The 51,472-nt window shown below is 41.6% G+C and carries 54 protein-coding genes and 1 tRNA gene; 32 read left to right on the top strand and 23 right to left on the bottom strand.

What is annotated here, in order from left to right:
• Positions 1 to 138 precede the first annotated feature (138 nt).
• Positions 139 to 1,404 (top strand): bifunctional diguanylate cyclase/phosphodiesterase, encoded by a 1,266-nt coding sequence (locus HCZ11_RS18400; protein ID WP_167659164.1) that lies wholly within the window; start codon positions 139 to 141, stop codon positions 1,402 to 1,404.
• A 102-nt stretch (positions 1,405 to 1,506) separates the two neighbouring features.
• On the opposite strand, the gene HCZ11_RS18395 is transcribed toward HCZ11_RS18400, so the two are convergent.
• The 5 genes from HCZ11_RS18395 to coaBC all read right to left on the bottom strand — a co-directional run bounded on the left by HCZ11_RS18395 (position 1,507) and on the right by coaBC (position 10,637).
• A complete protein-coding gene (locus tag HCZ11_RS18395; protein ID WP_167659163.1) occupies positions 1,507 to 3,204 on the bottom strand; it encodes a diguanylate cyclase in 1,698 nt (565 codons plus the stop codon).
• A 134-nt stretch (positions 3,205 to 3,338) separates the two neighbouring features.
• Positions 3,339 to 5,552 carry a catalase/peroxidase HPI gene (gene katG / locus HCZ11_RS18390; RefSeq protein ID WP_167659162.1) on the bottom strand — a complete coding sequence of 738 codons (2,214 nt, stop codon included), beginning with the start codon at positions 5,550 to 5,552 and terminating at the stop codon, positions 3,339 to 3,341.
• Between the two features lie 189 nt (positions 5,553 to 5,741).
• A complete protein-coding gene (locus HCZ11_RS18385) occupies positions 5,742 to 8,504 on the bottom strand; it encodes a prolyl oligopeptidase family serine peptidase (RefSeq protein WP_167659161.1) in 2,763 nt (920 codons plus the stop codon).
• Between the two features lie 239 nt (positions 8,505 to 8,743).
• Positions 8,744 to 9,331, bottom strand: a complete 588-nt coding sequence (slmA, locus tag HCZ11_RS18380; protein WP_054554189.1) for a nucleoid occlusion factor SlmA — start codon at positions 9,329 to 9,331, stop codon at positions 8,744 to 8,746.
• A 112-nt stretch (positions 9,332 to 9,443) separates the two neighbouring features.
• Complete coding sequence (gene coaBC / locus HCZ11_RS18375; RefSeq protein ID WP_167659160.1) at positions 9,444 to 10,637, bottom strand: bifunctional phosphopantothenoylcysteine decarboxylase/phosphopantothenate--cysteine ligase CoaBC; 1,194 nt, start codon at positions 10,635 to 10,637, stop codon at positions 9,444 to 9,446.
• 143 nt (positions 10,638 to 10,780) lie between these two features.
• Here coaBC and radC point away from each other — a divergent pair, with 143 nt between their 5' ends.
• The 17 genes from radC to alr all read left to right on the top strand — a co-directional run bounded on the left by radC (position 10,781) and on the right by alr (position 22,543).
• Positions 10,781 to 11,455: a DNA repair protein RadC gene (gene radC / locus HCZ11_RS18370; RefSeq protein ID WP_130049753.1), complete on the top strand. Its 675-nt coding sequence runs from the start codon at positions 10,781 to 10,783 to the stop codon at positions 11,453 to 11,455.
• 272 nt (positions 11,456 to 11,727) lie between these two features.
• Positions 11,728 to 11,964 (top strand): 50S ribosomal protein L28, encoded by a 237-nt coding sequence (gene rpmB, locus HCZ11_RS18365; protein WP_036973115.1) that lies wholly within the window; start codon positions 11,728 to 11,730, stop codon positions 11,962 to 11,964.
• Positions 11,965 to 11,975: 11 nt separating this feature from the next.
• Positions 11,976 to 12,131, top strand: coding sequence for a 50S ribosomal protein L33 (rpmG, locus tag HCZ11_RS18360; protein ID WP_022946036.1), 156 nt, complete (start codon positions 11,976 to 11,978; stop codon positions 12,129 to 12,131).
• Between the two features lie 239 nt (positions 12,132 to 12,370).
• A complete protein-coding gene (gene rpsF, locus HCZ11_RS18355) occupies positions 12,371 to 12,712 on the top strand; it encodes a 30S ribosomal protein S6 (protein ID WP_036973113.1) in 342 nt (113 codons plus the stop codon).
• Positions 12,713 to 12,779: 67 nt separating this feature from the next.
• A complete protein-coding gene (gene priB, locus HCZ11_RS18350) occupies positions 12,780 to 13,082 on the top strand; it encodes a primosomal replication protein N (protein WP_036973732.1) in 303 nt (100 codons plus the stop codon).
• 12 nt (positions 13,083 to 13,094) lie between these two features.
• Complete coding sequence (gene rpsR / locus HCZ11_RS18345) at positions 13,095 to 13,322, top strand: 30S ribosomal protein S18 (protein WP_002962753.1); 228 nt, start codon at positions 13,095 to 13,097, stop codon at positions 13,320 to 13,322.
• 35 nt (positions 13,323 to 13,357) lie between these two features.
• Positions 13,358 to 13,810 carry a 50S ribosomal protein L9 gene (gene rplI, locus HCZ11_RS18340; RefSeq protein ID WP_054554192.1) on the top strand — a complete coding sequence of 151 codons (453 nt, stop codon included), beginning with the start codon at positions 13,358 to 13,360 and terminating at the stop codon, positions 13,808 to 13,810.
• Between the two features lie 340 nt (positions 13,811 to 14,150).
• A complete protein-coding gene (locus HCZ11_RS18335; protein ID WP_254869188.1) occupies positions 14,151 to 14,582 on the top strand; it encodes a type IV pilin protein in 432 nt (143 codons plus the stop codon).
• A 5-nt stretch (positions 14,583 to 14,587) separates the two neighbouring features.
• Entirely contained in the window at positions 14,588 to 15,040 is a 453-nt protein-coding gene (locus HCZ11_RS18330) for a GspH/FimT family pseudopilin (protein WP_130049751.1), read from the top strand.
• Positions 15,037 to 15,438: a prepilin-type N-terminal cleavage/methylation domain-containing protein gene (locus tag HCZ11_RS18325; RefSeq protein WP_130049750.1), complete on the top strand. Its 402-nt coding sequence runs from the start codon at positions 15,037 to 15,039 to the stop codon at positions 15,436 to 15,438. Before HCZ11_RS18330 ends, HCZ11_RS18325 begins: the two co-directional genes overlap by 4 nt.
• Positions 15,435 to 15,959: a prepilin-type N-terminal cleavage/methylation domain-containing protein gene (locus HCZ11_RS18320; protein WP_250661636.1), complete on the top strand. Its 525-nt coding sequence runs from the start codon at positions 15,435 to 15,437 to the stop codon at positions 15,957 to 15,959. Before HCZ11_RS18325 ends, HCZ11_RS18320 begins: the two co-directional genes overlap by 4 nt.
• Complete coding sequence (locus HCZ11_RS18315) at positions 15,952 to 17,700, top strand: PilX N-terminal domain-containing pilus assembly protein (RefSeq protein ID WP_240701294.1); 1,749 nt, start codon at positions 15,952 to 15,954, stop codon at positions 17,698 to 17,700. The genes HCZ11_RS18320 and HCZ11_RS18315 overlap by 8 nt, the downstream gene beginning before the upstream one ends.
• A gap of 142 nt (positions 17,701 to 17,842) precedes the next feature.
• Complete coding sequence (locus tag HCZ11_RS18310) at positions 17,843 to 18,394, top strand: RNA polymerase sigma factor (protein WP_167659157.1); 552 nt, start codon at positions 17,843 to 17,845, stop codon at positions 18,392 to 18,394.
• Positions 18,381 to 18,866: a hypothetical protein gene (locus tag HCZ11_RS18305; protein ID WP_175580504.1), complete on the top strand. Its 486-nt coding sequence runs from the start codon at positions 18,381 to 18,383 to the stop codon at positions 18,864 to 18,866. The genes HCZ11_RS18310 and HCZ11_RS18305 overlap by 14 nt, the downstream gene beginning before the upstream one ends.
• 11 nt (positions 18,867 to 18,877) lie before the next feature.
• The gene (locus tag HCZ11_RS18300) at positions 18,878 to 19,819 is read left to right on the top strand and encodes a DUF4097 family beta strand repeat-containing protein (RefSeq protein WP_130049747.1); all 942 of its coding nucleotides are present in this window, start codon (positions 18,878 to 18,880) and stop codon (positions 19,817 to 19,819) included.
• Between the two features lie 265 nt (positions 19,820 to 20,084).
• Positions 20,085 to 21,464, top strand: coding sequence for a replicative DNA helicase (gene dnaB / locus HCZ11_RS18295; RefSeq protein WP_130049746.1), 1,380 nt, complete (start codon positions 20,085 to 20,087; stop codon positions 21,462 to 21,464).
• The gene (gene alr / locus HCZ11_RS18290; RefSeq protein WP_130049745.1) at positions 21,464 to 22,543 is read left to right on the top strand and encodes an alanine racemase; all 1,080 of its coding nucleotides are present in this window, start codon (positions 21,464 to 21,466) and stop codon (positions 22,541 to 22,543) included. The genes dnaB and alr overlap by 1 nt, the downstream gene beginning before the upstream one ends.
• Before the next feature lie 5 nt (positions 22,544 to 22,548).
• Here the strand turns inward: alr and HCZ11_RS18285 are convergent, their stop codons facing one another.
• A complete protein-coding gene (locus HCZ11_RS18285) occupies positions 22,549 to 22,788 on the bottom strand; it encodes a DUF2960 domain-containing protein (RefSeq protein WP_062567354.1) in 240 nt (79 codons plus the stop codon).
• Between the two features lie 115 nt (positions 22,789 to 22,903).
• Here HCZ11_RS18285 and HCZ11_RS18280 point away from each other — a divergent pair, with 115 nt between their 5' ends.
• From HCZ11_RS18280 to HCZ11_RS18270, 3 genes are read left to right on the top strand one after another with little or no spacing between them, the layout of a single operon-like run.
• Positions 22,904 to 23,161 (top strand): YkoF family thiamine/hydroxymethylpyrimidine-binding protein, encoded by a 258-nt coding sequence (locus HCZ11_RS18280; protein WP_054563401.1) that lies wholly within the window; start codon positions 22,904 to 22,906, stop codon positions 23,159 to 23,161.
• A 20-nt stretch (positions 23,162 to 23,181) separates the two neighbouring features.
• Positions 23,182 to 23,805 carry a nicotinamide riboside transporter PnuC gene (gene pnuC / locus HCZ11_RS18275; RefSeq protein WP_130049744.1) on the top strand — a complete coding sequence of 208 codons (624 nt, stop codon included), beginning with the start codon at positions 23,182 to 23,184 and terminating at the stop codon, positions 23,803 to 23,805.
• Positions 23,806 to 24,612, top strand: coding sequence for a phosphotransferase family protein (locus HCZ11_RS18270; RefSeq protein WP_130049743.1), 807 nt, complete (start codon positions 23,806 to 23,808; stop codon positions 24,610 to 24,612).
• Here the strand turns inward: HCZ11_RS18270 and HCZ11_RS18265 are convergent.
• Positions 24,609 to 24,791: a helix-turn-helix domain-containing protein gene (locus HCZ11_RS18265; RefSeq protein WP_054563404.1), complete on the bottom strand. Its 183-nt coding sequence runs from the start codon at positions 24,789 to 24,791 to the stop codon at positions 24,609 to 24,611. The genes HCZ11_RS18270 and HCZ11_RS18265 overlap by 4 nt on opposite strands.
• Positions 24,792 to 25,010: 219 nt before the next feature.
• On the opposite strand from HCZ11_RS18265, the gene HCZ11_RS18260 reads away from it, so the two are divergent.
• Positions 25,011 to 25,085, top strand: a tRNA-Arg gene (locus tag HCZ11_RS18260).
• Positions 25,086 to 25,148: 63 nt separating this feature from the next.
• Complete coding sequence (locus HCZ11_RS18255; RefSeq protein ID WP_167659156.1) at positions 25,149 to 25,370, top strand: Rho-binding antiterminator; 222 nt, start codon at positions 25,149 to 25,151, stop codon at positions 25,368 to 25,370.
• Here HCZ11_RS18255 and zntB read toward each other — a convergent pair.
• Positions 25,365 to 26,336 (bottom strand): zinc transporter ZntB, encoded by a 972-nt coding sequence (gene zntB, locus HCZ11_RS18250; RefSeq protein WP_130049741.1) that lies wholly within the window; start codon positions 26,334 to 26,336, stop codon positions 25,365 to 25,367. The two genes, HCZ11_RS18255 and zntB, sit on opposite strands and share 6 nt — an antisense overlap.
• A 148-nt stretch (positions 26,337 to 26,484) precedes the next feature.
• Between zntB and HCZ11_RS18245 the strand changes: the two genes are divergently transcribed.
• From HCZ11_RS18245 to HCZ11_RS18235, 3 genes are read left to right on the top strand one after another with little or no spacing between them, the layout of a single operon-like run.
• Positions 26,485 to 26,907, top strand: a complete 423-nt coding sequence (locus HCZ11_RS18245; protein ID WP_130049740.1) for an ATP-dependent zinc protease — start codon at positions 26,485 to 26,487, stop codon at positions 26,905 to 26,907.
• A 58-nt stretch (positions 26,908 to 26,965) separates the two neighbouring features.
• Complete coding sequence (gene rimK, locus HCZ11_RS18240) at positions 26,966 to 27,871, top strand: 30S ribosomal protein S6--L-glutamate ligase (protein WP_062567363.1); 906 nt, start codon at positions 26,966 to 26,968, stop codon at positions 27,869 to 27,871.
• Positions 27,872 to 27,903: 32 nt separating this feature from the next.
• The gene (locus tag HCZ11_RS18235; RefSeq protein WP_130049739.1) at positions 27,904 to 28,962 is read left to right on the top strand and encodes a succinylglutamate desuccinylase/aspartoacylase family protein; all 1,059 of its coding nucleotides are present in this window, start codon (positions 27,904 to 27,906) and stop codon (positions 28,960 to 28,962) included.
• Positions 28,963 to 29,002: 40 nt separating this feature from the next.
• Here the strand turns inward: HCZ11_RS18235 and HCZ11_RS18230 are convergent, their stop codons facing one another.
• From HCZ11_RS18230 to recQ, 4 genes are all read right to left on the bottom strand, one after another.
• Positions 29,003 to 29,563, bottom strand: coding sequence for a mechanosensitive ion channel domain-containing protein (locus tag HCZ11_RS18230; RefSeq protein WP_105174932.1), 561 nt, complete (start codon positions 29,561 to 29,563; stop codon positions 29,003 to 29,005).
• 65 nt (positions 29,564 to 29,628) lie between these two features.
• Complete coding sequence (locus tag HCZ11_RS18225; protein WP_167659155.1) at positions 29,629 to 31,344, bottom strand: BamA/TamA family outer membrane protein; 1,716 nt, start codon at positions 31,342 to 31,344, stop codon at positions 29,629 to 29,631.
• A gap of 67 nt (positions 31,345 to 31,411) precedes the next feature.
• Positions 31,412 to 31,708, bottom strand: coding sequence for a DUF3630 family protein (locus tag HCZ11_RS18220; protein ID WP_130049737.1), 297 nt, complete (start codon positions 31,706 to 31,708; stop codon positions 31,412 to 31,414).
• A 7-nt stretch (positions 31,709 to 31,715) separates the two neighbouring features.
• Complete coding sequence (recQ, locus tag HCZ11_RS18215) at positions 31,716 to 33,539, bottom strand: DNA helicase RecQ (RefSeq protein WP_167659154.1); 1,824 nt, start codon at positions 33,537 to 33,539, stop codon at positions 31,716 to 31,718.
• 225 nt (positions 33,540 to 33,764) lie between these two features.
• Between recQ and rarD the strand changes: the two genes are divergently transcribed.
• Entirely contained in the window at positions 33,765 to 34,688 is a 924-nt protein-coding gene (gene rarD / locus HCZ11_RS18210; protein ID WP_130052203.1) for an EamA family transporter RarD, read from the top strand.
• 2 nt (positions 34,689 to 34,690) lie between these two features.
• Here rarD and HCZ11_RS18205 read toward each other — a convergent pair whose 3' ends face one another.
• Positions 34,691 to 35,926 carry a diguanylate cyclase gene (locus HCZ11_RS18205; protein WP_167659153.1) on the bottom strand — a complete coding sequence of 412 codons (1,236 nt, stop codon included), beginning with the start codon at positions 35,924 to 35,926 and terminating at the stop codon, positions 34,691 to 34,693.
• A 78-nt stretch (positions 35,927 to 36,004) separates the two neighbouring features.
• Positions 36,005 to 36,379: a DUF413 domain-containing protein gene (locus HCZ11_RS18200; RefSeq protein ID WP_130049734.1), complete on the bottom strand. Its 375-nt coding sequence runs from the start codon at positions 36,377 to 36,379 to the stop codon at positions 36,005 to 36,007.
• Positions 36,380 to 36,469: 90 nt separating this feature from the next.
• On the opposite strand from HCZ11_RS18200, the gene HCZ11_RS18195 reads away from it, so the two are divergent.
• Both HCZ11_RS18195 and HCZ11_RS18190 read left to right on the top strand, forming a co-directional pair.
• Complete coding sequence (locus HCZ11_RS18195) at positions 36,470 to 37,324, top strand: LysR family transcriptional regulator (protein ID WP_054554216.1); 855 nt, start codon at positions 36,470 to 36,472, stop codon at positions 37,322 to 37,324.
• 196 nt (positions 37,325 to 37,520) lie between these two features.
• Positions 37,521 to 38,453 (top strand): porin, encoded by a 933-nt coding sequence (locus HCZ11_RS18190; protein ID WP_167659152.1) that lies wholly within the window; start codon positions 37,521 to 37,523, stop codon positions 38,451 to 38,453.
• 104 nt (positions 38,454 to 38,557) lie between these two features.
• On the opposite strand, the gene recG is transcribed toward HCZ11_RS18190, so the two are convergent.
• The 3 genes from recG to asnC are packed head-to-tail and all read right to left on the bottom strand — an operon-like array spanning position 38,558 to position 41,898.
• Positions 38,558 to 40,639 carry an ATP-dependent DNA helicase RecG gene (gene recG / locus HCZ11_RS18185; RefSeq protein ID WP_167659151.1) on the bottom strand — a complete coding sequence of 694 codons (2,082 nt, stop codon included), beginning with the start codon at positions 40,637 to 40,639 and terminating at the stop codon, positions 38,558 to 38,560.
• Between the two features lie 39 nt (positions 40,640 to 40,678).
• Entirely contained in the window at positions 40,679 to 41,395 is a 717-nt protein-coding gene (gene trmH / locus HCZ11_RS18180; RefSeq protein WP_167659150.1) for a tRNA (guanosine(18)-2'-O)-methyltransferase TrmH, read from the bottom strand.
• Between the two features lie 44 nt (positions 41,396 to 41,439).
• Entirely contained in the window at positions 41,440 to 41,898 is a 459-nt protein-coding gene (asnC, locus tag HCZ11_RS18175) for a transcriptional regulator AsnC (protein WP_054554220.1), read from the bottom strand.
• 197 nt (positions 41,899 to 42,095) lie between these two features.
• Between asnC and asnA the strand changes: the two genes are divergently transcribed.
• On the top strand, positions 42,096 to 43,091 hold the full coding sequence (gene asnA, locus HCZ11_RS18170; RefSeq protein WP_167659149.1) for an aspartate--ammonia ligase: 996 nt from the start codon (positions 42,096 to 42,098) through the stop codon (positions 43,089 to 43,091).
• Positions 43,092 to 43,146: 55 nt separating this feature from the next.
• Here the strand turns inward: asnA and HCZ11_RS18165 are convergent, their stop codons facing one another.
• From HCZ11_RS18165 to HCZ11_RS18140, 6 genes are all read right to left on the bottom strand, one after another.
• Positions 43,147 to 44,751 (bottom strand): DUF342 domain-containing protein, encoded by a 1,605-nt coding sequence (locus HCZ11_RS18165; protein WP_130049729.1) that lies wholly within the window; start codon positions 44,749 to 44,751, stop codon positions 43,147 to 43,149.
• 153 nt (positions 44,752 to 44,904) lie between these two features.
• A complete protein-coding gene (locus HCZ11_RS18160) occupies positions 44,905 to 45,297 on the bottom strand; it encodes a RidA family protein (protein ID WP_054554223.1) in 393 nt (130 codons plus the stop codon).
• 11 nt (positions 45,298 to 45,308) lie between these two features.
• Complete coding sequence (gene spoT, locus HCZ11_RS18155; protein WP_130049728.1) at positions 45,309 to 47,414, bottom strand: bifunctional GTP diphosphokinase/guanosine-3',5'-bis pyrophosphate 3'-pyrophosphohydrolase; 2,106 nt, start codon at positions 47,412 to 47,414, stop codon at positions 45,309 to 45,311.
• Positions 47,415 to 47,544: 130 nt separating this feature from the next.
• Complete coding sequence (rpoZ, locus tag HCZ11_RS18150) at positions 47,545 to 47,820, bottom strand: DNA-directed RNA polymerase subunit omega (RefSeq protein WP_054554225.1); 276 nt, start codon at positions 47,818 to 47,820, stop codon at positions 47,545 to 47,547.
• Between the two features lie 101 nt (positions 47,821 to 47,921).
• Positions 47,922 to 48,542 (bottom strand): guanylate kinase, encoded by a 621-nt coding sequence (gene gmk, locus HCZ11_RS18145; RefSeq protein WP_167659148.1) that lies wholly within the window; start codon positions 48,540 to 48,542, stop codon positions 47,922 to 47,924.
• 167 nt (positions 48,543 to 48,709) lie between these two features.
• The gene (locus tag HCZ11_RS18140) at positions 48,710 to 49,570 is read right to left on the bottom strand and encodes a YicC/YloC family endoribonuclease (RefSeq protein WP_167659147.1); all 861 of its coding nucleotides are present in this window, start codon (positions 49,568 to 49,570) and stop codon (positions 48,710 to 48,712) included.
• A gap of 181 nt (positions 49,571 to 49,751) precedes the next feature.
• Here HCZ11_RS18140 and rph point away from each other — a divergent pair, with 181 nt between their 5' ends.
• The gene (gene rph / locus HCZ11_RS18135) at positions 49,752 to 50,465 is read left to right on the top strand and encodes a ribonuclease PH (protein WP_130049721.1); all 714 of its coding nucleotides are present in this window, start codon (positions 49,752 to 49,754) and stop codon (positions 50,463 to 50,465) included.
• A gap of 22 nt (positions 50,466 to 50,487) precedes the next feature.
• The gene (gene pyrE, locus HCZ11_RS18130; protein WP_054554229.1) at positions 50,488 to 51,132 is read left to right on the top strand and encodes an orotate phosphoribosyltransferase; all 645 of its coding nucleotides are present in this window, start codon (positions 50,488 to 50,490) and stop codon (positions 51,130 to 51,132) included.
• Positions 51,133 to 51,472: the final 340 nt, after the last annotated feature.

Genomic DNA, 51,472 nt, shown 5'->3' with positions numbered 1-51,472 from the left:
GATAGCTGATAGCTGATAGCTGATAGCTGATAGCTGATAGCTGATAGCTGATAGCTGATAGCTGATAGCTGATAGCTAATTTATAGTCTATTCTTTCATTTTGCTGAGTAGTAATAATGTATTGGACTCGAGTTGCCCATGAAGCTTAACGACGCACAGATGTTTATTAACCCTGTTTATCGGTTAATAGAAATTACACCTATCCCCGTTACTGTTTCTTCGCCTAGCGGTAAACTTGAATATGCAAACCCGGCACTAAAACAATTATTAGGTTATGAAGGCGATGAAGTGTACGCAGATGATGTTGTTATAACTCATGCTGATGACAGGGAGTTAAATAAAACTATTCGTGCCAAGCTTAATCAGTTCCCTGAGCAGCCATTACAAATCGAAAAGCGTTACAAGCATAAGCTTGGGCATTCTATTTATTGCCAGCTGAACATTGTCGCAGAGGTAGATAATGACGGTAATGTCGTTCGTTATATTTCACAGATAATTGATTTAACAACGGTCAATAAAGAGGCGGCAGCAGATATTCTACTGACATATTTGGTTGATAAATCAAATGATGCCATGTTTATTGCAGACCCTCAGTTTGGTCAAATTCTTAACTGTAATCAATTAGCTTACAAGTGCTTAGGTTATGAAAAAGAAGAGCTACTAAAACAGACTGTGCCAGATATTAACCCAGACTATGATACGAATAGCAAATGGCTGGATAGGGTAGCGCGAATAAAAGCCCAAGAAACCACTATTTTTGAGTCAAGCTTAAAACATAAAGATGGTCATACTTTTCCAACTGAAGTGAGTGTTTGTTATATCGACCATCAAGGAAAAAGTTATCTTCTCGCGATTGTGCGTGACATTTCAGCTCGAAAAAATAAAGAACAGGCGTTGATTGAGCTTGCTAACCTTGACCCGCTTACCCAATTACCGAACCGTCGTTATCTAGAGCAATTATTGAATGATGTATTTAGTGAAAATGGTGATGTGTCTGAGGGAATGGGCTTTATTTATATCGATTTAGATGAGTTTAAACAAATCAACGATCAATATGGTCATGCAATAGGTGATGAAGTTTTAGTATGGGTTGCAAAGCAACTTCAAGCCGCCGTTAGAAGTACTGACTATGTAGTAAGAATGGGCGGCGATGAGTTTTTAGTGACTATATCAGGCGTAACTAATACGACGATTTTGAATCGCTTAGCTCATAAAATTGCGGCTCAGTTTACAAAACCATTTAGTTCTAAAGGTATATCAATTGAGGTTACAGCGAGTATAGGTGTGACAGCGCATTTTCTAGGAGATGGTGTGTACGCAGCGAACCAGTTAATTGAAGAAGCCGATGCGGCTATGTACCAAGCTAAAAAGCAACCTGGAACAACCATTATTCACTTTAGCTAATCGTTTTAAAGCCTTAAGTTACTTTGAAACTTGAAACTTGAAACTTGAAACTTGAAACTTGAAACTTGAAACTTGAAACTTGAAACTTGAAACTTTTCCCGTCTAAGCAGCCACTTCAACACAATTACGGCCGTTACTTTTCGCTTTATACAATGCTTTGTCGGCAACGGTGAGGGTTTCTTTCACGGTTGTTGAAGAGTGAGCTACGCTGTGTATACCAATACTCACGGTAAACTGCACGGTTTGCACTTCATCAATAGTGATGTAGGTTTCTTGCGCCTTTTGGCGAATTCGCTCGGCAACTAGCTTTGCATCAAGTAGGTTACAATTGAGTAGTAACACAAACTCTTCGCCGCCGTAACGGCAGGCTATATCAGCAAGGCCTTGTTCTGAGGTGAGTATGTTGGCAAATGCGATAATAACTTTATCGCCAACATCGTGGCCGTATGTGTCGTTAATGTTTTTGAAGTGGTCGAGATCAGCAATTAGGAGGGTAAACTCTTGCTGATTGGTTGCCATCGCGGCAATCAGTTCTTCACTTTTTCTGTCAAAGTAACGGCGATTATACAGGCCTGTCATTGGGTCTGTATCGACCAAGCGGTTGAGCTCAGTTTGCTGTGCTTTAATTTTTTCGAGGCTCTTAATTCGATAGGAAAGAATAAACGCCATCATTAACGCTTCGAGCAAAATACCTATGCCAACACCGTGGCTATTAATCACGTTTGCGTCGCTGATCCCTTTGTAATAAAGCACCGCCAGCATATTGAAAATAACGAACATAGAGTGGCCGAGCAAAAAGTATTTTGCCAGCGCGTTACCTTTGCGCCACAGCGAAATAGATACTCCAAATGTCACAGTCATCATTAATGCAGCCAAGCTGCTGGCAGGTTTTAATGCACCTACAATATCGAACAAGCTATAAACAAAGTCCGCAACGAGTAAGAACAAAATAATCGAAAGTGCAATATGCTCTTTAGGGTAGAGCTTTTTGGTTTCGAAAATAAGCATTACAAAGATCACTAAAAAGCTTGGCATACTTAGCAAGTTAGAATTGAGTTGTAATAGTTCGGCACTAAAAATACCGAAAAAGTTAGCGGCAACACCATAAGATAGCGCCACCCAAACTGTGCCAGAAATAAGGTAAAGGGCGTAAACGATGTTCTCGATTTTACGTGCCGATAAATACAAGAAAAAGTTATAAATCATCAGTGCTAACATCATCCCAACAAGTAGAGCAATATAATTACCATTCCCTACAAGAGCACGTTTTGAGTGCTCTTCATCAAAAATAGCGAGTGCAAACCATTGATGAGAAAAGGTCACGCTTTTTATGTAAATTGTTTTTTGCTGATTGGGTGCAATATAAAACGAAAATACGGCACTACCACCAAACATGTTGGTTTTAGGCCCTGCTTTATCAAGCTGAATGACCGATTGGTTTATCAGTTGCCCTGCTTGCGTTTCGTAAAAGCTCACTTCTTCTAAGTGATAGGCATCTGGGTTATGTACAAATAAGCGCAGGGTGTCGCTGTAGGTATTTTTTATAACTATTTTTGACCATGTTGTTTTGGCATTCGTGCCTAAAGTGAGCTTGTTTTGACTGTTTATAAAACTTTGCAGCTGAACTTGTGAAAGAGTCATAGTGCCAGAGCCATCAATAAAATAGCTCATATCAAATTGGGTGAGGTCAATGCTACGTTGGTTAATATTAACAATAGGGGAGTTATCGGCGCGGCTTTGATTAGCCAAAGTTAGGCATATTGAGTAGATAACAAAAAGCAGTATAAAGCGCGTAATCATCCCTGGTGCCTGTATCCAAATAAAAATAGTAATAAAGTTTTATTTTTAACGTAAACTGCTGGCTTGTCGAGTAAATTATTAACGAAAAATAAAAAAGCCGCTAACTTAGCGGCTTTGTTGGTTGCGAAAATATATTAACGTAGGTCGAAACGATCTAGCGTCATTACTTTAGTCCACGCTGCTACGAAATCATCAACGAACTTTTGTTTAGCATCGTCAGATGCATACACTTCAGCAATTGAACGAAGCTCTGAGTTGGAGCCAAAGATCAAGTCTACAGGTGTTGCTGTCCACTTAAGTTTGCCTGACTTACGGTCACGGCCTTCGTAAACACCTTCTTCAGAAGATTTAGACCACTTCGTTGACATATCGAGTAGGTTAACGAAGAAATCGTTACTTAATGTGCCTGGTTTTTTCGTGAATACACCGTGTTTAGTTTGGTCAGTATTCGCGTTAAGAGCACGCATACCACCTAGTAGTGCAGTCATTTCTGGTACTGATAAGCTTAATAAATCAGCACGTTCAACAAGCATTTCAGCCGGTGATTTCCATGCTGAGCTATAGTAGTTACGGAACGCATCTGCCGTTGGCTCAAGCACTTCGAATGATTCAACGTCAGTCATTTCTAATGACGCGTCCATACGACCTGGCTTGAATGGTACTGCGATAGAGAAACCAGCGTCGCTTGCTGCTTTTTCGATTGCAGCCGCACCACCAAGAACAATCATATCTGCTAGTGAAATTTCTTTACCGCCAGATGCGTTTTTGTTGAACTTAGTTTGGATTTTCTCAAGTTTGCTAAGTACTTTAGCCACTTCTTTCGGGTTGTTTACCGGCCAATCTTTTTGCGGAGCAAAACGAATACGTGCACCGTTTGCACCACCACGCATATCTGTGTCGCGGTAGCTTGCTGCTGATGCCCAAGCAACACGGACTAGTTCAGATACAGATAAACCTGAATCTAAGATGCTAGCTTTAAGTGACGCGATATCTTTGCTGTCTACTAGTTTGTGATCAACCGCAGGGATGTAGTCTTGCCAAATTAATACTTCTTCTGGCACTAAGTCACCTAAGTAACGAGCTCGTGGGCCCATGTCACGGTGGTTTAGTTTGAACCATGCTTTAGCAAATGCGAGTTCGAACTCTTTCGGGTCGTTTAAGAAACGTTCTGAGATCTTACGGAACTCAGGATCCGCTTTTAACGCGATATCGGTTGTGAACATGATAGGTGCATGACGCTTACCTTTGATGTGTGCATCTGGCACAAGATTAGATGCTTGACCCTTTTCAGGGATCCACTGAGTTGCACCTGCTGGGCTCTTGGTTTTAACCCATTCAAAGCTGAACAAGTTTTGAAGGTAGTTAATTGACCAACGTGTTGGTGTCACAGTCCATGCACCTTCAAGACCTGAAGTGATGGTATCTTCTGAATGGCCTTTACCACATTTATTGTTCCAACCTAAGCCTTGTTCTTCGATACCTGCTGCTGCAGGTTCTTTGTCTAAACAGGTCGCTTTTTTGGCACCGTGAGCTTTACCAAAGCTGTGACCACCGGCGATTAGGGCAACGATTTCTTCATCGTTCATTGCCATGCGGCCGAAAGATAAACGAATATCTTCTGCTGCAAGCAGTGGATCAGGGTTACCGTGTGGGCCTTCAGGGTTTACATAGATTAAGCCCATCTCAACTGCCGCTAGTGGACCTTTTAGTTTGCCTTTTTTGTCACGACGTTCGTCAGTTAACATTTTGCCTTCAGGGCCCCAGTATACGTAGTCTGGTTCCCAATCGTCTTCACGACCTCCGGCATAACCGAAAGTTTTGAAGCCCATTGATTCAAGTGCAACGTTACCCGTTAGTGCCATTAAGTCAGCCCAAGAAATACTGCGGCCATATTTCTGCTTTATTGGCCAAAGTAAACGACGCGCTTTATCAAGGTTTGCGTTATCTGGCCAGCTGTTTAGTGGGTCGAAACGTTGTTGACCACCGCCAGCACCACCACGGCCATCGAATGTACGGTAAGTGCCTGATGCGTGCCACGCCATGCGGATGAAGAATGGACCGTAGTGACCGTAATCAGCAGGCCACCAGTCTTGAGAGTCAGTCAGTACCTTCTCAATGTCGGCTTTTACCGCATTTAGATCTAATTTTAAGAATTCTTTTTTGTAATTAAAGTATGGACCCATAGGATCAGACTCTGCGCCATGAGCACGAAGTTGGCTAAGGTCTAATTGCTCTGGCCACCAGAATTGGTTTGATTTTATTTCGTTCGTAGCTTGTACGCCTGTTGCCACCAACAGTGACACTGCAACAGCGACTTTAGAGAAAGCTGAAGTTGATTTTTTTAACATTGTGTTGTCTCCAGTTAGAAGTTGGGTGAAATATAGAGTTGTTCTGATTAACTTTCCACTTACAAACTGGGGTTTAAATCGATTGATAAAATCGATAAAATAGATGGTGTGATTGATTTTTTCGAACAAAGCCAGCAATAATGCTGGCTCTAGGGGAGGGGGACATTAAGCTGAAATTCAGCTTATTGTTTATTCTTCAATAAAAGGGACGCCGTTTTTGATCCACTCAGCAGCAGGTTTACCTTTTAAGTAATGATCAAAATATTCCATCATGCGCACCGAAAAATCCACTTGGTTAGGGAATTTCTTCAAGTGGTGTGGTTCACCTTCGTATTGTAAGAAGGTTGCATCTTTACCGGCACGGCGAAGAGCTAAGTAGTATTGAACCCCTTCGTGCCATGGCACTGCATCATCTTTGTCACCAAACATAATCAGAATTGGGGTATTCACTTTATCGGCAAAGAACACCGGTGAGTTTTCGATATATAGCTCTGGCGCTTCGAATAAAGTTTTGCCTATACGGCTTTGCCCTGTTTCGTATTGAAACTGACGGGCAAGACCTGATTTTAAGCGAATACCGCTGTAAGCACTGGTCATATTAGATACTGGCGCACCTGATACAACGGCCTTGAACATGTCTGTTTGAGTGATCATAAAGGCGCTTTGGTAGCCTGCCCAAGAGTGACCTTGTAAACCAATTTTATCTGGATCAGCAATGCCTAAATCAATTAACTTTTGAGTTGCGTTGATCATAGTTTGCGTTGATGATTTACCAGGATGACCAATCTCAAAACGGATATCAGGTAAGAAAATCGCATAGCCATTTGAGGTAAACATCGGGAAGTTAGGGCGATGATTTAACTCCATTTTCGGGAAGTCATACATGCGTTGGCTCATATAGCGGTAGAAGTACACAACTACAGGAACCTTATCGCCTTTTTTATAGCCTGCAGGCTTAATTAATACGCCTTGTAAATCTTCACCATCAAACCCTTTGTAGCTAATAAGCTCAGGTTTTTCACCCCATGCAAAGTTGCTAATTTGCGGGTTTAGGTTAGTAACACGTTGTGGCTTTTTGAAGCTAAAATCAGTTTGGTAGTAATCAGGGAATTGCTGGTATGTTTGTGCAGTAAATAGGTATTTGTCGGAATTTTTAGCCTTTTTCACTACGTCATAGCGCTTTTTACCCGAAAGAACTTTGCTGACTTTATTGCTCGATAAGTCAAGTTTGGCAATCTCTGTTTGCTTATCTTGCACGTTGGTTGCGCTTAGCAATAATGTTTCATCTTTGGCAAAACCAACTTGGTCTTTATCAAGTTTAATAACACGATATTGGGTGTTAGTTTCTTTACCTTGAGTTAAGCGCGTTGCCTTTTGTGATGCGACATCAAAAGCCCAAATATCAAATTTGCTGTAAACCAATACTTGGCTGCTGTCGTTCAACCAGCCCGCAAAACCATAACCCGGCTGAGGTGATGGGTAGTCATGTTTATCATCAGCAAAAACAGCGTTAATTGCTTTAGATAAGGTCGAAACCTTGTTGCTACCTAAATCTTTTAGCTGAACTTGGCTATCTTGGAAAAATGCTGCAAATTGACCATTTGGCGCAAGGCTTGGTCTAAATGGATAGTCGCTGACGATAGCTGTTTGTTTACCGGTTTTAACATCAACACTGAAGTAATCTGCATAAAAACCACCATACATAACGCGCTCTAAGTAAGGTCGGTCTGAATAGCCTAATAGTGCTTCGCGATTAGTGTTAAGCGAAACTTCTGGCATGTTTGGTGTGCTTAGCTGCACAACGTGCTGACCATTTATATGATACACAGCTTGGTAGTGACGAAGCTTATTCGCTTTGTTCCATTGCTGCTCTTCGCGAGGCTTAATTTCAGCGTCTTTATTGTGCCAAACGTTTAGGCCCTTTTGGTCGCGTATGGTATCGAAATCATATAAAGAGGCTTCATCTTTGTATTCTTTCAAGACAGATTTAGCGGCGAGTTTAGGGTGGTTTTCATAGTATAAACGAGCACCATCTTCAGACCATTTTAATGATGCTGTTTTGCCGATAGTCCAGCTGCTATCTGCTGAGTTAATGGTTGAAAGAGCCCCGTTTTGTAAAAGCTGTAAGCTGTGATCGCGACGTCTTGTATCATCATTAACATAATTACCAATTAATAGTGCTGCGGTATTGCTGTTTGGTTGCCATGCAATTTTATTTGCAACAACACCAGGCTCATCAATCAACACGTTAGTTGCAAAGTCATTATTAAGATCAACTAATACAACTTGGTTGTCGGCACCATCACTGTAGCTTTGGCTTGCTAATAATTGCTCGCCTGTACTGCTAATCGCATAGCTAAATACATTATTTACAGTGTGAGTGGTTTTGTCTTGAAGATTAACAAGCACTAAATCAAAGCTTTTATCTTTTTTATCTGGCTTGATTTCGCTGCTGTTTTCGTCTTTTTCTTCGCCGTCTTTTTTATCTGCTTTTTCTGCTTTCTTATCTAGTCGATAGGCAAGCCATATACCATCATCCGATAACGCATAGTCTTTTACATCGTTAAAAGTCTGTTGCTCGCCATTTTTAGTATTTACTAAAACAAGGTTATTTTTCAGCTGGTCTTTTTTCTTGGTGGTTTCTTTTTCAAGTAGGGTAGGTACCTGAGTAAAAGCCACCCAGTTTGCCGCTTTATTAATAGTAGGGCGAGTACCGCGCTCAACGCTGGTAAGTAGGTGGTTATTGTTTAACGTATAAACCTGACCTTCAGCATTACCGCGATAAGGGTCTGCACTAAAGCTAAGAATTTGGCCGTCTTCAGAAAGTTGGGTGCCTTTTGCGTATTTAAAATCAAACACGTCTTTAAATTGCAGAGCCTCTTTCGCACTAACATGTGCACTACCAAGGCTTGTCACCAAGGCTAAGCTCAAAAGTGATAATTGCGCTTTCATTAGTCTTTCTCGTTGTTTTTAAAATTTACGCACCCAGTGTAGCGTTTTTAATAAACAATTCGAGTAGATACGATAAGTGGCGTGTTTGGGGAGTTGAGCTGATAGCTGTAAGCTTTAAGCTATCAGCCATAAGCTAAAAAAGTTGTCGGTAGGTTTTGTTAAAAGGGTAGCAGCGGGTTTACCCCGCGTATTTTAATTACACCGCTGCGCGATATGAGATCGCGCCTACGGCTAATTTCCTACAACCAAATCTTCTGTAGTTCTGGCCACTGTTTTTCAAATTGTGCACTTGGTTTTGCTTTAAAGTCGCTGCGCACGAATTGGTTCATCTTACCTTCAACATAGGCGAGTAAGAAATTGGCTAGGGTGCTTTCGTCTGATTGGAATGCTTTGCCTTCGCGAAGTTTGCGCTCGCGTAGCACTTGCTTGAATTGAGTTTCTAGCTTCTCGAATAAGCCTTGTACTCGTTCACGTAAACGCTCTTGTTCACCTTGTAAGGCATCACCGGTCAAAATACGGGTAATGCCTGGGTTTTTCTCTGCAAAGGCTAACAATAACAGCAAAATATTGTAGACTCGAGTTTGGCTTTCTTTCTCATTTTCTAAAATGAGATTAATGCGTGATAACAGAGTATCTTCAATAAACTCGATTAGGCCCTCAAACATCCGTGCTTTACTCGGGAAATGACGATATAACGCAGCTTCAGACACACCTACCTCCGCCGCTAGTTTTGCGGTTGTGATACGTTGACCTGGGCTGGTTTCTAACATTTGTGCGAGTGCTTGCAGAATCTGCTCTTTGCGATTACTTCTTTTTGTCGCAGGCATGACCATTCCTTTCTTATAATTTATTACTTGCGCTGTTGGGAGTCAGACAAGCCATTTTTTGTGCAAATGAGTGGCTTATGTTAATGTTTTATTCAGTTTCTTTCCAGCATTTTTACAAACGCTTGGCAAGCTCAGTCATTACGCTCATGGCCAAATCTTTTTTACTTCCCATTGCTAAATCTAGTTGCTCATTGTGCCAGAACAGTGTTAAAGCATTATGATCAGAATTAAAGCCAAGGCCTTCTTTTGATACGTCATTTGCGCAGATCATATCGAGGTTTTTATTCTTTAATTTACCTTGTGCGTAACTGGCAACATCTTGGGTTTCGGCAGCAAAACCAACTGTATAAGGACGGTTTTCGTTCAGCGCGGCGACGTTAGCTATGACATCTGGGTTTTTAACTAAGGTGAGGGTTAGTTCATCACCTTGCTTTTTCATTTTTTGCTCATGAATTGCTGCTGCACGGTAATCTGCCACCGCTGCACAGCCGATAAACGCATCCGATTGCGCGGCTAGCTCCATCGAGGCGGTGAGTAATTGCTCAGCACTTTCTATATTAGTAAGCAGGGCATTAGCAGGTGCTTTAATTGTCACTGGGCCTGAAATCAGGTTTACCTTTGCACCTAACGCAAGTGCAGCTTCAGCAAGGGCATAACCCATTTTGCCAGAGCTGTGATTAGAAATATAACGAACTGGGTCGAGGGCTTCTCGGGTTGGTCCTGCTGTGATCGTGATGGTTTTGCCTGCAAGTAAAGGCTCAACCTCAGGTTGTGTACACAGCGCGACTAACTCATGAGGCTCTAACATACGTCCTGCGCCTACATCACCACAGGCTTGCTCACCTTTACCTGGGCCCCAAATAGCAACGCCGCGTTCACTAAGTGTGGCAATATTTGCTTGTGTAGCTGGGTGGGCGTACATCTGTTGGTTCATGGCAGGTGCAACCGCGACTTTTGCAGGGGTGGCTAGTAGTAGGGTTGTCAGTAAGTCATCTGCAATACCCATCGCCATTTTCGCTAAAATATTGCTGGTTGCAGGGGCGACTAAAATAAGGTCTGCCCATTTGGCAAACTCAATATGACCCATTGCGGCTTCTGCTACAGGGTCGAGTAATGAATCAGAAACAATCTCACCGCTTACCGCTTGCATAGTTAAAGGAGTAATAAAGTGTTTTGCTGAGTCGGTCATGACGACTTTTACTTCACAGCCTTTATCTTTTAAACGGCGAACAAGCTCTGCGCATTTATAGGCTGCAATACCACCACTCATACCTAGCAGGATTTTTTTATTTACTGATTTTGTCATTACGTGAAATTTAACCTTTGTCGATATGGGCTAACGATAGCAAATCTTTACCGATAGCATGAAGTTTTCTTTTTTCTTACAGGAAAAAACGCGATTTTATAGTACAGTTTATTAAATGGAATAGTTGTTTTAAGGATGAAGCAATGCCGTTAACCGATCTACCTTTATCAGCAAGGCCGCGGGAGAAGTTACTCGCCCAAGGCGCAAAAGCACTCTCAGACGCTGAGCTATTAGCGATATTTTTACGTACCGGCGTGCCGGGTATGAATGCCATTGAGTTGGCCGAGCACCTACTAGATATAAATAGCACCCTGCACAATTTATTTAATGCCACTGAACAAGAGTTTTGTTCACAAAGGGGGTTAGGAGCCGCTAAATATGTGCAGCTCCAAGCTGTGCTTGAGTTGAGCCGGCGCTATATGCTTGAGCAATGTAAACGCGAGGCACTATTTAATTCGCCACAGGCTGTGTATAACTATTTAACTATTCAGTTGCGTGGCTTACAGCAAGAAGTATTTATGGTGCTGTACTTGGACAGTCAAAACCAATTGATAAAAGACGAAGTGCTTTTTTATGGCACTATTAATGCGGCTTCCGTCTATCCTCGTGAAGTTGTTAAAGCTGCACTACGTAATAATGCGGCGGCACTGATTCTTGCCCATAACCATCCAAGTGGGGTAGCAGAGCCAAGTCAGGCCGATAAATTGATCACTACAAAATTACAACAAGCTTTAGCCTTAATAGATATAAATGTACTGGATCACATCATAGTGGGTGGTGAAAATTGTGTATCGTTTGCCGAAAGGGGATTAATTTAAGCGGAGCTAAGGCAGGAGTGTGTTAAAAATGAGCAGTTTAGGGCGATTTTAGAAATTAGTTTAATTTAAATGCAGTTTTTACTTTCCCTAAGGGCATTCGATCATTATAATTAGCCGCTATCAAATTTACACATGAGCTGATTGGATAAGATCTGTTACTTGATCTTTGCCTGTATAAGCTGTATAAAGAGCGCCCTTCGATTTATCCCGGGGCACAAATACTGGCCTAAGGGAAAATTAAGCTCGAGCGAAGTTATTGGAGATATATAGACATGTCTAAAGTATGTCAAGTTACAGGTAAGCGTCCAGCGGTTGGTAACCACCGTTCACACGCGAGAAACGCGACTAAACGTCGTTTCCTACCTAACCTACAAACTCACCGTTTTTGGGTTGAAAGTGAAAAACGTTTTGTAACACTACGCACTACTACTAAAGGTATGCGTATTATCGATAAAAAAGGCATCGACGCGGTTCTTACAGAAATCCGTGCTCGTGGCGAAAAAGTTTAAGGAACTGAATCATGCGCGATAAGATCCGTTTAGTTTCAACTGCTGGTACTGGTTTTTTCTACACTACCGACAAGAACAAGCGTAACATGCCTGAAAAAATGGAAATCAAAAAATACGATCCTAAAGCTCGTAAACACGTGATTTTCAAAGAAGCTAAAATCAAGTAATTTTAGTTTTCAGAATCTCAAAAACCCAGCCTCGGCTGGGTTTTTTGTTTTTCACCTTAGATTTGCAGTTTAGAAAATAGCAATCAGCACAAGAATCTTATTTGCTCTGCTGTTTTATCTTGCTTAATTATCAATCTAAGCGTAAAATGCGCGCTCATTTCGGCTTATTAAATTTAATTCCTTGCCTTAAACCGACTGGCCGAAACGGTAGAAGGCTCTATTAACCGTAAGGAATATCCATGCGTCATTACGAAATCGTATTCATGGTTCACCCTGATCAGAGTGAGCAAGTACCTGGTATGATCGAACGTTATACTGGTTCTATCACTGAAGCTGGTGGTACTATCCACCGTCTTGAAGACTGGGGCCGTCGTCAATTGGCTTACCCAATCGACAAGCTTCACAAAGCTCATTATGTTCTTATGAACGTTGAAGCACCTACTGAAGTAATCAGCGAGCTAGAAACTACTTTCCGCTACAACGATGCAGTGCTTCGTAACTTAGTTATGCGTACTAAAGACGCTGTAACTGAAGCATCTCCTCTTGCGAAAGAAGAGAAGAAAGAAGCACCAGCTGCTTAATCGTTTTGAGTTCAAGCATGGCGCTTGCAGTTGAGACAAAAAGATGAGCCAACCGGTTAATCCTTATATGAATCAGCTGACATTATCTGGGGTTGTTTGTAAAACACCTAAATATAGTCAAAGCCCTGCTGGTATACCGCATTGTATTTTTGTTCTTGAACATAAATCGATGCAAGTTGAAGCAGACCTTAACCGTAATAGTTATGTCAGACTTCAAGTTGTTGCCAGCGGCACGCCAATGCAACAACAAACTCAACAATTGCACGTTGGGCAACAAGTGCAAGTGACGGGGTTTTTAAACCGTCACGAAGGACGAAACGGCTTAAGCCAGTTAGTCTTGCATGCTCAACATATAGAAAGAATTTTTTGAGGAATTTTACTCATGGCACGTTATTTCAGACGTCGTAAGTTCTGCCGCTTTAAAGCGGAAGGCGTACAACAAATCGATTATAAAGATCTAGCTACTCTTAGAAACTATGTTACAGAAAGTGGCAAAATCGTACCTAGCCGTATCACAGGTACTAGCGCTAAATACCAGCGTCAGCTAGCAACTGCTATCAAGCGTGCTCGCTACTTAGCCCTTCTTCCATACACTGACTTACATAAGTAAGCAGCGGATTAACAGTTTTTAAAAGGTGTAGAGACATGCAAGTTATTCTACTAGACAAGATCGCAAACCTAGGTGGCCTAGGTGACCAGGTTGTAGTTAAATCTGGCTTCGCACGTAACTTCCTTTTCCCACAAGGTAAGGCAGTTCCTGCAACTAAAGCTAACATCGAAACTTTCGAAGCACGTCGTGCTGATTTAGAAGCTAAGATCGCTGAAGATCTAGCTGCTGCTCAAGCTCGCGCTGACAAGTTAGAAGCATTAGCTGAAGTTACACTAGTTTCTAAAGCTGGTGACGAAGGCAAGTTATTCGGTTCTATCGGTACTCGCGACATCGCTGAAGCTATTTCAGCTGTTGGCGTTGAAGTTGCTAAATCAGAAGTTCGTTTACCTCTAGGTACTATCCGTGAGACTGGCGAATTTGACGTAGCAATCGCAGTACACTCAGACGTATCGGCTACTATCAAAGTAATCGTTATCGCTGAAGCTTAATAGCAATATTAAGTAGAAAAAGCCGCGCTTTATGTGCGGCTTTTTTGTGCCTGAAATTTTTGTATAAACAACGTTATTCACTCGCCTAAACACTATTAATTTCAGCGTGTTGTACCTCCATTAATCATCAGTATAGATACTAATAGTATTAGTTTTTTATGTTTTAAACACACAAGTACTAACCCTATAATCTTACCTATTTTGCAAACTAACGTTCTTTTTTCTTAATTTTCTTAATCTTATTAGTATAATCGGATGAGTAAAAGTAAATTGGTTAAAATTGACACTGACAACGCTGTCATTTATATTGTGCTGGTTAAAAAGTAGTAAGGAGTTGAAGTTGAGAAGTTCATTATTACCATATGGAAAGGGTAAACAAACTGGCTTTACATTAGTAGAAATTCTTATTGTTATCGCTATTTTGGGCATTCTGTATAGCGTAGCACTGCCTGCTTACACTGAGCATATGCAACGTAGTCGCCGCGCAGATATTCAACAAGAGTTATTGCAATACAGTGCCAGTCTTGAGCGTATTTATTCACGAAATGGCGGCTACCCCAATGCATTTTCAACCCAAAATACTGATTACTACACCTTTACCTATACAGCAACTGACAAAGTATCAGGTGCTGTAAGCGACTTTAAAAATCGTGGCTACACTTTAAAAGCCTCTCCTAAATCGGGTTCGGCGCAAGCAAGTGATCGCTGTGGTGACTTAACCATTAAACATGATGGTAGTTACAACGCTTCATTTAGTGATTGCTGGGAGTAACTAAGTTGCGTCGAATTGCAGGGTTTACCTTAATCGAGTTAATGGTTGTGCTAAGTGTTATTGGCATTATGGCAGCCCTTGCTTTTCCGTCATTTAGTCAACAGATCTTGCAAGATCGCGTTGTAACTACTGCAAATCAATTAAATAGTGTCTATAAGTTTGCACGCAGTGAAGCGGTAAAGCGTGACAAACCTATTAACCTAGTTGTTAGCAATAAGAACTGGCAAGTGACCCTCAATGAGGGCGGGGCAGACACGATTTTGAAAGAATTTTCGATCACTAAAAGCGGTGTTACTGTCAACTTGGTGGCACTGGCAATTAGCGCCAGTGGCGAAGTCGATAAACAAGCTGAAATTTTAGTTAAAGATGAGCACACAAATACCACAGATTACATAATGTGTGTGCTTAAAAGTGGTCAAAACTGGTTAGTTGAAAGTTCACAGCGAGGATGTGCATGAATAAGCAGGCAGGCTTTTCATTATTAGAGGTGATGATTTCAGTGGTGATTGCTGGAATCGCATTATTAGGGTTGGCTGCTGCGCAGCTAAAATCGCTGCAATATGCAACCAATAGCTTTAATTACACCGTGTCACTCATTCAAGGCCAAAATACTATTGAGCGTTTGTGGCCGCGCATTTGTGAAATTCAAAAAACTAATACCGCACTTTTTCAAGACGCGACTTTTAGAGCTTCGCTAGCACCACAAGTCAGTGATTATCAACTGACTATCCCAGCTAATTACAGTGATGATATGCAAATTAATGTCGCTTGGGTTGATAAGCGCATGACAGACAGTGCAGAAAATCAAATTAGTCTAAATGCCAGTTTCCCAGACTTAACGGCTGTATGCTCATGAATAAACGCGCTCAGGGCTTTACTTTAGTTGAACTTATGGTGGCATTGGCTGCAGGCGCTTTTTTACTAGCTGGAGTGAGTTTGTCTTACTCGGCGATTAAAAGCACTGTTGAAGTGAGTAAAGAACTCGAAAACGCCCAAGAGGTGATTCGCTATACCAGTAAAGTATTCAATCGTAGCATTAAGCAAACTCAGTTAGCTCCGATCATAAGTGCTGATAAAAGCACGATTACCATTACTCAGCCTAGTGGTGTTATTGCCTGTGATGGCTCTGCGACAACAGCGCAAGTGATTGAGGTCTATAGCTTAAATGGTAGTAATTTAATGTGTTCACTCGATGGCGCTACTGCTGAGCGATTACTCACAGGTATCGAAACTTTATCATTTGATATCGCTGGTGAGCTTGTCACTGTAACTGTGAAGCCAAATGATTTACCTGCGCAATTTGGTAATGGCATCAATATTGATATTGCTCTAACAAATGTAATATTAGTTAAAGCATACGGAGCAGGTAGTGTATAAAAAGCAAGGTGGTTTTACTCTAATTACAGTTTTGATCTTGACCAGTATGGCCAGTATCGTAGTGCTTAGTTCGCTGCGCGAGAACGTCGTTCAAGAGCGCTTAAGTGGTAACTTTCAAAAGAAATTAAATAGTCGCTTATTGGCTGAAAAAGGTGTTTTTGAACAAGCTAAGTTATTACAACAAACCTTGGATGAGGAAGGTGTATTAGCGGTTGAAGATTTGATCAGTAAAACCAGTCATGCATCTGGTTCAGGTGTTATCGCTGATGATGCAATTTTTAATGCAAGTTTAAGTCAAAATGCTGCAGGTGAGCTAGAAATTGCAAGCCTAGGACAACGATTTGATGGCGATGCACAAAGTAACTTAGTTGCTCGTTTTGCAGTGCAAGGCGCGAAGGGAAGTTCGATTTTCACGAATGCTATGGTGGGTTGTAAAGGGGTTAACTTGTCTGGCAGTGGCAGTATCGACAGCTATGACTCTAGCAAAGGCACTTACGAAGAAACTAAGTCAAATGATGGCGATGTTTCAACGATTGCTGGCGATTCAGATGTGGTGCTATCGGGTCATTCACCGATAAAAGGCGATGTTAAAGCGACCGGGGTGATCTACTTAAATGGTTCATCACCAATTATTGGTAACATCCATTCAAATACCGGTGTTTATATTTCTCCAGGCAGCGGTTTACGTGTTGACGGTAATGTATATACCCGAGGTTATTATACGCATCGTGGCGGGACAGTTTCGGGGGTAGTGCGAGCGAATGGTGATGCAAAAATGCAGTGGTCAACATTCATCACGAATAGCCAAGCTGAAGCGTTAGATATTATGTATGGTGGCTCAGGCGATTTTAAAGATACCTACAATAATCAACAGGATGGTGTGCACTACAGTGATAGCAAGTTTAATGTAAACCCGAATGTTGAACCGATAACCGTTGCTGACCCAACTGCGCCAGATTATGACCCTACAAACCCAGATACGAGTTGTGATCCTTTGATATTGCCAGAGAAAATGGCAGACATCACGGATCAAGTGAGCAGTTATAGTTCTGTTGCTATAGGCCCTACGCAACAATTTAAGCTAAATACCGAAAAGGGTTATTACAGTAGTGGTGGTAGCCAAGTTATTTTACCAAGCCTTGCTGATATTTTCTTGTTTAACTCTAAAGCTCAGAACCAAGCCAATGGTAGTAATAGCAAAGAGTATATTTTTTCACTTGATAGACTCAAGATGACCAGTGACGGCAAAATGGAAGTGTCTGGTGGTGATGTTATTTTACTGATTGATGGTGACTTTTCGATGGAAGGGGACACCAGTCTAACAATAAAAAAAGATAGCAGCTTAACGGTGTTATTAACCGGAAAAGTAAATATTGGTGCAGGCGCAAAAGTAATTACTGAGCAAGAAGGGCTAACCACCAGTGGTCATCCTTCGTTATCATTCTACTCATCATTTAATGGTGTAAATGGTGTACAATTTAGCGGCGCTGCTAATTTATATGCGGCTATTTATGCGCCTTTGACTACGGTGAAATTGTCAGGTAGTGGTGAGTTGTTTGGTAGTGTACGTGGCTCAACAATTACCGCATCGGGGGGCAGTGGCGCTCACTATGATGCTGGTCTATTACAAGTACAAAATGGTGGTACACCAGCCTCTCCAGCACGCATCGTATTTTTAGGTTGGAGCTATAAAACCACAGAAACAACCGAAGAAGAAAACGAATCATCCCCTGCCGAATAACGCAAATCCCCAAATAAAATTGTGTAAGCTCAATTATTTGTAGCTTACACAAAAAAATTTAATTTCATTTAAACCTTTTGAATCCCTCCTTACGTCTAATACACTAAATTCACAACAATAATCATAAAGGACAACATCCAGGATGTTGATAGATGCAGAACAAGCGTTCGCCCAGCAAAGTGAGCATGCCTTGATAGAGCGCGTAAAAAGCGGTGATCAAGCTGCTTATGCAACACTTTATGAGTTGCATGTGAAGCGGGTTTATAGTCTTTGTTTGCGATTGCTTGCAGATAAAGAGCACGCAGAAGATGCAACACAAGAAGTGTTTGTACAGTTGTGGCACAAAATCGCGAACTTTGATGGACGCTCACAGTTTTCGACTTGGTTACATAGTGTTACCAGCAATATTGCGATTAGCTACATTCGCAAACATAAAAGCTGGTTTCAAAAAGTAGTGAGTTTTGAACAAAGCGGTATGGATGAGCAAAGTGCCGAAGATTGCGGCGGCTTTAACGGCCTCGACAAATTAGTACTGAGACTACCTGAGCGAGCACGTATGGTTTTTGTGCTTCATGCAATTGAAGGCTATCGCCATGAAGAGATAGCAAGCATGCTTGATATGGCTGTAGGTTCAAGTAAGTCGCAATTTCACCGTGCAAGGCAGTTATTAAAAGAGTGGTATGAAAATGAGTAAGCCAGAATTTGAACAATTTTTAAATGACTCGCTTAATCAAAAGCAAGATATTAGTCCAGAAAAAGACCTTTGGCCTGGAATTGAGCGAGCAATTGCAAGGCCGCAAACACAGCATATTGATAAGCCAACTAATGGCTGGAATAAACTCGCTGCTGTTGCCGCTTGCTGTATTGCAGCCCTTTTGACTGTGCAGCTTTTTGTTGGCCAAGGTGAGTCAAATAGCATGATGGCAATGAGCGATTATTTTACTAAGCAAAAGCAAGGTTTGTTGGTGCAGTATCAAAATCAACCAGCTTTAACCGACAACTGGCAGCAACAACTAAAAGAGTTAGAAGAAGCCGAAAGTGCCATTAAGCAAGCACTTGAGAATGAACCTGAAAACCCAGCTTTATTACAAATGCTGTCGCAGGTTTATCAGCAACAACTGGACTTAATTAACAAGGTGCATGCACCGAAGTGGCAAACGATTTAGGAGTGACAATTATGAAATTACTAGCCTTAACTTTAGGATTACTGCCACTGATGGCAATGGCAGGACAAACCATTAATGAACAAATTGATGTACCTGCAAATAAACGCATTTTTATTGAAAACCAACGTGGTGATGTACGCATTGAAGGGTGGGATAAACCACAACTTAAAATCGAAGGTGAGCTTGACGATAAAGCACAAGGCTATCGTTTAGATGTAGAAGGCAGCCGTGTTGAATTTATCGTAAAAATGCCGCGTAACTTAGGTGGCTGGAATAGCGGTGACGGCTCTCGATTGACCATTTACATGCCAAAAAGTAGTGAGCTTGAATTTGCTGGAGTGAATGTCACAGTTAGTGCTAAAGAGCTTGAAGCAGGCGCAGAGATTGATACTGTCAACGGCGATATTACAGTACAAGATATTAGCGGCAACATGAGCTTTGAAACGGTAAATGGGGACGTAAATGCCCATGACCTGAATGGTGATATTCGCTTTGAAACTGTGAATGGCGAAATTAATGATAAAAACTCGCAAGGTGCTTTACGCTTTACCGCGGTGAATGGTGACATTAAGTCAAAGACCAAAGCGCAAGATGTTCGTCTTGAGAACGTAAATGGTGATATTGACTTTGCTTTTGATGCGATTAAAAAACTGCGTATTAATACGGTAAACGGTGAAGCCGAAGTTCACATTAATAAGCTACTTGATGATGCTAATATTCGTTTTGAGTCGGTTAGTGGTGATGCTGAATTTTACTTCCCTGCTAATGTGTCAGCAAAGTTTGAAATTGAAGCTCACGCTAATGGTAAAATAGTCAATGAACTGAGTGACGACAAAGCAACAAAAGCGAAGTATGGCCCATCAAGCGACTTAGAATTTAGTATTAACGGTGGGGATGCTGATATCGAAATGGATACGATTAGCGGCCGCATTGAACTTCGTAAACAGAAATAACGATTAGAGTTACAATAAAGCGGGAAGACTTCCCGCTTATACCAATCGTGTTAAGTTATTAGTCTTAAATAGCGACAGATAAATGAAGTGATAACAAGGCAGAAATTTTGACATGTAGTTACTCTACTTTAGACATTTCTAACGCAGTTAACGCTTTATTTAGCACGCTAGATTGACCAAATATTTAAGTCGATTGGTATTTACTATTTGCACAGCCTTAGCAAGTCGATAGAATAGAGCCATTCAATTTTAGTTTTGTGAAGTTATGGCCAAACCAGATAAGCAAGTCGATACGTTAAAAGTCCCTCCTCATTCAATAGAAGCTGAGCAATCTGTTTTAGGTGGTTTAATGCTTGATAATCAAGCGTTTGACCGTGTTGCTGAGTTAGTGGTTGCCCAGGATTTTTATACCCGCACTCATAAGCTGATTTTTGAAGCTATGGTAAGCCTTGCTGAAGGCGGTGATCCAATCGATTTGATCACTATTTCTGAAAGCCTTGAGAAAAATAACCAGTTAAGTAGTGTTGGTGGTTTTGCCTACCTTGCTGAAATAGCCAAGAATACGCCAAGTGCAGCAAATATTGATGCCTACGCGAATATCGTGCGTGAGCGTGCTGTTATTCGAGAAATGATTGGTGTTGCCAATGAAATTGCCGAAGCGGGTTTTAGCCCTGAAGGGCGAAATAGCCATGACCTGCTTGATTTTGCTGAAAGTAAAGTATTTAAAATTGCGGAGCAGCGTACTAAAAGTACCGAAGGCCCACAAAACTTACATAGTATTTTAGAAAAAACCGTTGATAAAATTGAAGAGCTTTACCAGTCGCCGCAAGATGGTGTAACTGGTGTGAGTACAGGCTACACCGACCTAGATAAAATGACAGCGGGTATGCAGCCTTCAGATCTTATTATTGTGGCGGCACGTCCATCGATGGGTAAAACTACCTTTGCGATGAACTTGGCTGAACATGCTGCTATGACGCAAGATAAGCCTGTACTTATTTACTCACTAGAGATGCCATCAGAGCAAATTATGATGAGGATGCTGGCATCGCTAGGTCGCATTAACCAAACTAAAGTTCGTACAGGTCAGCTTGATGATGACGATTGGGCGCGTCTATCCTCAACCATGGGCTTGTTGATGGAAAAAGGTAAGATGTATGTCGATGATGCATCGGGCCTAACACCAACGGATGTGCGCTCTCGTGCTCGTCGTATTGCTCGCGATCATGGCGGTATTAGCATGATCATGGTCGACTACCTACAGTTAATGCGTGTTCCAAGTTTGTCAGATAATCGTACGTTAGAAATTGCTGAAATCTCACGTTCATTAAAAGCACTAGCAAAAGAGCTGCAGTGTCCGGTTATTGCACTGTCTCAGCTTAACCGTACCCTAGAGCAACGTGCCGATAAACGTCCAATCAACTCCGACTTACGTGAATCAGGCTCAATCGAGCAGGATGCCGACTTAATCATGTTTATTTACCGTGATGAAGTTTATAACGAAGATAGTGCTGAAAAAGGTGTGGCAGAAATCATCATAGGTAAGCAGCGTAACGGTCCAATCGGTAAAGTACGCTTAACTTTCCAAGGCCAATTCTCGCGTTTTGATAACTACGCGGGCCCAGCTATGGACGACGAATATTAATGCGCTTAGCCATTGCTGAAATCAACCTACAAGCGCTTGCTCATAACTTAGCGCAGGTGAAGCGCTTTGCGCCCGGTTGCAAAGTAATGGCGGTGCTAAAAGCTAATGCATATGGCCATGGTTTAGTTAAAATTGCCCAATACCTAAATGATGCAGACGCATTTGCAGTCGCACGTATTGACGAAGCGTTAGCGCTGCGTGCCGGTGGGCTGACAAAACCTATTGTATTGCTTGAAGGTTTTTTTCATAAAGATGATTTACCTATCTTGCTTGCTAATAACTTTCAAACCATCATTCACGATGAAAATCAGCTCGCAACGCTTGAAAACACAGCTCTTGATGCACCTATTGCTTGCTGGTTAAAAGTTAATACTGGCATGCATCGCCTTGGTATTGCACCATCACAATTTGAGTCTTTCTACAGCCGTTTAAAAGCAAGCTCGAATGCCCGTGATGACATTAAATTAATGACGCATTTTTCGTGCGCCGATGACATCAATGATGAAAAAACCGCTCAGCAAATTGCTTTATTTGACTCATTAGCTGATGGCAAAAGCGAGCAGCATTGTCTTGCAAATTCAGCGGGAATTATTGCTTGGCCAAAAGGGCATGGCGAGTGGGTACGCCCTGGGTTGATGTTGTATGGTGTATCACCAATGCTAAATAGCATTGGTCAACAGCATGGTTTAGAGCCGGTTATGCGCTTAACTACGCGTGTTATAGCAATACGCGATGTCGATGCTAATCAATGTGTTGGTTATGGTGGTCGTTGGCATAGCGATAAACCCACTAAGCTTGCTGTGGTCGCGATGGGTTATGGTGATGGTTATCCACGTCATGCTGAGCAAGGCACACCAGTGGTTATTAAATCACAACGCTATGGCATTGTTGGTAGTGTGGCGATGGATATGATCACGGTGGATATTGGTGATAACAGCGACAACATCAAAGTCGGTGATGAAGTGATCATGTGGGGGCCAGAGCTTCCCGTAGAAGAGATTGCCCAGTGTGCGACAACCATTCCTTACGAGTTACTGTGTAATATCACCCCACGAGTAAGCTACGAGTATCAAGAGTAACTTTGTTACTCTTTAATAAAATACACGTCACTGAACCCCATTCGTGCGAATTCTTGGTCACGAAAGTTACGTACTGCTGAAGAGCCTTTTGAAGTCATTTCTACTTGCTGCTCCATCTTTAAATAGTTGGTTAAATCAATGCCTTCAGCTGCAGCGATCGCATGGTACATATCGCGGTATTTATCTTTTGCAAAATTGATTTCCCGAGGCTGGTTTTTAAATTTGTAAGTGATGCGGCGTGCCATAATGAATCCTCAATGTTTATCGCGGCTGATTTTACACTAAAAAATAGCCATAGCCATGACTTGTTAGTATAAGCGGGTTACAATGCAATACTTTTCAAAGACTCGGTAAATCATAATGAAACTTTCAGTAGAGATCAGTAAGTACCCACTACATCAAGACTACATTCCGTTTATCAAAGGTTTTATTGACCGCGTAAACAGTTACGAAGGTCTTAAAGTGATCACCAATACCTTATCAACTCAGATTTTCGGTGATTATGATTTAGTGATGTCTGTACTTAATACTGAAATCAAACGTTCTTATGAAGAGTTTGGTAAAGCTATTTTTGTCTGTAAATTCTTGCATGGTGACTTGTCGCCTAGCGAAGACTAAAATCTAAAGTAGCGCGTGTTATGGAATTTTTGAGCGAAACCTTCTCTGGCTTTACTGCCATGTCGCATTGGGAATATATTGCCGTTGCATTGTCGATGGCGTACTTACTTTTAGCGATTAAAGAAAGCTTATGGTGCTGGCCAGCCGCGTTTGTTAGCACCTTTATTTATACCGTAATGTACTGGAATGGCGCACTGTTAATGGAGTCGCTACTGAATTTTTATTATATGTATATGGCAGTGTATGGTTGGGTGGTTTGGCGTCGGGGTATAAACAATAAAGATCAACTGCCCATTATTTCATGGTCGTTAAAGCGTCATGCAGTGATTTTGTTTGCAACCTCTGTGGCCTCAGTTGCTATTGGTTTCGTGATGACCAATTACACTCACGCTGATTTTGCCTATTTAGATAGCTTTACTACGTGCTTTGCGGTGGTGACGACTTATCTTGTTGCTAAGAAGGTACTGGAAAACTGGTTGTACTGGATTGTAATTGATGCAGCGTCCATGTATTTATACTTTGAAAAAGGGTATTACCCAACCTTAGTACTTTTCGTGTTTTACACCATTATGGCCGCGTGGGGCTTTAAAACATGGTATGAAGAGTACGAACAGCATCAGGCTAAACCGCTTGCACAGTTATAGATGAAAACTGAGCAACAAATTCACGCGCTTTTTACGCGCTTCAACTCAAATTTAGTTATTACCTCAATCAGTCCGCTGGTTGAGGGGCTAAGCAATGACAACTACTTGGTAAAAACATCAAATCAAGCTTTCTTGGTTAAGCATTATCGAGACCACTGGCCGGCGATTGGTCTTGCTGCGCAAGCCCATTTTGCAAAGCAAAGTTGCTGCCCAGCACCACTTTGGTTAGAACAAGCAACCGATACTGTTATTTTCGAATACGTGGCAGGGAACATTGCCAGCGGTGAATTTTGTAATAGCTTACTACCCGATTTAGTTAATTTACATCGTTACCCTGTGCTTACCGAGCCGATGGATATTGCGTACGAAATTAACTACTACCAGCAAACACCCCGGTACCAGCAACATGCTGAGTTAATTAGGCAGTCACTGGCTTATATTGATGGTGCACCTAAAGACATGGGCTTTTGTCATAATGATTTAGTGAAAGAAAATATCATTGTGAATGAATCGGGTATGTTTTTAATCGACTTTGAATATGCCAAAAGTAACGATGTTTATTTTGATTTGGCTGCGCTGGTGGTGAGCTTTACGTTAAATGATGAGCAGCAACTAGCGTTGCTTAAACGCTATCAAGCGTTAGTGTGCGACCATCACGCGTTTAACTTATCAGTTGAAAAGCTGGCAGCGTTTCATGCGCTGTTTTTACTTTTATGTATTTGTTGGTATGAACAACGTGGAGCGGTGGATAAAGTGGCGCCACTGCTTACACAGCTTAACCACTTCATAGAAAAAGTTAAAAATTAAAGACCGCCAATTCGCTCGGCAAGTTCTTTATATTTTTTTACGTCTTCTGGATCAAACAAAGGTTCACCTTTGTCATCTTGTGATTTCGAGATCAGTAAATGTTCGCGAGCAAGACGTTTTACGCGTTCGACTTTTACACCTAAAAACTCCGCGACTTGCTCTGTAGACATTAAACTCATGATCAAATTCCCCTTACATGGCTATACAGCCACCTTGTTATTAATTTTATTAAGTATACGTTAATACCTTGGTTCTGCACGAAAGTGAAGTGTTTTAATGCAAATTGCTGAATTTATGTGCATATAAAGGTCTCGATGCTAGCATTTAGGGCAAGATGCCATTATCATTGCCGGGTTGTCATGCTGATATCGCGAGTTAGCATTGGCGACGACAAATGTGCTCTCGTGGTGAAATGGATATCACGTGGCCCTCCGGAGGCTAAGTTGCAGGTTCGATCCCTGCCGAGAGCGCCATTTGCTCTTCACTTTAATATCTTCTAAGCTCGATTTATTCCTTAAGTAATCTCAAAAAAGCCAATGACTTATCAACCTATCGACTGTGGCGACTACGATAAATACGAATTATGGTGCATGCATAAGTCCCTATTACGAATTACCTTAGTATCTGGTGAACCGTTAGAGGGAAAGGCTGAGAATCTTAAAATAATTAACCCAGAGGGCGAGCACTTAATTTTGAGCACAAAAAAAGGCGAACATGCCGTTCGCCTTGATTTAATTAAAAAGGTTGTCGAGCTATAGCCATTTCTTATTTTTAAAGTAAATGCCAATCCCTACGGTAAGCACCACCAAGAAAATAATAAACAAACTAAATGCATAAGGGCTTTCAGTGCCCGGAATACCACCTACGTTTACACCCAGTAAACCTGTTAAGAAGCCGAGTGGTAAAAATAGTGCTGCAACCACCGACATTACATACATACGTTGATTTAGTTGCTCAGACACTTGGCTTGTAATTGCTTGTTGAATAATTTGCGCACGTTCAATTGAGCTATCTAGCTCTTCTAAGTAACGGATCAACATATTGGTTGTTTCGTTTAAGCGTGCCTTATCGTCTTCATCTAACCACTTATACTTATTGTTTAATAAAGTGATAAGAGCTTCTTTTTGTGGTCTTAAATAACGTTTTAACGCGATTGTCTGGCGGCGTATTTGTGCTAATGATTGATGATCAAAGCCTTTATTAGGTTCGTCAATTTCATCTTCAAAGCCATCGAGTGTGTCATCTAAACTGTCAATAACAGCTTGCATACGCGACGTTAGGTTTTGCGCCAATTGGCAAACTAATTCAGAGATTGAACATGGGCCATTGCTGCCATCGAACGACTCAACAACATCTTGCACCGATAATAAACGGCGCTTACGCGTTGTGATCACGATGTTTTCGTTAATGAATAAGCGTAACGAGACCATGTCTTCTGGGCTTTGCGCAGGGTTTAAGTTAACCCCACGCAAAAATAGCATATTACCATGAGTGACTTTGCTTAAACGTGGACGTGTCTCATCAGCAATCAGGGACTCAAGCTCGAAATCTGTTAATAAGTTACTCTGCTCAAGCCATTCAACGGCCTCAGCTTGGCTATAGTCCATGTGCACCCAAAGTTTTCCGTGTTCAGGTTGCCAATTTTGCAGCTCAGTACTATTTTCAATAGCACGTGCACCGCCTTGTTCGTCTAAAATTAAGACATGAAGTAACCCATTGATCATATTGAACTCTCGTTTTACAAATAGTGCGATATAGTTGATGATAGTTTAGCCTACGTCAATTAAATCGACTTATCGAGTGGATAAATATATTTCGTTGGTGTTTCTAGCTCCGTAGCGTATAAGACACTTTTTTAAAGAGGGCACATTAATGAGCGCAAAAATTATTGTTGGCTGGCGAGAATGGCTTGGTCTGCCTGAACTGGGAATCGAAAAAATCAAAGCAAAAGTTGATACCGGAGCAAGAACCTCATGTATTCATGCTTTTGACATTGAGGAATTTTCAGAAAATGGCGAAGCATGGGTGAAATTTTCTACCCATCCTCTACAAGACGATGTAGAAACAACGGTAGAGTGTCGCGCCAAAGTAGTTGAGCGTAAGTATGTGACCAGTTCAAGCGGTCAGCGTGAGCTACGCTACTTTATTGAAACAAAATTAGTCGCAGGAACCCAAAGCTGGCCTGTAAGGGTGACTTTAAGTAACCGTTCAACAATGAAGTTTAGAATGTTGTTAGGGCGTACAGCAATGGAAAATCGCATAGTCGTTGATCCGGCTTTATCTCATTTATTATAGGAAAAGGACTTATCACACGTTGCTACGTGTATGAGTTTATCAGTTAAGGTTTTAACTTATGAAACTTGGTATTTTATCTCGCAACCAAAATTTGTATTCAACACGTCGCTTAATTGAAGCTGCAGAGCAGCGCGGCCATGAAGTGAAAGTAATTGATGCACTTCGTTGTTATATGAACATCAATTCAGAGCAGCCAGAAATTCATTACCGTGGTGAAAATTTAAAAGATTTTGATGCTATCGTGCCGCGTATTGGTTCGTCAGTGACCTTTTATGGCTGTGCGGTATTACGTCAGTTTGAAATGATGGGTGTATTCCCTGTCAATGAATCAGTGGCGATCACTCGCTCACGCGATAAGTTACGTTCACTACAGCTACTTTCGCGTAAAGGTGTAGGTATGCCAGTGACAGGCTTTGCAAGTAAACCAGATGATGTAAAAGACTTACTAAGTATGGTGGGTGGCACGCCAGTGGTAATTAAGCTACTTGAAGGTACCCAAGGTATCGGTGTGGTATTAGCTGAAACACGCAAAGCTGCAGAAAGTGTAATTGAAGCGTTTATGGGCTTAAAAGCCAATATTATGGTGCAAGAGTACATCAAAGAAGCGGGCGGTGCTGACATTCGCTGCTTCGTATTAGGCGATAAAGTAATTGCGGCGATGAAGCGTCAAGCGCAAGAAGGTGAGTTCCGTTCTAACTTACACCGTGGTGGTAGTGCGACGTTAGTGCGTATTACTCCAGAAGAAAGAAAAACAGCGGTTGCAGCAGCAAAAGCGATGGGTTTAAACGTAGCGGGTGTTGATTTACTTCGCTCTGCACGTGGTCCGTTGGTCATGGAAGTAAACTCATCACCAGGTCTTGAAGGTATTGAAGTTGCAACCGGTAAAGACATTGCAGGCATGATTGTCGAGTTTATTGAAAAAACAGCGGCATCAAAAAGAACTGCAACTCGTGGTAAAGGTTAAGTAATATAGCGCTCTATTAAAAGGAAAAGTGCGTGGCTAAGGTTAAGAAAAATACACCGTTTTCAATTTTAGGCGATACGGTGGGGGTTGGCGAACGTAAAACATTTGCGATTGAAGCTGCCAAGCTTTATACCCACTCGCCGTTAAATATTCCGATAGAAGTTGTCAATGGTGTGCAGCAAGGTCCTGTATTAATGGTGTGTGCTGCAATTCACGGTGACGAGCTCAATGGTGTTGAGGTTGTTAGGCAGTTACTGGCAAAAATCGACCCAGAGCAATTGCGCGGTACTATAATTGCGGTACCGATTGTGAATGTGTTTGGCTTTATTCATAAGTCACGATACTTACCTGACCGCCGTGATATGAATCGCAGTTTTCCGGGCTCAACCCGAGGCTCGTTAGCTGGGCGAATGGCGAATGCATTTTTTACTCAAGTTGCAATGCATTGTACGCATATTATTGATTTACATACGGGCGCAATTCACCGAACTAACTTGCCGCAAATTCGCGCTAATTTGAGTGACCCTGCAACGGCTGCGATGGCAAAAGCTTTTGGCACGCCAGCGGTGATTGATGCGTCACTTCGTAATGGTTCATTACGCAGTGAAGCGGCCAATTTAGGAATACCCGTTATTACCTATGAAGCCGGCGAAGCGCTACGCTTTGACCCAATTGCAATTGCTGCAGGTGTGCAAGGTGTTGACTATGTGATGCGCCATTTAAAAATGGTGCGCGGCAAGCGAGCTAAAAAGCTGCCAGAACCGGTAATTGCAAGCTCAACAAGTTGGATACGTGCCGAAGTTGACGGTATTGTTCGTGCACAGGTATCACTGGGTGAGCGAGTAATGAAAGGGCAGGTACTTGCCTATATAAGCAGCCCACTTGGTGATGCTGAGCTTGAGTTACTGGCGCCACGCAGTGGTATCGTAATAGGTCAGCAAACCATGCCGCTTGTCAACGAGGGAGATGCCGTGTTCCACCTTGCTTACTTTGCTCATGCAAACAGCTTAGTTGAGCAACAACTCGAAAACTTTATTGATGAAATAAGCGATATTGAAGACGAGTTAAAGACGGCAGAGTTAAATAACTAGCCGTTTAATCAAAATATTAAAAAGCCGCAAATTGCGGCTTTTATTTTTTTGGGCCTAAAATACGTTTTATGGTTGGCGCTTTAGTTGCCGTAGGTGGGTTTTTTAACACCATCACAGGGCGGGTAACAAAGATGTTGTTTGGGTAAATCACTTTGTGGCCATCAACATGCTCAAGCACTACGTTCATCAAGCCCATTTCGATAATGCGGCCTTCTAAGAAGTTTGCACCGTCAATCACTCTCACCCAAAAGCCAACCCGACAGTCGTTTTGAATAAACATGAGTAAGAAAGCTGTTAGGTTACTCAGCAACGACCAGGCAGCAAAAAGCGCGACACCCAGCATGGCAAAAATTGATGAACCTAGTACTAACAAGCCGCGCAGTTCTATACCCCAAAAAACCAAGACTAAACACAGCATGACAATAGCAAGAATGATATTGAGCAACAGCTCGGCACGGTATTCTCGATGCGGATCAGCTTTGCCTTTAATTGCTTTTAAAAGCAGTTTTTTAGTGGTTTTACGCAGTAGCGGGTAGAGCAAGATCGCAATGATAGTTACGATTAAGTGGTATTGCTCATTAAAGAATTCGACGAAGTCCAAAAGGGATCCTAAGTTAAATATTTTTCATATCGATTCTAGCTTTTTAGCTTAACAATAACACTACCTTAAAAGGTATTTTTAACTGTTACTAGCCATTGCACTGAGTCAATATCGTCATCTTGTTTATTAATTGGTGCGGCAATATCTAGGTGAATAACAGTACCGGCATTTGCTCTACTTGGTGCTAAGCGCAGACCTAAACCCACATTTTGTAGCACGCCTCCATTCGTGCCATTATCTTTGTCGTTATACCAAGCTCTACCAATATCATAGAACGCGGCACCACCAACTTTGAACAATTGTAATAAGTCATACTCCCAGTAGTAGCGCTTCTCTAAAGTCACTAAAAAGCTACGGTCGCCTACTTGGTAGTCTAGCGGGTAACCACGTAAGCCGTTCTCACCACCAATAGTAAGCTGTTTATCAGCAGTGAGGTTTTCTGCATATTGTAAGCGTACTTTGGCGTACCAGCTTTGTCTAAGAGTGGTATTTAGGTAGTACTGTAGTTGCGTGCTGGCAAACAGGTTTTCGACATCATCGATTTCTTCATTCCAGTAGCCATCAAGGTCTGCCTTAAAACGCCATAACTGGTTGTCTCCAGAGTAATGCGCTTTTGATAACGATAACGAATAAATAGTGCGGCTGGCATCGTCGCTAAAATCTTTACTTGAATAACCTAATAAAGCATGAATATTCCAACCGAGGTTTAAATCTTCTGTACGGTAGATGCTATCGAAGTTTCTCACCTTAACGTAATGATCTTCAAACCATTGGCCACTAATGTAGGGGTAACTCAGGGTACGGTCTTCAGCAATTGGGAAGCGCGTGAATGGCGTTTCTTTAAAGGTTTCTTCGCGGTTTTCGATGCCAAGCTTAATACGTTGAGTCCAGCTATTACCAAGTTGTGATGAGTGACCAAAGTAAGCGCGGTTTAGTACCGTTTTTTGTTCAAACTCATTGACCACATCACCTCGGTAATAAAGTGACTCTCGACGTTGATCTGAGTAACTTGTAACACCGTAACTGTATGGCGTATCTATTGAGAAAAACGGGTAGCTTACATCGAGGTAATGACGCTTACCGTCGTCGTTATCTGAGTATTCAAAACGGCCTTGATACCGGCTCGAGAAAATATGCGGATCGTCATAAACAAATAGGTAACCTGTTCGGTCTGCATCACGGGTGCGACTAAATGAGACCCGCTTACCCCAGCCCAAAAAGTTAGATTCACGAAACCCGATACTCGACTCATTTTCTCCGCCACTGCGGCTAAAGCTTATTTCTGGTAATAAGGTCCACAGATCGCGCGTAATGACTTTTACATGTACGTTGCCATCACAATCAAGCTTTGCGTTGATACGTGCATCATATAGATAACCTTGTTTACGCAGCAATCGCTCAGACTCTAGCAATTTACGTGGGTTATACACATCACCTTCTTCGAACAATAAAACGCTGTGTATTACATTAGGTTCCGTAGTCATGTGAGCCCGATTGGCAAAGCGGAATAAAAAGTTATTTTCTTCTTCAAGCTCAGTGTTAAAGACGTTTAGTTGTTCAAGTTCAATGGAGACTATTTTACGGTTATTAGCAGCATCGGGGAGTGGGTTGTCGGCATCGAGCTGGCGGCGTAAGTTATTATCTTGTGATTTAAGTGTGCGTTGGTTTTGACAATAATTACTATCGTCAGTAAATAACTGCTCTGCATGAACATTTGCTGCTATGCAGATTGGTAATAGTGTTATTAACCTAGCAACAAAGTGCGACTTCTTAAATCCCATTTACACCCTTAGTTGAGTATGTCCTATACAACTACTACATACTAAGCGAGGTAAAAAGTCTAGCTTATTATTGTAATTGCGCGACTAAATACTGATGAAGTTGTGGTAAAGCTGCACTGGCTTCTATGCCCTCAGCATTAATCCAAATACTTTCACTGTAATGTTCAAAGTTTAGATTAAAACTATGATCTGTAAAGTGAAAGCGTAATTGATGACGATCAGCGCCAGCATCAAAATCAGCGGTTGTTATTGCTGGAGCGTGTAAGAAAAGCGTAGCCCAAAGTTCAAAGTCTTCGTCGTGTGGCAGCTCATTCGACGTTACGAGAATAATTTCATGCTCGGCATCATACGTTAGTTCAGTCATAGCAGTCCTAATTAGCGGCAAGATAGTCGCGAATAGTATTTAAAAATGGTGCGCCGTACTTATTTAGTTTAGTAAAACCAACTCCCGATACCTTTAAAAACTCACTGTCGTTGGTTGGCATTAACTGCGCCATTTCTGCAAGGGTTTTATCATTGAATACCACATAAGGTGGCACATCATCGGCATCTGCCAACTCTTTACGTAAGGCGCGTAATTTAGCAAACAGCTTTTTGTCGTAATTAAACTGGGCGAGTTTATCTTGGTATACATGTTTCGCCTGTAATCGAGGCTCAGCAAGTTGCAGTGCATATTCACTTTTAAGAACCGCACGGGCGGCTTCTGTTAAGCGTAATGAAGAACCTTGGGTAATGTCTTGGCTTAATAACCCTTGATGGATGAGTTGCCTTAAAATACTGAGCCAAAATTCCACACTGTGCTCTTTTCCTATGCCATAAGTACTAAGCTGGTGGTGATTGTTATCACGAATGCGGCTAGTGTTTGCGCCGCGCAGCAGCTCAACGATATAACCAATCCCAAACCGTTGCTCAGCACGATACACACACGACAAAGCTTGTTGTGCGACAAGTGTGCCATCAAAGCTAGTGGGTGGGTTTAAGCAAATGTCACAGTTGCCACAGGTTTCGCGCTTATATTCACTAAAATAATTGAGCAAAATTTGTCTACGGCATGTTTGCGCTTCCGCAAAGCTGGCCATAGCATTAAAGCGCTGCTCTTCAACACGACGACGTTGTTCGTCTTCGATATCTTCAAAAAAGCGGCGTACGCGGCCTATGTCTGCCGGGTCAAAATACATAATGGCTTCTGCAGCCAAACCATCACGACCAGCACGACCGGTTTCTTGGTAATAAGCTTCGATACTTTTTGGAATATCGTAATGCACCACAAAACGTACGTTAGGTTTATTAATTCCCATGCCAAAGGCAACAGTTGCAACCACAATTTGAATATCGTCACGGGCAAAGCCTGATTGCACAAATTGGCGTTGCTCGTTACTCATACCTGCATGGTAGGCTGCGGCATTAAATCCTGCATCAGCAAGTTTTTCGGCTACATCATCAACCCGTTTACGGCTGGTGCAATAAATAATACCACTTTGATTATGCTGTTCTTTTAAATAACGAAGTAGTTGCACCATAGGTTTGAATTTTTCTTCTATGGTGTAACGAATATTAGGTCTATCGAAGCTACCAGTATGCACGTAAGGGTGGTTAAGCTGAAGTTGTTCAATAATATCGTAACGAGTTGCTTTATCTGCCGTTGCTGTAAGTGCCATCATAGGCACATGTGTAAAGCGTTGCTTTAATTCGTTGAGTCTACAGTAATGCGGTCTAAAGTCATGACCCCAATGCGACACACAGTGAGCTTCATCAATCGCAAAGAGTGCGAGTTTTAAATGACTTAAACGCTCTAAAAATTCGTGCTGCAGTACTTTTTCAGGTGCTACATACAACAGCTTAATTTGCCCGTAGTGCAATTGTTGATAGGCAGCTTGTTGCTCTTCAAAAGGCAGGCTGTTATTGATGTATGCCGCTTGTACGCCAAGTGCTCTTAGTTGGGCTACTTGGTCTTGCATCAAGGAAATAAGCGGCGAGATAACCACAGTCACACCATCGAGGATCAAAGCAGGCACTTGATAGCATAATGATTTGCCCCCACCCGTTGGTAGGAGTACAAGCGAGTCTTGTCCGTCTAGCGCAGCGGCTATAATCGCTTCTTGGCCATCACGAAAATCCTTGTAACCAAACACTTGTTTGAGTACGGCTTGTGGTGATCGAACGGGTGTGTTGGACGTTGCGGTATTGGTATTCATCGCCGAGCATTTTAGTGGTTTTTTATTGCGATGTCTTTAGCAATATACCCAAACGACCTTAAAATGCAGAATTCAGCGTTTCACAGGTGCTTAATATCAAGGCGTTACTTTGCAACAATGGCAGTCCCTTTTAAGAAGTAAATACATGGGTTTATTTAGCGCGTTTTGGTTGCGTCACTGCTGAGGGGGCGTAAAATAAGGTTTTTAAACTATAAAGCCAAACTTATGCCTACCAACATTGAGCAGCGAAAAGGCGTCATTTTCGCTTGTTTAGCCTTTTTTATGTGGGGTCTTGCGCCCATTTACTTTAAGTTTCTACAGCAGATTTCTGCTTTTGAAATCTTAATGCACCGTGTTATTTGGTCGGTGTTGTTTTTACTTCTTATCATTGCTGCTCGTCATCAATGGCAGCGTATTCGTGTGGTTCTTGGACAGCCTAAATTACTGTTGATGTTGGTGATAACAGCAAGCTTACTAGGCTTTAACTGGGGCTTATTTATTTGGGCAGTGAACAATAATCATATGCTTGATGCCAGTTTAGGTTATTACATAAATCCATTACTCAATGTGTTATTGGGTATGTTGTTTTTAGGTGAGCGGCTGCGTAAATGGCAAGGTGTTGCGGTTGGTCTAGCGCTTTGTGGTGTGTTGCTACAGCTTGTGAGCTTTGGTTCATTCCCCGTAGTTGCTTTCTCGCTGGCTAGCTCGTTTGCTATTTATGGTCTATTACGTAAAAAGTTACCAATCGAGTCATTACCAGGATTATTGCTCGAAGCGCTTATTTTATTACCTGTTGCACTTATTTATTGGTGGTTGATGGCGCCATCAGCAAGCTCTGATTTAACTGCAAATGATTGGCACATTAACTTATTACTCATTAGTGCCGGTGTGGTGACAACTTTACCACTGTTATGTTTTACCGGTGCCGCAAAGCGCCTGCAATACAGTACGCTTGGCTTCTTTCAGTACATAGGCCCAAGTTTAATGTTTATGCTTGCCGTGGCGTTTTACGGTGAAGTATTTGATGCTGAGCGTGTGGTGACTTTTGCGTGTATTTGGAGTGCTTTAGCATTATTCAGCTGGGATTCGTATCGTCAAAGTCGAAAGCAACGCAAAGCGCAGTTAGAGGCAGTGACTAAGCCTGTATAGGCTTAGCTTACTAATTTGTTGCGGCCAGAGTCTTTTGCTTGATAAAGCTTTAAATCGGCCTGTTTTATTAGTTCATCCAAACTATAAATGGGCCCATTATGAAAACCAATCGACAGCGTAAACTTGATGTGGTCTTTGCTAAATTCAGAGCTGTGTTTTTCGACAAACAAACGGAATTTTTCTAAACGCTGTAACGATTCTTGTGGATCTTGATCCGCAAAGTACACCGCAAATTCTTCACCACCGAAGCGGCCTACTAAATTATCTCCAAAATACTTCGCCATACATTGTGATAAACCTTTAAGTACTTCATCACCTGCATCATGACCATAGTTATCGTTAATTGATTTAAAGTGGTCAATATCAATCATGGCTAAAGAGACTGAGGTATCTGACATTTTTGCAGCTTTTAGGTGATTGTTTGCTTCACCGAAGAAATAGCGGCGATTAGGGAGTTTAGTGAGGTAATCAGTGTTTGCCTGCAAACGAATTGTTTTAATGTTTTCAAGCATGTCGACGTTTTGGCTTAGCCGACAATAGAACTCTTCATTATTAAATGGCTTGCGAAGGTAATCGTCAGCGCCAGATTTTAAAAAGCGCGTTGATAAATGCAGAGTATCGAGTGCAGAAATGCCGATTATGGCTTTTTCATCGTTAGAATATAAACGGCGAATTTCAACACAGAGCTCATCCCCATTCATATTCGGCATTTCGTTATCGGTAATGATCACCGATATTTTTGGGTTTTCAGCCAGTACTTTTAAAGCATCAACACCATCAACAGCTTCAATGGTTTGGTATTTGTGACGAGTTAATAAGTTACAAATATGGTGGCGTGTTGCCGCTGAATCATCGACCACTAATACCAATATTTGCTCATTACGAGGTAATCGAGCAAGTTGTTTTTCTAAGTATTGATAGGCTTGTTTATTTTCTTTGGTGATGTAATCAATGATGGGGTGTTTTTCAACGATATTACGAGTTGTTTCGTCAAGATTGCCGGTCATTACAATGGTGGGAATGTCGGCAGCGATAGTACAGGGGACTGCTTCTCCGGTTGGTGCGTCAGGCAGAATAAAGTCTACTACTGCACAAAAGTAACTGTGCTTGCTAATAAGCTCTTTTGCCTCAGCTAAGTTACCAGCAATGTCGGCTTCATAGCCAACTTTTTGCGCGATGTGCTTTTGCACTCGCGCAATGGTTGGCGTATCTTCAATTATTAATATTCTTCGAGTCACAACTTGCCTTGAAATAACTTACTGGCGAAACAAAAGTTATTACAAGTTTTAACCCTAAAAGGGTAAAAAAGCAAATTGTTATAGGCTATCTGACTCAGAATAATATTCAACACTTTGTGTTGTTGGGCTCGCAATACGAGAGCGCCCAAATAAGGTATGAAACTTAGTTTTGCAGGTTGTTTGTTTAAGGTATTTGATCCAAGCGCGCTCAATTGGATTGGTTGCTTCAAGGTTACCGGTAACAACTTGTACAAATTGAGTTTGAAATTCATTTTGTGGTTCTAGGGTTTTGTTGTATAAACCCTTTAGAACAACACCATGCTGCTCGAGAATGTCGGCTTCTAGCAAAGTGAAGTGACCACTACGACCAAAACCGCGTGGGAAATTTTGATCATCATAGAATTGACGTTGGCTTGCAAATGCTTGACGAAGTGATGAAATGTCATTGCTCATGGCTTTATCCTCATGCCCTAATTTCTTGCTGGAGTATGGATCAAGTTGTCGATTTTATTAAACAAATTATTTTTATCGTAAGGGTAAAAAATGGATATCGATTTATTGAAGACTTTTGTTGAAGTGGTACGTACGCGCCATTTCGGTAAAGCAGCTGAAAATTTATATATTACACAGTCTGCGGTAAGTTTTCGGATCCGACAATTAGAGCAAGGTTTAGGCGTTAACTTATTTATTCGTCAACGAAACAACATTCAGTTAACGGCACCGGGTGAGCGATTACTGCCACACGCACAAATGATCATAACGGGGATGCAACGAGCAAAAGTTGATGTGGCGCTTGCTGATAATATGCATAAGCAAATTAGTTTAGCGGGCACACCTAATATATGGGATGCTTTTTTGCAGTTTGGTATTACAAACATTGTTTCTGCTATGCCGGGTGTATCGCTAGTCGCTGAAGTAAAAGCACAGCAAGAGAGTACTCGCTTATTATTGGAGCGTACATTAGATTTGGCGGTATTATTTGATCCCCCTAAAGTTGATGAGTTGGTTGTTCAACGAATTTGTGAACTCCCTATTATTCCTGTGAGCGCTTTTGAAACCGCAAACAGCGAAAACTTTTTCGATAATCAATATGTTTATGTTGATTGGGGAACAACCTTTTCGTTATGGCATGCCCGAGAGTTTAATGGCCATGCTCCCCCTTATTTCAGAACCAGCACCGGGCGTATTGCACTCGATTTAATATTAAAATGCGGCGGCAGTGCCTTCATTCCACAATTATTAGTCGAAGAGCAGCTTAAATCTGGTGAGCTTTATCATGTTGAAGATGTTGCACATACCTCGCGAGATGTATTTGTTGCTTACCACAGAGATAATGAACAAACCCCTCTATTAGAGAAATTAGTGACATTATTAACTGAGCTGCAAATAAAGGCTTAAAATTAATTTAACTTAGCTTTTATAAAAATTTAATGCCGCAACAGTAGGTTACGTTTTTATTTCAGAAATAATTATATTTTATGAAGGTAAATTGACGTTTTTGTTTCAATTGTCATCTTTTTGTCATTTTTTGCTGTCACACTGCGCGCATTGAAACACAATATGTGTTTTTTGTTGCGATTATTGAGGAAACGACATGAAATTTGCAAAGTCTAGCTTATTCCTAGCTTTATTTGGTGGTTTATCTTTTTCTGCATTAGCTGATGTAGATGTATATGGTAAAGCAAACGTGACTGTTCAATCATCAGATGATGGCGAAGGGTCTTTCACTGAAATTAAAAGCAATAACTCACGTTTTGGCTTAAAAGGTTCAGAAAAAATTTCTGAAGGCCTAGAAGCTGTTTATAAATTTGAGTTTGGTGTAGACGTATCTGACGCTGATTCAAAAGGCGACAATGACGATAACATTACTGCTCGTAACCAATATGTGGGTGTGAAAGGTAGCTTTGGTCAAGTTGTTATCGGCCGTAACGATACAGCAATGAAGCAATCTCAAGGTAAAGTTGATTTATTCAATGACCTTGAAGGAGATATCAAGAATGCGTTTAAAGGTGAAAACCGTTTAGGCGACACAATTTCTTATGCTTCTAAAGACTTTAATGGTTTCAAAGTGTTAGCGACATATGTAGCTGAAGATGATGTAGATGCTGATAACGGTTACTCAGTAGCGCTAACTTACGGCGATGCAAAACTTAAAGAAAGCAAACTTTATGCATCAGTTGCAGCTGACAGCGAAGTAAAAGGCTACGACATTGTTCGTGCAACAGTACAAGGTAAACTAGGTGACTTCAAACTAGGTGCTATGTACCAAACACAAGAAAAAGTGGATGGTAGTGCAGAAGCTGATGGTTACTTAGTAAATGCTGCTTACCAAATGAATAGCAACACTTTCAAAGTACAGTACCAAGTAATTGACTTTGATGAAGGCGATAAGAAAACAGCTATTTCTGCAGGTGTTGATCACAAGCTAAGCAAAAATACTAAAGTATTTGGTTTCTACTCGACGTTTGATACAGACAATCAAGTTGACCAAGATTACTTAGGTGTTGGTATTGAATATAAGTTCTAACCCAACACTGGGATAACTCTCTAACTTGTCAGCCCAGCTAATTAGCTGGGCTTTTTTATTGCTCTAGAAATAAAATTTTTACCGTAGTTAGCTTGCTTGAATGGTTAAGCTTGTGCGTAGTTTGATTTGCCAGCAAGCCAGCGCTGAATCAATTTATCGGTTAGTTCTGGGTAGTCGTTTAAAATTTTGAAGGCTATTGGTCTAACATGATTGAGTGTTTGCTTATCGCGGTTTAGGTCGGCGATTTTAAATTCAGCTAGGCCTGTTTGTTTGGTACCAAGTACTTCACCTGGGCCACGAATTTCAAGATCTCGTTCTGCGATAATAAAACCATCGTTACTTTCACGCAGCACACCTAAGCGTTTTTGAGCCGTCGCTGATAATGGCGAATGATAGAGTAAAACACAATGTGAAGCCGTAGCTCCTCGACCAACACGGCCACGTAGCTGGTGGAGTTGTGCGAGCCCTAGCCGCTCAGGATTCTCTATAATAATAAGGCTGGCATTGGGCACATCAACACCCACTTCAATCACTGTTGTGGCAACGAGTACATGAATATTCCCAGCTTTAAACTCACTCATAATGGCTTGTTTTTCCACGGCTTTCATCCGCCCGTGCACTAAGCCAACGTTTAATTCTGGCAATGCAGCTTTTAATTGCTCAGCGCTATCTTCTGCGGCTTGGCATTGCAGAACTTCAGATTCATCAATCAAGGTGCAAACCCAATACACTTGCCGACCTTGCTCTGTGCAGGCTGTTCTAACGCGCTGGATAATTTCGTCGCGACGGGTATCAGGAATAGCCACTGTGGTAATAGGCGTTCTACCAGGTGGTAACTCATCAATCACTGAGGTTTCTAAGTCTGCATAGGCCGTCATTGCTAAGGTTCGCGGGATAGGTGTTGCAGTCATTACTAATTGGTGTGGATAACAGTCACCAAAGCGGCCTTTTTCACGCAGTGATAAGCGCTGATGAACACCAAAGCGATGTTGCTCATCAATAATAATTAATACCAGGTTGTTAAACTCAACCTGCTCTTGGAATAATGCATGGGTGCCAACAATCATTTGCGCTTCCCCAGAGGCAATTTTTTCAAGAGTCGTTGCGCGCTCTTTACCTTTACTTTTGCCACCTAACCAAGCGACTTCAATTCCTAATTGATTAAACCATTGGCTAAAGTTGATGCCATGTTGCTCTGATAAAATCTCAGTAGGTGCCATTAAAGCTACTTGGTACCCTTCGCTTATCGCGGTCAGTGCACTGAGCGCTGCGACTAAGGTTTTACCAGAGCCTACATCGCCTTGCACTAAGCGCATCATTGGAAATGGGTGCTGCAAGTCACCTTTTATTTCTGCCACGACACGACTTTGTGCATTGGTTGGGCTAAAGGCTAAATTAGCTAAAAATTGCTGCTCAAGCTGATTATGAGGCTTTAATGCAACTGCTTTTACGGTTTGCCCTTTTTGCCGCAGCTTTAATAGGCTTAAGTTTTGGGCTAGTAACTCTTCAAAGACTAAACGTTGTTGGGCAGGGTGCATACCTTGCTCTAGAGCTGTTAAATCAATATCGTTTTGTGGGCGATGTAAGGTCATAAGTGCATCGGCTAAGCGCATTCCAGTTGGCTGAAACTGCTCTGGCAGTAGTTCTTCTACTGGGTATTTACGTAATAGAGCAAGCGCCTGATCGCTAAGTGCACGAATAGATAACTGCTTAAGACCTTCAGTAACTGGGTATACTGGTGTCAGCGTTGTGTTCGTTGGTTGCTCAGATGGGGTATCCGATAAGCTGTATTCTGGGTGTGTCATTTCAAAACCAACACGACCACGGCGGATCTCACCAAAGCAGCGAATGATTTTACCTGTACTTAAAGCGTTTTTTTGAGCCGCACTAAAGTTAAAAAACCTGAGTGTTAAACGGCCTGTACCATCATTGACTTGGCAAACCAGCATGCGTCTTTTACCAAAGGTGATTTGGCTGGTTTCAATCGTGGCTTCAACACTAACATGACTATGAGGTTGGAGTTCGCAGATTGGGTGAATGCGGGTGCGGTCTTCATAGCGGTGAGGCAAATGAAACAGCATGTCTTGCACCGTCTCAATATTTAGCTTAGCAAGACGCTCGGCCATTTTCGGGCCGACGCCTTTTAATTCTGTAATTGGGTATAACGCTAAGCTAGGATGACTCAAAGGTGACTCAAATTATTAATTAGTAGACTGTTTTTCAGTTTACTTGCACTCGTTAGTGGCTTCAAGCGGTTGCGTGTGTTTTAAAATGTTCCAGAACGTTTCATCAGCAACAATTTCACCACTTTCATCAAGCTCAGGGTAAGGCAGCTCTTTTTCACGGCATTGTTCAGCAATGATAGGGTGGCAGCCTTCAAACAAGATACGATGCTTAATTTTCGCATCAAGCATATCGCGGTTGTAAAGTCCGGCTTCTTCACGTTGGCGCTGTGCTTCAAATAAAATAAGTGCTGCTGCAACAGATACATTAAGAGATTGCACCATCCCTTGCATTGGGATGATGATGTTTTTATCAGCGTGAGCGAGGGCGCGCGGTGAAATACCGTCTCGTTCTTGGCCAACAATGACAGCTGTTGGTTTGGTGTAGTCGATTTCGCGAAAGTCGACTGCATCATCTGTTAAGTGAGTTGCTAAAATTTGTACTTCAGGGTTGTGAGCACGCATCATGGCAACGGCCTCATCGATATTACGATGTAAGTGGGTTTCTAGCCAGTTCTTACTACCGCCTGAGGTATTGTTGGTTAACCATTTTTGATTCTCTGGCCATACAGCATGTACGTGATGGCAGCCCGTTGCATCTGCTGTGCGGGCAATAGCAGATAAATTATGATGCTTGTGTACTTCTTCTAAACAAACCGTTAGGTCCGTTTGGCGGCGATCTAATACGCGCTTAACACGCTCAAAGCGAGTTGTATCCATAGTTGTGTGCTCGTTGACGGATTCTAATTGGCGCTGATTATACCCTAGGGAACAACAGCTCGGCTAATTGGGTTTTGTAGTGAAATCAGTGTTTCGGTTGATTGAATGGCTTCGATGGCTTGTATTTTGTTAATTAACACATCTTGTAGATGATCAATTGAGCGCGCCATCACTTTGATAAATATACTGTAATTACCTGTGGTGTAATAGGCTTCGACAACCTCTTCTAGCTCTTTTAAATGCAGTAAAGTTTGCGGGTAATCACGGGCATTATTGAGATTAATGCCAATAAAGCAGCAAACATCGTAACCAAGCTGCTTGGCATCAATACTGACTTGGGTACCTGTAATAATACCCGCTTGTTTCATCTTTTCGACCCTAACATGAATGGTGCCGGCACTTACAGCAAAGCGTTTAGCAAGTTCTGCATACGCTGTTCGGGCATTTTCCATTAAAGCGTTAAGGATGTTTTTATCGAGATTATCGATTTGATAATTTTCCATGGTATTTCTTAGTGTTAATTGTTGAATCAATAATTTTTATAGCATTATTTTTATGAATATTTCAATGTTAAGTTCTTTTTATTGCGGGTTATTGAAAATAATCTTTGTTTGGTTGAGGATTGCTTTAACAGGAGGAGCCAAGCAGCGGGTTTCTCTAATTAAGCAAGTAACAATAACTGGGAATGAGGCCAATTATTATGAGTTCACACTACCTGCAGCAACAGCAGCAAATTAGTAAAGTAAAACAGTTTTTTTCAAGCCAATTAGAACAACAATTAGGGTTAGTTGAAGTACAAGCGCCGATCTTGGCAAAAGTAGGCGATGGTATTCAAGATAACTTAAGCGGTACTGAAAATGCTGTATCGGTAGCAGTGAAAACAATTCCGGGTAGCCAATTTGAAGTGGTCCACTCTTTAGCAAAGTGGAAACGTAAGACCTTGGCTGATTACGATTTTTCGGTAGGTGAAGGACTTTATACGCATATGAAAGCGCTTCGCCCTGATGAAGAATCTTTAAGCCCAATCCACTCGGTGTATGTTGACCAATGGGATTGGGAAAAAGTGATTTGCGAGAGTACAGAGCGTACCTTAGACAAACTAAAAGAAACCGTAACATCGCTTTATCAGGCGATTAAAGCAACCGAACGCTTTGTGGCTAGTGAGTTTGATTTAACCTCGTTTTTGCCCGAGCAAATCACCTTTGTACACAGTGAACAGCTACGTCAGATGTATCCTGACTTTACAGCGAAACAACGTGAAAAAGCGGTCGCACAAGAATACGGTGCGGTATTTTTAATTGGTATAGGCGGCACACTTGCCGATGGTAAAATTCATGACGTACGAGCGCCAGATTATGACGATTGGTCAACACAAACCTGTAGTAAATTTGCAGGCTTAAACGGTGATATTTTAGTTTGGAACCCAGTGCTTGAAGATGCATTTGAAGTCTCTTCAATGGGGATTCGAGTAAGTCCTGATGCCTTAGCTACTCAATTAGCGATTACAGGCGACCAAGCTCGTTTAGAGTTTGATTGGCATAAACAGCTACTCGCGAAGAAGTTTCCGCAAACGATAGGTGGTGGTATTGGTCAATCACGACTCGCTATGTTGCTGTTACAAAAACAGCATATCGGGCAAGTACAAGTAGGTGTTTGGCCTGAGCAGCTAAAACAGCAAGTGGAAGGAATTCTTTAAATTAAGATTTAAAGACCCTGGTAAAAAGAGGCTTTAACTTAAAGCCTCTTTTTTATTAACTAGTTTTAAACTCAACCTCGACCTTGTTTTCTTCGAGCTTCACTTTGCAAGGTGGATATTGGCGGTTAGTTAAAAGTACTTTTTCGAAAATATGAATTTCGACGCCGGAGTGTAGTTTTTTATTAACTACTAACTGCGCATCTTCCAGTAAATCATGCAAATGATGCTCTAAGCTTGATAGCTTTTTCTCAAGAGTTTCAGCTTGCTCGCAATAGTGCATTTGTGTGGCACCAATTTTTGCGAGTAATTGCTTTTTCTTTTCGGCATCTTTTACTTGATCTGCCTTTTCAATAGCAGTTTGTAAGGTATCAAGTTGCGCATCTGTTTGTGCTAAGTCTTTTAAGCACTGATCTGTTTGCGCGGTTACATCAGCACCTGAAGCGGCTAAGTTAATCACCATTTTAGCACCCGATTCATTGCCAATTTCGCCAGCAATAATCATTTGTGCATCTAAGATTTCTCCGCCGAATAGCTTGCCTTGCGGATTATCTTCTTGGCCTATTTGCAACAGCTTAGTGGCTTTCATCGTACAATGGCTGGCTTGGCGCTCAATGAGAATATTATTGGCTTCAAGATAGCAGTATTGACCATGTGATAAGTGAATGTCACCTTGGCTGATGATATTACATGATAACTTTTTATCTTCGAGCTGGTGGCCAATCACGCCTTGTTTTATGGTGATATCGCCAGCCGCTGATAAATGACCAGACTCTACAGTACCCATAACAGTTATATCGCCTTTGGCATTAATACGCATGCCTGGTTCAACGTTATGAGTAACAATGACGCTGCCTTCAAAGTCTACGTGACCACTTTTTACGTTTACATCGGCAATAGTAAAAATATCATCAACACGCATGCCATTGGCAATATCAACAGGGACACCGGCAATGACAGAAATGAGTTCAAGTGGATTATTTTTAGATATTTCGGTACCTTCACCAGCAACTAATGTACTGCTCTCACCTGGTTTGGCTGGCAGTACATCACCGGTGACAGTAAAGCCTTCTTTACCAGGAGTTGCCGGAATTTGTTTAACTAGTAATACGCCAGGCTCTACGCTCGCTAATTTACCAAAGTCACGCATATCGGCAGTGCCATCCTCTCGTAGCTTTGGTTTTTTTAGGCGATCTTTTAAGGTCTCAACTTGTGGTACAAATTTGGATGGTTGACCATCAATAGGCAAGCGACCTTTCGCTAGCACCCCTTTAGCTACTTCTCCTGCGGGTAATTCAAATTGCTTCTGTAGTAATTGCTCTAAAAAGGTTTGTTTGTAACCTCGGGCTACCCCAGCTTTGATAAGCTCTTTCTTCGCTTCTTCAAGGCTCATTACTTTACCGCCTTCAGCGACGGTTAGCTCGCCTGTAGCCAGCATTTTATCATCGCTCAAAGTTACAACTAAGCTTGCATCATGTTTAGAAGCGACCACAAGCATGCGCTCATTAGAGTCACTTTTGAAGAAATTATTGATAGCTTCATGATCCACTCTGCATTCACAAAATGGTGACTTTTCTAATGCTTCGATAATAAACGCAGCACTAGGAGGCGAGTTTTCATGAACATCTAATAAAACGTTGCCGTTGTGAGCGAGCTTAAACACTTGTAATCCTTTTTTACTACTCTAGCTAAAGGTTTTATTAATTATAACAACAGAGTGCTAGAGAATTGCTTATGAGTCAAGAATTTCGGATGAGGAAAGTGGTAAGTTTTTCTAAAATAGCGCCAGCAACATTGCGTTGCTGGCAAGGAGCTATTAGTTTGTTGACGGTAGCTCCATGATACCGTCAATCTCAACTTGAACGCCTTTTGGTAACGCACGTACGCCAATTGCTGCGCGAGCAGGGTATGGCTGCTTAAAGTACTGACTCATTACTTCGTTAACGATAGCGAAGTTAGATAAGTCAGTTAAAAAGATATTTACTTTCACCATGTCTTGAATTTGACCGCCAGCAGCTTGGCAAACAGCTGTTAGGTTTTTGAATACTTGGTGGGTTTGTTCAGTAAAATCTTCAGAGATAACTTCCATTGTTTCTGGTACAAGTGGAATTTGACCTGATAAATAAACAGCCGTGCCTACTTTAACAGCTTGACTATAAGTACCGATAGCAGCAGGTGCATTATCAGTAGAAATAAAAGATTTGTTCATGATTATCCTTGTTACTTTTTACGATAGACTCTTTGCACATCAGGCATAACGCGAATGCGGCGCATAATATTAGCAACATGAACGCGGTTTTTTACCGTGATGCCTAAATCTATCATGTATAAATTACTTTCTTTTTCGTCAGTCGCTATCTCAACAATGTTGGCTTGGGTTGAGGCAACAACATTGGTTAATTTAGCTAGCGCCCCTTGGTGGTTGATAATCTCAATACGAAGGGCTGCAATATATTCTTTCTCTGGGTTATCGTCCCATTTTACAACCAGGTATTTTGAGCGCTCTTTTTCCCAACCACGAATATTTTTACATTCTTGGCGGTGGACAGTAAGGCCTTTACCTTGGCTAATATAAGCTGTTATAGCGTCGCCAGGCACTGGGCGGCAGCATTTAGAGTAGTTAACCAACATGCCTTCAGTGCCGATGATGGTTGCTTTTGCTTTTTGCGCTAGGTCATCAAGATCGCCGGCATCAACTTGCATCAAGCGTTTCGCTATCAGCACACTCATTAAGTTACCAGAACCAATTTCAACTAATAGCTCAAGCACTGTATTTAGTTCATGCTCTTGAAGTACTCGGCGAATGTTTTCATCTGGAATATCATCCAGTTTGGTTTCACCTAGAGCTGAGTCGAGTAAACGTCTACCGAGCAACATTGCTTCTTCATGCTGCTGACTCTTCAGGTAATTGCGAATACCTAAACGCGCTTTACCTGTAACAACAAAGTTTAACCAAGTTGCATTCGGGTGTGCGCCTGAGCTGGTGATGATTTCGACCGTTTGTCCTGTATCAAGAGGCTTGCTCAGAGGGTGAGGTTTACGATTAACACGTGCACCCACACAAGTATTACCAACATCAGTATGCACTGCGTACGCAAAGTCGACAGCTGTTGCGCCCATAGGGAGCTCAACTATACGGCCATCTGGCGTGAATACATAAATCTCTTCAGGGAACAGCTCTGTTTTAACGTTTTCAACAAACTCAAAAGATGAGCCTGCACTTTGTTGAAGTTCCAATAAGCTTTGCATCCATTGGCGAGCACGCTGCTGTGCTGTATTACCTGCATTATCACCGGCTTTTTTATACATCCAGTGAGCAGCAACCCCTTTGTCTGCCATGTGATCCATATCGTGGGTACGGATTTGAATCTCTACAGGAATACCATGAGGGCCAACTAGTGAGGTATGAAGTGACTGATAGCCATTAGTTTTTGGTACTGCAATATAATCTTTAAAACGGGTTTCGATTGGCTTGTAAAGGTTATGAGCAACACCTAATACGCGGTAACAGGTATCCATATTATCAACATTGATACGGAATGCGTAGATATCCATTACTTCGTTAAACGACAGCTCTTTATTGAGCATTTTCTTATAAATACTATATAGGTGTTTTTCACGGCCAGATATAGTCGCTTCGATGCCAGATTCTTCTAAGCGCGCTTCAATTTCAGTTTTAATATTACTGATAACTTCTTTTCGGTTACCACGTGCTTTGACGACTTCTGATCTTAATGCGCGATGACGCATAGGGTAAAGGGCTTGAAAACCTAAATCTTCTAATTCATTTTTAATATCATGAATACCTAGGCGGTTCGCAATTGGTGCATAAATCTCTAGCGTTTCACGGGCAATTCGGCGGCGTTTATCTGGACGCAGCGCGCCTAAGGTGCGCATGTTATGGGTTCTATCAGCCAGTTTTATTAAGATCACGCGAATATCTTGGGTCATCGCCATGATCATTTTTCGATAGTTTTCGGCTTGGAATTCTTTTTTATCTTTAAAGCTAAGTTTATCTAGCTTACTCACCCCTTCAACAAGCTCAGCAACTGTGTCGCCAAAAATTTCAGCTAAGTCTTGTTGGCTAAAGTCGGTGTCTTCAATCACGTCATGCATCAGGGCAGCCATCAGCGTTTCGTGATCTAGGTGCATGCCAGCGAGTACTTGTGTCACTTCGACAGGGTGGGTGATATAAGGCTCGCCACTTGAGCGAGTTTGGCCTTCGTGGGCTTCGCGAGCTACCACGTATGCTTTTTGTACCAGCTCAATCTCTGCTGGTGGTAAGTATTCGGATATTTTCTTTTTGAGGCCTTCGAATAGATACAAAGTCACACTCCAATGCGCAAATGAAGTAAATCGGTAACGGTATGAATAGAATATACGATGAAAAGAAGGGCTTGCCAACGGCTAGTGTAGAAATACTAGCCGTATAGCTAAATCAAAGCGGGGAGCTTGATTACTGGTTGCCACCTACGATAGCAGCCACAGCAGCCATTTCTGCTGCTTCTTGATGTTGTTGTTCTTCACGATCAATTAAGTCCATAGAAGAGCTATCAACTAGCCCTTTCTCAATTTCACGTAAAGCAATAACCGTTGGTTTGTCATTTTCAGCATCAACGAGTGGATCTTTACCACCAACCGCGATTTGGCGGGCACGACGAGCCGCAACTAAAATTAAGTCAAAACGATTACCAATTGCATCTACTGCATCTTCAACAGTTACGCGAGCCATCTCAGCACTCCAAATAAATTCTTAAGCAAAGGCGTAGTTTACTGTACCAAGTTAAATTCGCCAATAGCTTGTGGTTAATTTTTATCTTATTCTTAAAAGTATTATTTAAGTAAGTTCTCTAATAACGCCTGATGGCGCACAGTTTGGCTTTTTAACGATAAACGTTTAGCCATGACAATGGTTTCGATTTCAGCAAGCGCAGTATCAAAGTCATCGTTCACAACAACATAGTCATACTCATTATAGTGTGATGTTTCTGATTGTGCTTTCGCCATTCTTCCTGCGATTACCTCAGCAGAGTCTTGACCACGGTTATTTAAACGTGATTCTAGTTCTTCTTTTGATGGTGGAAGAATGAAGATAGTCTCAACATCATCTACTAATTTACGAATTTGCTGAGCACCTTGCCAATCAATATCTAAAAATACATCAATACCTGCAGCAAGTTGGCTTTCGATTGCTTGCTTAGACGTACCATAGTAGTTATCAAAAACTTGCGCCCATTCAAAAAAGTCATTTTTCTCAATTAGCGCTTTGAAGTCATCCACAGAAACAAAATGATAGTGCACACCGTTTTCTTCACCCGGACGAGGTGAGCGAGTGGTGTGCGAAACCGATACTTTCATATCGCCGTGTTTCTTTAATAAAGCACCAATTAAGCTTGATTTACCAGCCCCTGATGGAGCTGACAAGATAAATAAATTTCCGCGAGTTTGCGCCATGATTTGTCTCTAATAAAAAATAAACAGGCTCGGACTATCACTAATCCAAGCCTTTAATTCATCTATTGTACTTTATTTCGCTAAAAGTGCTCAAGTTTGCCTGCTTTTAGCCTCATGAAAAAAAGACCCAGCAGGTGCTGGGTCTTATAAAAAGCTATATCACGCGTTTATTCTATATTCTGAATTTGTTCGCGCATCTGCTCAATTAACACTTTTAGTTCTACCGCAGCGTTTGTGATGTCACTGTTGATAGATTTTGATGCTAACGTGTTTGCTTCACGATTAAACTCTTGCATCATAAAATCTAGGCGTCGACCACATGCGCCGCCTTTAGTTAAGATTTTTTTGGTTTCTTTAACATGCGACTTTAATCGGTCAAGTTCTTCAGCAACATCTTGTTTTTGTGCAAGGTAAATAAGTTCTTGCTCAAGGCGAGATTCGTCGATGTCTGTTTTTAGTTCTTCAAGCTTTAGGTTTAGTTTTTCACGTTGCCATTTAGCGATTTCTGGTAAGTGGCTTTCAACAATAGCAACCTGCTCTAAAATTGCATCAAGGCGAGTCGCAATCATTTCTTGTAAGTTCGCACCTTCATCGCCGCGAGCTTGTTTGAAATCTTCAATGACTTCATCGAACCCAGCAATCAGTGCTGTATTTACGCTATCCATATCTAGCTCTTCGGCTTCCATAACGCCAGGCCAACGTAAAATATCAACAGGGTTGATGTCACCATTGCTTTGGTTTTGCACCCATTGTGCGCTTTTAATTAATTGCTCTGCGAGTGATTCGTTAATCGTTAACTCACCAACATGCGCTGGATTTGCAGCAAACTTTAAGAAAACTTCAACTTTACCGCGCTGTAAATGTTTACGTAAACGCTCTCGAATAACTGGCTCCATGCCACGAAATTGCTCAGGTGCGCGGATAAAAGTCTCAAGGTAACGTTGGTTAACTGAACGAATTTCCCAAGTGCCAGTGCCCCATTCGCCTTTAATTTCGCGGCGCGCATAAGCTGTCATGCTGTGGATCATGGATGATTTCCTAGTGTTATTGAATTTACAAAGTTGACTGATTATACCGAATCAGCTTTTAACCTCTAGCGTAAATTTTCTGAAATGTGTTTTTCTGATGTAGTTAATTATGTAAATGAACATGGCATCTAGCACCACATCGACTTATAATGTGGCAAATTCAGAATTAAGGGGATCGTTAATGCGTCCAAGCGAAAGAACACCTAACCAAATTAGACCGGTTACATTTACACGTAATTACACTATGCATGCTGAAGGTTCAGTATTAGTAGAGTTTGGTAACACTAAAGTTTTGTGTACAGCAACTGTTGAAGCAGGTGTACCACGCTTTATGAAAGGCCAAGGTAAAGGTTGGGTTACGGCTGAATATGGTATGTTACCTCGTTCAACACATACTCGTAATGGTCGTGAGGCAGCGCGCGGTAAGCAGGGCGGTCGTACTATGGAAATTCAACGCTTAATCGCACGTGCACTGCGTGCAGCGGTTGACTTAAAAGCGTTAGGCGAAAATACCATTACTATCGATTGTGATGTGATTCAAGCTGATGGTGGTACGCGCACAGCATCAATCAGTGGCGCGTGCGTTGCATTAGTTGATGCGCTAACTTATATGCGTAGTAAAGGTATGATCAATTCAAACCCACTTAAGCATATGATTGCTGCAATCTCTGTAGGTGTATATAAAGGCCAGCCAATTAGTGACCTTGAGTATCTAGAAGATTCTGAAGCCGAAACAGATATGAACGTGATTTTGACTGAAACTGGCAAAATCATCGAAATCCAAGGTACAGCTGAAGGCGAACCTTTCTCATTCGAGGAACTAGATGAGCTACTTACATTAGCTAAGCACTCAATTCGTGAAATTATCGACGTTCAAAAGCAAGCATTAGCATAATAAAGAAGTAGGTTTATTAGTTATGAAAGATTATCAAAAAGAGTTTATTGAATTCGCACTTGAAAAGCAGGTGCTTAAGTTTGGTGAGTTTACTTTAAAGTCTGGTCGCACTAGTCCTTATTTCTTCAACGCTGGTTTATTTAATACAGGTCGTGACCTTGCACGTTTAGGTCGCTTCTATGCAGCTGCACTTGAAGATGCAGGTATTGATTACGATGTGTTATTTGGCCCTGCTTATAAAGGTATTCCAATTGCGACGACTACAGCCGTGGCTTTAGCTGATCACCACGACAAAGATGTACCTTACTGTTTCAACCGTAAAGAGAAAAAAGCACACGGTGAAGGTGGCACATTAGTTGGTTCTGAACTTAAAGGTAAGATCATGTTAGTCGATGATGTGATCACTGCGGGTACAGCTATTCGTGAGTCTATGGAAATTATTGCAGATAATGGTGCAGACTTAAGTGGTGTTTTAATTGCACTTGACCGTCAAGAGAAAGGTAAAGCTGAGTTATCTGCTATTCAAGAAGTAGAGCGTGACTTCGGCACTAAAGTTATCTCGATAGTAAAACTAGCTGACTTAATTAGTTACCTAGAAGCGAAAGGCACAATGGATGAGCATTTAGCCGCAGTAAAAGCATACCGTGATCAATACGGCATTGCATAACAGCTAAAAACGCAAATTATATAAAAAGCCCTGCTATGTTGCTGGGCTTTTTTGTTTATGGACATTTGTGCTTTTATAGCCTTAAATACGGCTAAAAAGTTACTGAAGCGTTAATAAAGTTTCTCTTTTGTGCTGTTTAGATTAAAAAGAACTCAAAAGGTGGTTTTTTTAAAGTTTTCTTAAAAAAGTGCTTGCGTTAATTCGCCGTATCCCTATAATGCGCATCCACCGACACGGCGGACTGCTTACAAAAAAGCAAAACGACGAGTTGGTTGAGTCAAGTAAGACTGAGTTTTGAAAAAATAAACTTTTCTCAAAATTAAGTGTTGACAAAAATAAC

This window comes from Pseudoalteromonas sp. HF66, from assembly GCF_011806445.1.
Classification (GTDB): Bacteria; Pseudomonadota; Gammaproteobacteria; order Enterobacterales; family Alteromonadaceae; genus Pseudoalteromonas; species Pseudoalteromonas apostichopi.
The sequence above is the reverse complement of the archived record's forward strand: the minus strand, read 5'-3'. Positions and strand labels throughout refer to the sequence as shown.

Bases quoted from the DNA above. Each gene is read 5' to 3' on its own strand.
- HCZ11_RS18400 (WP_167659164.1), top strand. From the start codon at position 139: ATGAAGCTTAACGACGCACAGATGTTTATTAACCCTGTTTATCGGTTA.
- HCZ11_RS18395 (WP_167659163.1), bottom strand. From the start codon at position 3,204: ATGATTACGCGCTTTATACTGCTTTTTGTTATCTACTCAATATGCCTA.
- katG (WP_167659162.1), bottom strand. From the start codon at position 5,552: ATGTTAAAAAAATCAACTTCAGCTTTCTCTAAAGTCGCTGTTGCAGTG.
- HCZ11_RS18385 (WP_167659161.1), bottom strand. From the start codon at position 8,504: ATGAAAGCGCAATTATCACTTTTGAGCTTAGCCTTGGTGACAAGCCTT.
- slmA (WP_054554189.1), bottom strand. From the start codon at position 9,331: ATGCCTGCGACAAAAAGAAGTAATCGCAAAGAGCAGATTCTGCAAGCA.
- coaBC (WP_167659160.1), bottom strand. From the start codon at position 10,637: ATGACAAAATCAGTAAATAAAAAAATCCTGCTAGGTATGAGTGGTGGT.
- radC (WP_130049753.1), top strand. From the start codon at position 10,781: ATGCCGTTAACCGATCTACCTTTATCAGCAAGGCCGCGGGAGAAGTTA.
- rpmB (WP_036973115.1), top strand. From the start codon at position 11,728: ATGTCTAAAGTATGTCAAGTTACAGGTAAGCGTCCAGCGGTTGGTAAC.
- rpmG (WP_022946036.1), top strand. From the start codon at position 11,976: ATGCGCGATAAGATCCGTTTAGTTTCAACTGCTGGTACTGGTTTTTTC.
- rpsF (WP_036973113.1), top strand. From the start codon at position 12,371: ATGCGTCATTACGAAATCGTATTCATGGTTCACCCTGATCAGAGTGAG.
- priB (WP_036973732.1), top strand. From the start codon at position 12,780: ATGAATCAGCTGACATTATCTGGGGTTGTTTGTAAAACACCTAAATAT.
- rpsR (WP_002962753.1), top strand. From the start codon at position 13,095: ATGGCACGTTATTTCAGACGTCGTAAGTTCTGCCGCTTTAAAGCGGAA.
- rplI (WP_054554192.1), top strand. From the start codon at position 13,358: ATGCAAGTTATTCTACTAGACAAGATCGCAAACCTAGGTGGCCTAGGT.
- HCZ11_RS18325 (WP_130049750.1), top strand. From the start codon at position 15,037: ATGAATAAGCAGGCAGGCTTTTCATTATTAGAGGTGATGATTTCAGTG.
- HCZ11_RS18320 (WP_250661636.1), top strand. From the start codon at position 15,435: ATGAATAAACGCGCTCAGGGCTTTACTTTAGTTGAACTTATGGTGGCA.
- HCZ11_RS18310 (WP_167659157.1), top strand. From the start codon at position 17,843: ATGTTGATAGATGCAGAACAAGCGTTCGCCCAGCAAAGTGAGCATGCC.
- HCZ11_RS18305 (WP_175580504.1), top strand. From the start codon at position 18,381: ATGAAAATGAGTAAGCCAGAATTTGAACAATTTTTAAATGACTCGCTT.
- HCZ11_RS18300 (WP_130049747.1), top strand. From the start codon at position 18,878: ATGAAATTACTAGCCTTAACTTTAGGATTACTGCCACTGATGGCAATG.
- dnaB (WP_130049746.1), top strand. From the start codon at position 20,085: ATGGCCAAACCAGATAAGCAAGTCGATACGTTAAAAGTCCCTCCTCAT.
- alr (WP_130049745.1), top strand. From the start codon at position 21,464: ATGCGCTTAGCCATTGCTGAAATCAACCTACAAGCGCTTGCTCATAAC.
- HCZ11_RS18285 (WP_062567354.1), bottom strand. From the start codon at position 22,788: ATGGCACGCCGCATCACTTACAAATTTAAAAACCAGCCTCGGGAAATC.
- HCZ11_RS18280 (WP_054563401.1), top strand. From the start codon at position 22,904: ATGAAACTTTCAGTAGAGATCAGTAAGTACCCACTACATCAAGACTAC.
- pnuC (WP_130049744.1), top strand. From the start codon at position 23,182: ATGGAATTTTTGAGCGAAACCTTCTCTGGCTTTACTGCCATGTCGCAT.
- HCZ11_RS18270 (WP_130049743.1), top strand. From the start codon at position 23,806: ATGAAAACTGAGCAACAAATTCACGCGCTTTTTACGCGCTTCAACTCA.
- HCZ11_RS18265 (WP_054563404.1), bottom strand. From the start codon at position 24,791: ATGAGTTTAATGTCTACAGAGCAAGTCGCGGAGTTTTTAGGTGTAAAA.
- HCZ11_RS18255 (WP_167659156.1), top strand. From the start codon at position 25,149: ATGACTTATCAACCTATCGACTGTGGCGACTACGATAAATACGAATTA.
- zntB (WP_130049741.1), bottom strand. From the start codon at position 26,336: ATGATCAATGGGTTACTTCATGTCTTAATTTTAGACGAACAAGGCGGT.
- HCZ11_RS18245 (WP_130049740.1), top strand. From the start codon at position 26,485: ATGAGCGCAAAAATTATTGTTGGCTGGCGAGAATGGCTTGGTCTGCCT.
- rimK (WP_062567363.1), top strand. From the start codon at position 26,966: ATGAAACTTGGTATTTTATCTCGCAACCAAAATTTGTATTCAACACGT.
- HCZ11_RS18225 (WP_167659155.1), bottom strand. From the start codon at position 31,344: ATGGGATTTAAGAAGTCGCACTTTGTTGCTAGGTTAATAACACTATTA.
- HCZ11_RS18220 (WP_130049737.1), bottom strand. From the start codon at position 31,708: ATGACTGAACTAACGTATGATGCCGAGCATGAAATTATTCTCGTAACG.
- recQ (WP_167659154.1), bottom strand. From the start codon at position 33,539: ATGAATACCAATACCGCAACGTCCAACACACCCGTTCGATCACCACAA.
- rarD (WP_130052203.1), top strand. From the start codon at position 33,765: ATGCCTACCAACATTGAGCAGCGAAAAGGCGTCATTTTCGCTTGTTTA.
- HCZ11_RS18200 (WP_130049734.1), bottom strand. From the start codon at position 36,379: ATGAGCAATGACATTTCATCACTTCGTCAAGCATTTGCAAGCCAACGT.
- HCZ11_RS18195 (WP_054554216.1), top strand. From the start codon at position 36,470: ATGGATATCGATTTATTGAAGACTTTTGTTGAAGTGGTACGTACGCGC.
- HCZ11_RS18190 (WP_167659152.1), top strand. From the start codon at position 37,521: ATGAAATTTGCAAAGTCTAGCTTATTCCTAGCTTTATTTGGTGGTTTA.
- trmH (WP_167659150.1), bottom strand. From the start codon at position 41,395: ATGGATACAACTCGCTTTGAGCGTGTTAAGCGCGTATTAGATCGCCGC.
- asnC (WP_054554220.1), bottom strand. From the start codon at position 41,898: ATGGAAAATTATCAAATCGATAATCTCGATAAAAACATCCTTAACGCT.
- asnA (WP_167659149.1), top strand. From the start codon at position 42,096: ATGAGTTCACACTACCTGCAGCAACAGCAGCAAATTAGTAAAGTAAAA.
- HCZ11_RS18160 (WP_054554223.1), bottom strand. From the start codon at position 45,297: ATGAACAAATCTTTTATTTCTACTGATAATGCACCTGCTGCTATCGGT.
- rpoZ (WP_054554225.1), bottom strand. From the start codon at position 47,820: ATGGCTCGCGTAACTGTTGAAGATGCAGTAGATGCAATTGGTAATCGT.
- gmk (WP_167659148.1), bottom strand. From the start codon at position 48,542: ATGGCGCAAACTCGCGGAAATTTATTTATCTTGTCAGCTCCATCAGGG.
- HCZ11_RS18140 (WP_167659147.1), bottom strand. From the start codon at position 49,570: ATGATCCACAGCATGACAGCTTATGCGCGCCGCGAAATTAAAGGCGAA.
- rph (WP_130049721.1), top strand. From the start codon at position 49,752: ATGCGTCCAAGCGAAAGAACACCTAACCAAATTAGACCGGTTACATTT.
- pyrE (WP_054554229.1), top strand. From the start codon at position 50,488: ATGAAAGATTATCAAAAAGAGTTTATTGAATTCGCACTTGAAAAGCAG.